Raw genomic sequence first — 57,671 nt, 5'->3', positions numbered from 1 at the left:
GTGTCAAACCTGAGGTCGTGCGAACCCGTATGAAGCCTGTTATCGACCGCAGTGTGCACCTTCCATTCACCCGCAGTTGGCCTTTTAACAAAATATTGCGTCAGTAAATGTTCACGGCCCAAGGAGTCATAAGCTGTCGACGTGGACATATAGTTGTATGAATCTTTATCAGCTATGGTGAATGTTGTGTTGGCGGGTGGGGTATCATTGGCGGGCAAGTTAGCCATAAAGTCCAATTTGCTGGTCGCTTTGGCGGGCAGGCCAGTGGTGCTTATCTTCAAATCACCGATAATACCAGTTTGCACATTACCGGCAGCATCAGCGGGGTAACCTTGTAATTTCATGCCGCTGGCATTGACCAGTAACCCATTATTATCTGTGGTGAACATCCCGGCACGGGTGTATGCATCCTCACCGTTGCTGTTTTTCACCACAAAAAAACCGCTACCTGAAATCGCCAAATCCATCGCGTTACCCGTTCGGTCAATCGAGCCTTCTTTTTTGATACTTTGCGTGGTTCCGCTAACCCCAACCCCTAATGGCTGCGATTGTGCATACATAGAGGCAAACTCAGTTCGGCTCGACTTAAAACCTTTGGTGCCGGAGTTGGCGATATTGTTACTGATGCTGTTTAACTGTTCAGTCACCGCGCTCAGGCCGGTATTGGCAATACTAAAACTCATAAAATAATTCTCTTGTAAAATAATGGGTTATTGGGGAAATGGCGTTAAGCACCAAACTGTTTAATTTTGTGGTAAGGCACATTGCCAATACCGGCGACATTTAATTGCGCTGCCCCGCCATGTTGTGGAATACGCACATTGTTAACGGCACCGGCTAATTCCAACGGAATGAATTCTTCCCCACTGCTGCTGACTGCACTGAGTTTGTAGTTGCCAGGTTTAAGATTGTGCCTGGCCGGATCGAGGGTGAAATTGACACTGCCCGCCGCTTGCTGACCCAGACTAATTTGATGCTCCTGTCCCAGACCATCAACCAAGTGGATCACCAACGGTGATGCGGCATGTTCTAATGTCAGCCGCCCATGTTGGATTTGTGTCCCCAGCTCAACCTCGGCACTTTCCACCATCACCTGCTGCCCCACCAGATTGGCGGTCGCCATTGCCTGCACTCTTTCCATCTGCACGGTGTTGCTCTTCAACATCTTGGCCATGTTTTCGGTGGATTGAACCTGCGAAAGCTGCGCCATTTGGCTGACAAATTCAGTGCCATCCATCGGGTTCAGGGGGTCCTGATTCTGAATCTGCGCCACCAATAACTTCATGAACTGGTTATTAAGCTCTTCACCCTTGGGTAACTCACTCTCTGCTATCTGAGAGCTATGACTGTTTTTTGACAAACTGCTGCTTTCATTAATATTCATGATTAGCGCTCTCCGAGCTTTAATACACTTTGCTGCATGCTTTTGACGCTGTTGAGAACTTCAACATTGGTCTCAAAGCTGCGTGATGCCGACATCATGTCAGCCATCTCGGACACCACATTGACTGCCGGATAAAAGACATAACCTTGCGGGTTAGCCAGCGGATGATTAGGTTCATACCGCTGCACCGTCTCCCCCACTTCAACCACATTTAATACCTGTACTTGCGCACCGGTAACGCCACGAGGATTAGCCGCACTGCGAGGTGAATAAACCGCAGAAAATATCGGGCTGCGCGCTTTGTAAGCTTCAGCCGCCGAGGCCGCCGGTGACTCCGCATTTGCCAGATTACTGGCGATGGTATTGAGCCTGATGGTCTGGGCCGTCATGGCTGAACCTGATATCCGATAAATATTGTTAAAAGACATCCCTATTTCCCTTCAATTGCCTGTTTCAGGCCGACCAACTTCATATTGAGAAATGACAAACTGGTTTGATAATCGAGAGCATTTTTTGAAAATTCTGCCTGCTCAACATTCAATGCCACCGTATTGCCATCCTGTGAGGGTTGATACGGCAACCGGTACTTAACTTGAGGTGACAGCATTTGAGGAGAAGCTATCCCTATGCTCCTCTGTTTTGCCCGTTGCATTTCAGCGCCGAAATCAATATCTTTAGCCTGAAAATTTGGCGTATTCACATTGGCCAGATTGGCCGATAGCAGTTCTGCTCTGGTAAGTCGAAGCTGCATCGCCGCAGGGTGAACCCCTAATGCTTTCTGAAAATCAATGCCCACAAAATACGTCCTAATTTGATGTTAAAACACGAGTTTGCACTCACGAACACTCACATTAATGCAAACAACGTGCCAGGTTTATAACATCATGATTAAATACGATTTTTTATTATTTCTTTTGTTCAATGGGAAGCGCTATTTCCCCTCAATCCGACCCGTATTTATCCGCATGCCACGGCAGTTATTCCTGCTGTCTGTTAGCCTGATTTCACTGTATGCAGCAGCAGCAAACAGCGCTGATATTCATGCTCGAAAACAGATTTATACACAGGCATTACATGCAGCCAGCGCTGACATTAGCCAAACCGCCAAAAATAAAAACTGGCAGGGCTATAGGGTAAAAATGAATATTTTTATTCCGTCAGAAGTGAGCCGATATAAGTGGTGTCAGGGGGAGGTAAGGGTGACGGCACCCATCAGTGGGCAGCGCGATATCTCGCGTTTGCGTTATGACATCAGCTGTCCTGACGCTACTGGCTGGGAAGTATCAGTCACGGTAAAACCCGATATTTATCTGCCGGTTTGGGTGGCAAAAAACACCCTTGAGCGCGGTAAATTAGTGGCACCTGACGATATTGAATTGAAGAAAAAGAATATTTCGACGGCGCAAGGGGGCTATATTACCGATCCCGATGAAATAGTCGGGCTGACGGTTAAACGCCGCATTCGTGGGCTGCAAGTCGTGACGCCCTCTCAATTGGAGCAGCCGGTGTTAGTGACCCGTGGTCAGCAAGTATTAATGATTGCTGAACAAGATGGCATTGAAGCTCGCATGTTAGGCGAAGCGCTGAAAAATGGCCGCAAAGGGGAGCTGATTAAAGTGAAAAATCTCAGCAGCAAGCGCACAGTGACCGCCATAGTTGATGATATCGCCAGAGTCAGAATGTTGGGGATTACCAGCAGTTAGGGCTAACGGCAGTCAGTTAAGTTTTGACCCTACTGTGACGCTTTATCAGGTTGTGGAGGTCTCCTCCACGATAACGCGAGATACTCGATAACTGACTATAGGTGACTTCATATGGAAATTAATGCACAGCGGCGGCAAATGATGATTGCCACGCCAACCGCCAAAACAGAAAATGCCCCAACAATTCAAGCTATTGCCCCTGTGCGGGCGATGGCGAGCACCACACAACATGCTGCATCGGCCGGTGAGTTACATGCCAAATTACAAAAAATGCCCGAAGTTGATAGTGAACGCGTCGCCACAGCTAAAGCCGCTATTCAGGCCGATAAAATCACACTGAATACCGCCGATATCGCCAAGGCGATGCTGAATTTCCACAGGAGTTAACGAAACTATGCAGCCGGTGAAAAATAGTCAGCAGCAGAACACTCAGCAGTTATTGGTCGCTATTCAGGAAGATCGCAAACGCTATATTGCCTTGGAAAAGTTATTGGTAAAGCAGCGCGAGTTGATGATAGCCCATGATACTGAAGCTCTGGAGGCACTCAATCTACAGTTGATGGAACTGTATAATATGATTGATAAATCTGCCACTGAACGCCGGCAGCTAATGCAAGATTTACAATTTCCTGCCCATAAAGAAGGTATGCACCAGCTGCTCTCTAGTTTACCGATACATTACCGCGAACATGCTGGCGCATTATGGGCGGACTTGCGTTTACGCGCCGACGCCTGCCGCCAGCAAAACCAGCATAATGGTCTGCTGCTAACCATGCAGATGGATCTGTTGTCTTCATTAACCGAGGCTCCGTCAGATTTTTTATATGCAGGTTGAGCCACACTTTTCCCACTCTTCTTCAATGGCTGCTTTTAATTTTATCATATTGAATTTATGAAATATTCATACCCAATAAAACATTCACCATAGGCTGCTATGCTAGGGTGAATGTTTCACATCTTTATTCTTGTAACTTGCGTTTCAATAAAAAATAAACATAAAAAAGCACTCAAAAATGAGTGCTCAAATTACAGGAAATCTATCCCGCCCGGTGTCGTTGCCAGCATTGCGCGGCCAGACCATCGGTGTTTTTTTGTTCACTCCGCCCCCGCTCCATCAAAAACTGCTGCTGTTGCTGTGCTAATACCATCGCCACGATTTTTTCCCGACAAGCTTGTTGCTGCAAATGTGTTTGCAACTTGCCCACTTCAATATTTGCCAGCACCTGCTCCTGCTTTTGCCAGTCAATAACGCGCTGAATATTGCGCTTATAGCTGGCGCGGTTGGTCATCAAAGCCGCCCCAGCCACCGGCATTAATGCAAAATGGGTTAAGGATCCCAAGGCATTAATATTGTTTTGATAACGCTGGCACAACTGTTTCTGCTGTGCCAATTGACTGGTAGCCTGATTAAGCGCCCGTTGCCGTAACTGTTGTAGCCGTTGCAGGGTATTCATCAGCTTGTCACTCATGATGGAGCCTCAGGTGTTTGAATATCAGATGGTGGATAGAGCGCGTTCAAATGCGCCAGTGTGGCTGGCAGGAGCGAGGGTTGATCCACTTCTTGGCGCAGGAAGTCGATAATAGCCGGATAATACTGCACTGCCCGATCCGCCATCGGATCGGCTCCAGCGACATAACCGCCCAGCGGGATCAAGGGTTTGATCTCCATATAATCGGCATAGCATTGCTTCAGTAAACGCGCAGATTGGATCTGTTCACGCGGCGAAATCTGGCTCATGCAGCGGCTGATAGACTGGCCGATATCAATGGCGGGGTAGTGACCGGACTCCGCCAACTGGCGCGATAATACGATGTGCCCATCTAATACTGCCCTGGCGCAATCAACGATGGGATCTTGTTGATCATCACCTTCTGCCAGCACAGTATAAATAGCGGTCATGGTGCCGCTGCCGTGACTGTTTCCGGCACTCTCTGCCAACCTTGGAATGATGCTGAAAGCAGAGGGCGGGTAGCCTTTGGTCGCCGGTGGTTCCCCCAGTGACAGTGCAATTTCCCGCTGTGCCATGGCATAACGGGTAAGTGAATCCACCAGCAGCAACACGTCTTGGCCTTTATCGCGATAATAGGTGGCGATGGAGTGGCACAGTTCGGTAGCTTTAATGCGCATCAGGGGCGATTCATCCGCCGGTGCGGCTATCACCACCGATTTTGCCATACCACTGGCTTGTAATGAGTGGTCGATAAACTCCTTCACTTCTCGGCCACGCTCACCAATCAGCCCGACCACCACCACATCCGCCTGGGTGTAGCGGGTCATCATGCCCAGCAGCATACTTTTACCTACGCCACTGCCCGCCATCAACCCGACCCGCTGGCCTTTGCCAATAGTCAGCAAGCCGTTGATGGCTTTGACCCCGACATCCAATGGCGTGCTGACGGGCTGGCGCTGAAGCGGGTGAATTTGCGGCAATTGCTGTTGTAGTGGAGTCTCACCGCCGAGTGGCCCCTTTCCATCAATCGGCTCGCCCAAACCATTAACCACTCTCCCCAGCCAGCTATCACCAATCATCAGTTCGCCGTCCAGCTCACACGGGAATACCCGTGCGCCGCTCATCAGGCCATCGGGTTGCTTGAATGGCATCAAGTAAGTGACTTCCCGGTCAAACCCGACCACCTGCGCCTCAATAAAGACGTCTTCAGCACTTTCGATACGGCAACGCTGGCCAATCGCCAGACGGCAACCGACACTTTCCAGCAAAATGCCATTAACCCGCACTAAGCGGCCAGCGACTCTGGCCAGGTTAATGTTATCTATAGATTTCAATGCATTATCAAGTGCCGCCAGCTCACCCATGGTCTTGATCCGGCAGTAAGCTGCTTTTCAATGCTTCGACACACTGATCCAGACGATGCTGGCAACCCACATCAATTTCCGTGGTATCGGTGACCACACGGCACTCACCGCTGGCCATCTCCGGATCGGCTATTAGCCCCCACTGTTTAACCTTTTCCGGCGCAACATCATTGATGCGGCCCAACTCGGCGGGGTTAAGATAGACTTTCAGTTGTGTGGGAACTGACGGCTGCGCCGCCAGTGCTTCCTCTACTAACGCGAGCAACTGCGCCGGTTGCAGTGCCAATTCACAGCGGATAACCTGGCGCGTCACTTTTTCGACTAACTGCACTAGCTCATCGCGACGGCGATTTTCATAACCACCTAAATAATCATGCATTTTTTCGATATAGCCGGTAAATGGCTCGATAGCTTCATCAAATCGGTGACTTTCTGATTGTCGCGCTTCTACCCGCCCTTTTTTCAACCCGTCGTCATATCCCAGACGGACACCTTCTTGATATCCCTCCTCTTTCCCCTCAGACAGACCTTTATTAAAACCCTGACTGACTCCTTCTTGAAAACCCTCCATCAGCTGTTTTTGATAGGCCGCCGGGTCAAGTGCCATGGTATCGTCTGGTGGTAAATTCTGGCGGATTTGGCGCAATGGCGGGAACTGATGAACCCGCACTTTCGCCCCGCCAAAGCGCAGGCTATTTTTTATCGACATTGCCTTACTCCATGGTCTGTTCAGCAAACAATTGCACCTGGATTTCTCCCGCTTCGGCCAGCGCGCGCACCTGTGCCATTATCTCTTTACGTATATGCTCTACCCGACTGACTGGCACGGCTCCCATCCGATTGGTCGCATTTTGCAACTGCTGTATCTGGCGCTTTGGCAATACATCATAAATGGCCTGGCGCAGTACTGGTTCAGTGCCTTTCAGCGCTATCGCCCAATCACTCATCGGGATATCATCCATCAAGCGCTGCAAGGTGACCTCACTTTGACGGCTGAGGATAAAGAATTCATACATCTCATCCTTCAGATCATTAAGCACCTCTTCATCACGTTCTCCCAGTTGCTCCAACAATTGCTGTTGGTTGCCGGGAATGCGGTTTACGATATTCGCCGCTTGCTTGATCCCCAAAACTTTGGAGCCGTGCTCTGACAATACCGCCACGCCGCGCTCAATCAGGCGATCCAGTTCATCCACTACATCGCGGTTGACGTCATCGAGCTTGGCAATTCGGTACAGCACATCATCCTGCCGCCCTTTATCCAGATAGGCCAAGACCTCGGCGGCAACATCCGGCGGTAGAAAAGCTAAAAATACCGCCTGTAATTGCAGATGCTCCTGCTCAATCAGCGCCGCCAGTTGCGGTGTCCCGACCCATTGCAAACGCGTCATCCGATGGCGGATTTCATCACCATAGATGCCATTAATGACACTCTTGGAGATATCACTGCCCAAGGCTTTACTCAGAATGCCTTGCAGATAACTGCGGGAAGCGCCGTTGATCCCGCTTTGTTCACGGTAATCGATAAAGAAATCATCCAATGCCTGCCGTGCATGGTTCAATTTGACACCATGCAAGCGAGACATAGTTTGGCTGATACACACCACCTCTTCGCGCGTCAGTTTTTGCATCACCATCGCCGCGGCTTCCTCACCCACACTCAGTAGCAAAATCCCTGCCTGCTCTAAACGGCTGCGTACCGGGGCAGGGGCAGTTGCGTCATCACGCACCACCGCATCATCATTCTGATTGAGGTTTGATTCGTTCATTATTATTAATCCATTGTTTAATGACTTCGGCGACACGTTCAGTTTCTAACTGAGCTAGCTGTTGCAAGTGGGCGATTTTTGTATCCAGGCCAGAGCCTTGCGGTGGCAGGTTGTCATCTTCTTTGAAGGAAGAGGCTGGCAATATCGCTTCTGTTGCGGCGCTGTTTTCGCCCGCCGTATTTGCCGCATCCAGGCTATCAATATTTTCGGACATCGCTAAAGTAGCGTGCTTATCATCCTGACGTGATAACCGCGCCACCAATGGCCGCACACCGAATAGCAAGAACAACAGCGACAATAAGCCAATACCCGCGATCTCCGCCCAACGGAAAGTTGTCGCCTCTTGCCACCACGGAATGACAGACTCTTCCATCACTGTCGGCGCAGTAAAGGCCAGCATATTCAGAGTCAGGGAGTCACCCCGTTTCACGTCGATACCGGCGGCATCTTCAATTAAACGCTTCAATTCATTCAGCTGTTCTGGTGTCCATTTCTCCAGCGCTGGAGCAGATTTATTCAAAATGACCGCAACTGTCATCTTCTCTAACTTAAAGCCCGGATGGCGCACATGACGGATATCACGGTCGTAGGCATACTTACGCTGGGCCTGACTGCGGCTTATCATTGCAGGTGCATTGGTGTTGTTCGGCTGAGCAGAAGGCTGATTGCTTAACGAACCCGGAATCCCCATCGCCATGTCTTCGTTACCGTTTTCCTGCTGAATATTCTCATCACTGACACGCGGCTCTGCGCCATAACGTTCCAGCGTTTCTTCAACACGGCTCAGATCAAGTTGGGTTGCGACACTGATGCGGTAGTTATTGATACCGACCACGGAGCTAAGCAGATTGGCGATACTTTTCTCGGTCGTGCTCTGTAAATAATGGGCTAATTCAGCGCCACTTTTCACATTTGTCATTCCCTTGCCGTTAGCCTGATAGGCTTCTGACAACAGCTCACCGTGCTGATCGACCACCCGTACATTCGCCGCTTTCATGCCGGGAATACTGCCCGCCACCAACTGGGCAATGGCCCCCACATGCTCCGCTTTCAGTGTTTGGCCATATTTCAGGCGCAAGATGACGGACGCACTGCTCTCTGAACGATTGCTGATAGCAAAAGAACTGGCTTCACTCATTCCTAAGTGAACCCGGGCATAATCCACGGCGGTTAGCGCCATGATGCTTTGTGCCAATTCCCCCTCCAGACTGCGTTTGTAGCGCACATTCTGAATAAACTGGCTACTGCCGAGCATGGTTTCCTGATCCATCAGCTCATAACCTGTCGGCAATGTGGCAGTAATGCCTTTAGCTGCCAGCAGAATACGAGCTTTGCCGAGTTGATTTTCTGCGACTAATATCTGGCCATTATCTGGATTAATACGATAGGTAATCGCCTCGCTGTCCAGCACTTCAACCACTTGCGTCACCGGAATATGCTCCTGTGAACCAAACAAAGCGGTATAGCCCTGCGAGCTGCGCCAAAGGCTGAAAATAATCGCACTGGTGACCAAAATAGCCACCGCGCCCATGAGAATACTTTTTTGATTTTTACCCAACCTGATGGCGGGCAATTGTTGCTTAATTTTATCTAACACCGATTTACCCTACAGCGCAGTATTCATGACTTCGTCGAGTGCAGTGGTAAGCTTATTACGCACTTGCACCATCGCTGAGAAAGCCACACTGGCTTTCTGACTTGCTAGCATCGTGCCGGTTAAATCATCACTGACGCCCATATCCATTGCGGTCTGCTTATCGCTTGCCACATGTTGTAAGTTATCCACGCTATTAATCGCACCTTTAAGCACCCGGGAAAATGAAGGGGAATTCACCTCGTTAACCTGAGCGAACAAACTACTGCCCGCGGGTTGTGGTAATGCAGTGCCAAACTCAACACGATTGCTGGCTATAGCCGCCATCTGTTGCATTTCCGCTATCATCGGCAATTGCATATTTGGCATAGTGATAGCTCCAACTTTATCCATCGTTCTTCCTCTTATGAGTAACACTCAATATCGATACCGTCTTCGCGCATATTGGCCAACCGATAGCGCAAAGCGCGCGGTGTAATACCTAAAAAAGCGGCCGTTTTAGATTTATTTCCCTGGTGTCTTTGCAATAAATCCGCAATATATTGGTATTGAGCCAAACGTCCGCGTAATTTAATGTTGCTTTCGCCCTGATTGGATTGAATATTTTCAGTAGAGAATACCGGCTTATTTTCTGCCAATTTATCTCCCGCTAATTTCCCCTCTGATACAGATACGTTTCTTGTTGCAGGCAGACCTAAGTGTGAAATGTCGATTAATCCGTCATTGCTCATAATAATTCCGCGCTGGATAACATTTTCCAATTCGCGAACATTACCCGGCCAAGAATACGTCTGTAACTCATACTGCGCTTGTGGGGTAATGTTTATTTTTACATCTAAAAAATTACGATATTTATTAAAAAAAGCGCTCACCAACGGCATAATATCTTCAGGTCTTTCGCGCAGCGGTGAGATATGAATAGGCACCACTGATAAGCGGTAATAGAGATCCTGACGAAAGCGCCCTTCTGCAATCTCAACACTCAAATCTTTATTGGTAGAGGCAATAATACGAATATCTAACGGAATACGTTTATGGCTACCTAAACGTTCAACTTCCTGCTCTTGCAACACGCGTAATAACTTAACTTGCAAGGCTAATGGCATGTCGCCAATTTCATCCAATAATAATGTGCCGCCATTGGCTTGTTCAAATTTACCGGCAACACTGGCAACAGCCCCAGTAAATGCGCCTTTTTCATAACCGAATAATATAGCTTCCAGCATACTCTCGGGGATAGCGGCACAATTTACTGCAACATAGGGCGCGTTCTCACCCATTGCTTTATGATGGATATATTTTGCCACACACTCTTTACCGGTTCCTGTCTCTCCAGTTATTAATACTGGCACATTGAATTCTGCCACCCGACGCGCAAGAGAGAATACGCTCACACTGGAGGGTGCATTAGCAACAAAACCATGTTCATTTTTAGATAACATATCCATAGCCATATTCATCATAATGTATCCACTCTCCAGTAAAGCCAATAAATCACATTCAATAGTTAATAATACGACTCACAACGAGTCATTATTAAATCTCAAAGAAGTAAAATATTAGATCATTTTATTATTATTCAATCATTGGTAAGCCAGACGACACGTTCGCTGGGTAATGACTATATATTCACTATTGAAAATAAAGGAATTAAATAAAAATTAAAAAAATTAACCCTTTAAAATCATGCATTTACTTATATGACTATTAATTCAAAAATAAAAAAGAAATAAATTAATAAAGAAATGCCCATTGTATTGATTTTCAATAGAAGGTTTAATTAACACCCTAACGAAAACACAAGCAACTCACTCATCCCTATAACCACTGGCGAGATCGTGAGAAATTATTCGGACTATGATTTTGGATAAAGCATGAAGCCAAATAAAGCTAAAGCGAGGGTACACAACAGTGACTCGCTACCGGAAGCAATGACTCTGGACATTAATAAACTTGGGCGTCCTTATCATAAAATACCCAAAATCGTGGGTAGCTATTTTGCTGTAATTGAAAAGCAAATTAGCCTCTATTTTTTAAGAAAATATCGAATCAATATTACGTTAAAAGATATTAAGTTCAAAACAGATTGTCATTACAATAATGCTCAAACACTCAGCAGTCAGATAGGGAATATTGCCTTTGATATCGACCGCACTCTTCTGCTTAATATTCTTAATGACTACTATGGCTTAACCAAAGAAAAGAACATGGTTTCCATCGTGGATAACACACCGAAAACCCAGACAGAAGAGAGACTAAAAAACAAACTAAGTATAGAAATAGCTGATTTGATTCTTAATCAGCCAGTATTCGGTGAGCCATTGGTGATCAAAAACACTAATTCCACACCTATTGTTAATTGGTCCTATCATATGGATTTTTTGTTAAAGGATTATGAGAATATCGGTTTTACACTACTTATTGATACCCCTCATGTCGACAGACTGCTTAATACATTACACACCGGAATAAAAGAAGAAAAGAAAACTCAGACATTGTCAGTAACACAATTTAATCAATTGGTAAGCCAATTGCCTATTCAGCTTACCAGCCAGTTAAGTTGTAGTGAACTCACTTTATTTGACCTGATGGCAATAAAAGAGGGCGATATTATCCCTGCTTCTCTACCAGAAAGATTCCCAGTATTTATTGGTAAGAAACCCTTATTTAGTGCTGTGATTACAGAGAGTCGCGGAAAACTATTTTTATCTGAATTTAATGACAAAACTAACGAGATGAACCATGACTGACCAATTAATTGAACTCGGCAATGATCTGGATTTTAATTTCTCAACACCAGAGAATGAGGTTAGCGTACCACTTTCTACCCCTGCGGCGACAGTGCCCGCCGTGGATAACAGCCAGCATGAACAGCAACGCAAAATATCGCTGTTCAGTCGTATTCCCGTCACATTAACACTGGAAGTCGCCTCGGTAGATATTCCACTTTCTGAATTGATGTCAGTGAATAATGATTCAGTTATTGAGTTGGATAAACTGGCCGGCGAACCACTGGATATTAAAATCAATGGCATCATGTTCGGTCAGGCTGAAGTCGTGGTGGTCAATGAGAAATATGGCCTGCGTATTATCAGCTTCAATAGCCAAAGCCTGGGTGAACTCGCTTTATGATCTTGAGCCGCCTGCCAACTATGACAGCTAAAATCATCAGCAGTGGCCTGGTTATTAGCGGATTATTGTATTCCCCTCTTCTCCTTGCACAGGAGGGGGGGATTACCCTGTTTAGCACGGCACAAACTGCTGCCGGTCAGGATTACAACGTCAAGATTGAAATCCTGATCCTGATGACACTGCTTGGCCTGTTGCCCATCATGATGCTAATGATGACCTGCTTTACCCGCTTTATTATCGTGCTGGCAATATTACGCCAGGCGCTGGGATTGCAGCAAAGCCCCCCCAATAAAGTGCTGACCGGTATTGCGCTAGCACTCACCTTACTGGTGATGCGCCCGGTATGGACGAAAGTTCATCAAGACGCCGTCATTCCCTTTCAGAATGATGAAATCACCTTACCGCAAGCGCTGGCACGTGCGGAAATTCCTCTTAAGAATTATATGCTGGCGCAGACCAGCAGTCAGTCGCTGGACCAGATGATGGATATTGCTCAGGTCAGCGGCGAGCCGCAACAGCAAGATCTTACCGTCGTGACTCCCGCTTATCTACTGAGTGAATTGAAAACTGCTTTCCAAATTGGCTTTATGATTTACATCCCTTTTCTGGTCATTGATCTGATTGTCGCCAGTATTTTGATGGCGATGGGGATGATGATGCTATCGCCGCTCATCGTCTCGCTGCCCTTTAAATTAATGCTGTTTGTACTGTGCGATGGCTGGACATTAATTGTCGGAACGCTGACTGCCAGCGTGCAGGGGTTATAGCATGATGACCACTGATATTGCCGGAGACATTATTGCCGCAGGGTTGCATCTGGTATTGATCATTTCGGTGGTTGCCATTATTCCTAGCTTATTAACCGGGCTATTGGTCAGCATCTTTCAAGCCACCACACAAATTAATGAGCAAACCCTTAGCTTCCTACCGCGCCTGGTGATGACCATGCTGGTATTAATCTTTGCCGGTAAATGGATGATGACCAAGCTGAGTGACTTCACCATTGCTATTTTCCAGCAAGCTGCACAGTTGGTTGGGTAACAGGCAATGGGAATCGATATTCAAACACTCACCACGCCGGTATTCGCACTTTGGCTACCCTTTGTACGAATTTTAGCATTTTTTCATTTTTGTCCAGTTCTCCAGCATCGTGCTTTTCCCCGTAAAGCGAAGATTGGCACCTCATTGCTGCTGGCGATGTTAATCACTCCCATGCTCAGCCAGCCGGTGATCCTTGGTGAGTTATTATCAATGAATTCACTGTTGCTGACTGGCGAACAAATCCTGTGGGGTTGGTTATTTGGCTCCATGCTGCAACTGGTTTTTGCAACCTTACAAGCCGCTGGCCAGATTTTATCAATGAATATGGGTTTAGGCATGGCGGTGATGAATGACCCAACCAGTGGTGCTTCAACAACCGTGATTTCACAAATTATTTTTGTCTTTAGCACACTTATCTTTTTTACCATGAATGGGCACTTGTTGCTGGTCACCATCTTGTATAAAAGTTTTATCAGTTGGCCGATGGGCGAAGCTATCAATGATTTCTCCTTACGATCACTGGCATTAAGCTTAGGTTGGATCATGTCATCCGCCACACTGCTGGCTCTGCCAACCACTTTTATCATGCTGATTGTGCAAGGTTCTTTCGGTTTGTTGAACCGTATTTCTCCGACCTTGAACCTTTTCTCTCTTGGATTTCCAATAGGTATGTTGTTCGGCTTGTTGTGCCTACTGCTACTGGCCATCAATGTGCCGAATCATTATCTCAATTTGACTAACGAGATCCTGACGCAGCTTGAACGGATGAAGGTGTACTGATGTCATCCAGCAGCGGAGAAAAAAGTGAAAAACCCACCAGCGGTAAACTAACCAAAGCGAGAAAGAAAGGGGATATTCCGCGATCCAAAGATGTCACTATGGCGGCCGGACTGGTGACATCATTAGTCACCCTGACGCTATTTTTACCCTATTACAAAGAGTTGATTCGTGAGTCATTCTTAGCGGTTGGCCGTACAGCGGGCAGAATAGATGACCCCGCAGCGCTGGAACAATTACTGCTGACCAACCTGTTTATTTTTTTCAAGTTCTTGCTTACGCTAGCCCCGATTCCGCTGGCCAGTATATTGGCGAGCTTAGTTCCCGGCGGTTGGAATTTCACACCGGTAAAATTAATCCCTGACTTTAAAAAACTCAGTCCGTTGGCAGGAATTAAAAAGATATTTTCAGCCAGCAATGGCACCGAAGTCTTGAAGATGCTCGGCAAGTGCAGCATCGTGCTTTATACCTTATACCTGATGGTCAATAGCTCGCTGGCCGATTTGTTGCGTTTACAGGCATTGCCGCTACAGGAAGCGATTACTGAAGGATTTATTCTATATCACAGTATTTTGGTTTATTTCATCGCCATTATTGTGATTTTTGCCGCAATTGATATTCCACTTAGCAATTATCTCTTCACCAAGAAAATGAAAATGACTAAGCAGGAGGTTAAACTAGAACACAAGAGTAATGATGGTAATCCAGAAATTAAAAACAGGGTTCGTCAGTTACAACGGCAGTTTGCCATGGGTCAAATTAATAAAGTTGTCCCTAATGCTGATGTTATTATTACTAACCCAACGCATTTTTCAGTGGCCTTAAAATATGCCCCGGAGAAAGCCAGCGCGCCTTATATTATCGCAAAAGGTAAGGATGACATTGCATTATATATTCGGACTGTGGCTAAAAATAATGATATTGAAATTGTTGAGTTCCCTCCTTTAGCTCGTGCTATTTACCATACCACCAAGGTCAACCAACAGGTTCCAGCCCAGCTGTATCGTGCCATCGCTCAGGTATTGACCTATGTGATGCAGGTCAAGTCCTGGCGCTCAGGTCTGGCTAATAAACCGGTATTAAATACTTACCTTGGTATTCCCAAAGAGATGCAGAAATTCCATGATGAAAAATAAGTTTAGTTATCTTGCTCATATACTGAGAGATATGCATGTTACCGTTCCGATATTAATTCTTTGCATGTTGGCAATGGTTATTTTGCCACTATCACCTATTGTATTGGATATTTTATTTACCTTTAACATTGTGTTATCTGTATTGGTTTTATTGGTCAGCGTAAACAGTAAACGCCCTCTTGATTTTGCAATATTTCCGACTGTACTACTGATTGCCACTTTAATGCGCTTAACATTAAATGTGGCGTCAACACGAGTGGTATTACTCAATGGTCATGAAGGTGTGGGTGCTGCCGGTAAAGTGATTGAAGCTTTTGGCCAGGTGGTCATTGGCGGTAACTTTGTTGTTGGTTTCGTGGTGTTTATCATCCTGATGATCATCAACTTTGTGGTCGTGACGAAAGGTGCCGAGCGAATTTCTGAGGTTTCCGCCCGCTTTACGTTGGATGCACTACCGGGTAAGCAGATGGCGATTGATGCCGACCTTAACGCCGGATTAATCAATCAGGAACAAGCCCGCCTGCGCCGTAAAGAAGTCGCCAGCGAAGCCGACTTCTACGGGGCAATGGATGGCGCATCCAAGTTTGTTCGTGGGGATGCTATCGCCGGTATTATGATTCTGGTGATCAATGTGATCGGCGGCATCTGTATCGGCATTTTCAAATACGACCTCAGTGCCAGCCAGTCATTCCAGCAATATGTATTACTGACTATTGGTGATGGTTTGGTCGCGCAAATTCCTTCACTGTTATTAGCCACCGCCGCCGCAATTATTGTCACCAGGGTAAGTGATGGCGGTGATATGACTGATGAAATTAAAGATCAGTTATTAGCAAAACCGACCATTTTATATGCTGCGGCATTTGTGATGTTCATTCTCGCCATTGTGCCGGGGATGCCCCATCTTGCCTTTCTCAGTTTCACCGGATTACTCCTGTTCGCCGCTTGGCAGCAAAGTAAAAAAATACAGCAAGCGAATATTGAACCCGATCTTACAGCCCTCGACCAAGCAATTTCAGAAGACAACTCACTCAATATTAATTGGGATAATATACCCGTCGTAGAACCTATTGGCCTGAATCTTGGTTATAAATTGGTGACACTGGTTGATGAAGCGAAAAGTCGGCCATTAATCCAGCGGCTGCGTGGTGTGCGCCAAATTATCTCTGAAACCTGCGGAATCATATTGCCCGAAGTTAAAGTGCGGGAGAATTTTCGTTTAAAGCCCTCCCAGTACACAATTAATGTTAATGGCGTCAAAGTCGCGGGCGGTGAAATTTATATTGATAAGCTAATGGCAATTCCAACTACGGAACAATACGGAGAAGTGGATGGTGTTTTGTCGATAGATCCCACTTATGGCCTGGCGGTAGTGTGGATAGAGCCACAAAATAAGGCAAATGCCTTAAACTTTGGCTATCAAATAGTCGATTGTGCCAGTGTGGTAGCAACTCATGTCAATAAAGTGGCACGGGAACATCTGCCGGTGTTATTTAATTACGACGATATAACACAGTTACACCAACGGCTGGAGTCATTATCACCTCGACTAGCGGAAGATTTCGCTGCTGCATTTAATTTTAGTGAGCTATTAAAAGTCTACCGGCAATTATTAATCGAAAATGTCTCCCTTAAAGATATTGTGACCATCGCGACCACATTATTAGAGAGTGCCAATGTGACGAAAGATTCACTTTTATTGACCTCCGATGTACGGTACGCGTTACGAACCGGGATCGTCAATAGCATTAATGGTGATGATAAAAATCTATCGGTTTATACCATTAATAACGCACTGGAGAATATGTTGCTTGGCTCACTCAATCAGGCACAGCAAGCAGGAAAAATCGTCTTGGATAATTTCCCTGTCGATCCAAATATTCTGACCCAGTTGCAACAGAATATGCCTATCATTAAAGAACAAATGAAAGCAGAGAATCACCAACCTGTTTTGTTGGTCACGCCGCAATTACGTCCCTTGATTGCACGCTATGCACGATTATTCTGCAATGGGCTTAACGTATTGTCTTATAACGAAATACCAGATGATATGTCATTGAACGTTATTGGGACGTTAGAATAAAATACTATTAATTATCATCATAAAAATGGCCACGTTGTCGACATTCATCTCTCGACACCCTGGCCATTTTTCATATACTCAAAACTCCTCCCGAAAATCATGTGTACTGACTCAATTCATTGATTCGGAATAAGAGCACGCTGCCTACTCTTCGGCAAGGTTAAGCAGCAAGGTATATCAGTTACCCATAAAGGTTTGTTGCCATTCGACAATAGTTTTAGGTCTTTTATCTTTATCTTCAGGCACATTAGTAAAATAATGCACCCGCAGGTTTCCATCCTTGTCAGGCGCAACATATGCCGCCCACATCAAACCGCTACGATTATACATAATTATCGACGCTCGTTTATTTGCAGCTCCTCGTACCCACGTCGATAATACTTTTGCGCCTCGGTTATCCCTGTCTTGGCTATAGATATAGACATTGGCTGAAGCAATAAATTGGGCATAATGTTCACCGACTAAATCACGAAAAACTTTATCATTCTCGGCATCAGTAAAAATACCTATGGAAAGTAAAGTCGGTATTTCGCGTGGATCTTTTTCAGCTCGGACATACTGCCCATCAATAAAGACATCTTTGGGCATCGAGATGCGACACCCCCAACTGCCATTGCTGTGTACTTGCATAGAACCATCTTTTATTGGAATCAGTAATAGCCGACAATTTGCTGTATTTTCAATAAGATCAACCACGGCTAATCCTTCAACTTTACGGGCTTCAGCTCTAAAACTACCGGCATTTTCACCCGACCAAGCCCGGCTATCAAGACTGAACCCCCACTCCGTAACCCGAGTGATTTTGATAACGCCGCCCCGGTCATTACCTTTAGTGACATTCCACCATTGGCCGCGCCAGTCGAAATTTTTATCAATGTCTGACATAGAGGCAATGCCCTGAAAATAAGCACGCTGGATACAGTTATTACTGGTGCAACTGTTCAGAGATTTTACCCATGCTTGCCGCTGCTGATAAACTGTTTCAGTATCATATTTCACTAACATCGCTTGATAAATATCACTGAATGTCTGATCAAGCCAATGAAGATCTTCATCACCGCAGACAGTGTATTCAACCGGTGTTGCTGCTCGCTGGCAGTTTATAGCGAAAGATGAAGATGAGATAATCATCAGCAAAAAAAAGAAAACACCGCGGAAACAAACCATATTATTTAGCCTAATGAAAATATATTTTTATTATTAATGAGATGATTACGAATAGGATTATTATATCGGCTTTATGGCTAAAAATCTGTATCTGGCAATAAAAATCCACCAGATTATGCTAAGAATCCCGCACAACCCGGCGGATTACCCATGCCATTATTAATGGTAATTATTTCTATTATATAAAGTTAATATCTCTACAGCTCATTATTCAGCCCTCTCTGGGGTAAATAACCGAGAATAAAATCATTAATGATGCTGTCGATATCCCTATCACTGCAAAAGCCTAATGATTTAGCGTAACAAGCGTCGAAATTCCCCGGCCAAGAATTCACAATTTTCTCAATGAGAGGATCTTTCTGAATTTTAATCAGATCAGCGACTTCATTACCCGCAATGCGCCGTAATGTATCAATTATCTGTTGCACACGAACAGATAATCCAGGCAGATTAATCACTCGCCCAGATTTAAGCTGACTGGCATCCAGTTGATGACCATGAATCAGGTTATTAATCGCCATTTTCGGCGATAACAGCCACAAGGGTGTTTGTGGGCTAACAGGGCAAACCACTGCAACACCCTGTAATGGCTCACGAATAATGCCACTGGCAAAGCTAGAAGCGGCGCGATTAGGTTTGCCGGGGCGCACCACAATAGTCGGCATTCTTAAGCTACGACCATCCACAAATCCCCGGCGGCTATAATCTGCCAGCAATAAATCATTCAATGCTTTTTGCGTCCCATAGGAACTTTGCGGCGCCCAAACCTGCTCATCGGGCACTACTGCCGGTAACTCTCCGCCAAATACAGCCACTGAACTGGTAATAATGACTTTAGGGCAGCGCCCCAATTGGCGCGCCCGCTCCAGTACCCCACGGGTAGCATCAAAATTGATGCGCATTCCCAGTTCAAATTCTTCTTCCGCCTGACTGGAGACAATGGCCGCCAAATGGAAAACCGTATCAACTTGCTGGTCAAAAACACCCGCCAGCCATTGCGGGTCGGCGATATCACCACAAAAGACCTGTACCCGCTCATCACTCATCGCGCTCAGCGGCACCACATCACAGGCAATTATTTTGTTGATACTGCATTGCTGACCCTGGCTGTCAGTCAAATGATCCTGAGTCACTAAACGTTCAATTAATCGACGCCCGAGAAAACCCGCAGCGCCCGTTACCATTATGTTCATTGTCATATCCTTTTTATCTGCGCGGTTAGCGGTTAACTGTTTTAGCCGGAACTAAAAAGACCAACCCTGCACCAATAAATAGCATGGTAGAAATAATCAACATCCCGACGGTGGTACTTTGCGTCAGATCTTTCAGATACCCCATCATATAAGGTGCGACGAAGCCCCCCAGGTTGCCCCAGGAGTTGATCAGTGCAATACCTGCGGCAGCGGCGGTGCCGCCAAGGAAGGCCGTTGGCAAGCTCCAAAACAGTGGCAAAGTACTCAATGCCCCCATAGCTCCTATGGTTAACCCCACCATGGCGATGATGATGTTGTCACTGAAACTGGCGGAGATAATCATCCCAATCCCACCCAAGGTCGCGGTTAGTGCCAAGTGCCAGCGCCGTTCCCGCAAGCGGTCGGCACTGCGTGATACCACGATCATGGTTACAGCCGCCGCCGCATAGGGAATGGCGCTCAATAAACCGATGTACAAGATATTAGTCACCCCGCTGTCTTTAATCAGCGTCGGCAACCAGAAGCCAATGGTGTAAAAACCGGCAATCAGACAGAAATAAATAAGGGTGAGCAACCAGACTCGGGGTTGCAGGAAAATCTCTTTCAGGCTGCTATGGACATGATGCTGTGTGTCATTATCGATATTGGTTTGTAGGATTTTTTTCTCTTCGTCGGTTAGCCATTTAGCATGTGCGATCCTGTCCGTCAGTTTAAAAATCACCAAAATACCGATGAGTATCGAGGGAATACCTTCCAGAATAAACATCCATTGCCAACCAGCAAAACCATGAAAACCATTAAAGGCATCCATTATCCAGCCAGATAGCGGCGCACCTATCACCCCGGATAATGGCACTGCGGTGGCGAATAAGGCATACATTCGGCCACGGCGGTTACTCGGGAACCAATAAGAAATATACAGGATCACCCCCGGATAGAAGCCGGCCTCAGCAATCCCCAACAAACAGCGCATCACATAAAATGACATCGGCGTGGTGACGAAAGCCATCCCCGCCGAAATGATGCCCCAAGTTATCATGATGCGCGCAATCCACAGCCGCGCCCCAACACGATGCAACATCAGGTTGCTGGGAATTTCCAGGAAGAAGTAAGCAATAAAGAAGATACCGGCACCAAAACCATATACTGCATCGGAGAATTGTAAGTCATCAGCCATTTGCAACTTGGCGAAGCCCACATTCACCCGATCAAGATAAGCCATGACATAACACAGCATTAATAAAGGTAAAATATGCCATGCCGCTTTACGGTAGGCATGATTCTCCTCCGGTAATACCTTTGGTATCACTAAAGGTTCGGTTGATGATTCAGACATAATAAAGCCTCATATTATAATTATTTGCAGGGAACAAAGGTCAGCCATAATCCTGTCAACCATGGCTGCTGGTGTTACACATAAATGTTAATTTTAGTTATTTAATGTTTATTAAAGTTAAATCTAAGGGATAAGCCGGGAAGTAAATGCGATTTAAATCACAATAACTAACAAGAGAGGATTCATAAAGTCACAATCAATTGATTTTAAATGAATTTTTAATTCAATTTTATTCACTAAAATTAACAATAACAGTGATAATCGGCAGCAAATGCCGTCATGAAGAGCAATACGAAAGGGTAAATGGCCAGGTACGGCTCACCCCACGCACAAGAAATTATTGCGGTGGGGTGTCACGAGGAAGCGCTTAGGAATGAAACGTGACTTATCAAGCAGACCGTATTTATCAAGCAGACCGTATTTATCAAGCAGACAATGTCGCGCCGCCGTCTACCACAATATCTTGCAGAGTAATATGGCTGGCTAAATCCGAGGCGAGAAACACCACGGTGTTGGCAATTTCCTGCGGTGTGGCAATTTTCCCCAGAGGGATACCCAATTTATATTGCTGTGGAAAACCGGCAATCGTCCGCTGCTGCGCATCTTCGCTGTGCCACATGCTGCGTTGCATCGGGGTATCAGTAGAACCGGGGGAGACCACATTGCACCGCACACCGTAAGCCGCTAACTCTAATCCGACACAATGGCTAAAGCTGGTTAATGCGGCTTTAGAAGCACAATAAGCCGACATTTGGATGCGCGGCACATGCGCGGCATTGGAGCCGATAGTCACTACCGCGCCAAAACGCTGCCATTTGAACTGTGGGATTAACTGGCGCAAGAGATAAAACGCACCGGAAACATTCACATTAAAGCACTGTTGCCAATCGTCGAGACTCAGCGCCTCAGTCTCTGCCATGCGAAGAATCCCGGCGCCATTCACCAGAACATCAATACGCGGAACCTGGCTCAATAGATGCTGGCACACCAATGCGACTTGCTGCGGGTTGCTAATATCCAGCAATGCCGTGATAAAAGGGAAGTTTTGCGTCGCCGAAAAGCTTTTATCCAACCCGACGACATCGGCACCCAGCGCGACAAATTGGCTGGCAATTTGATAGCCAATCCCCTGCCCGGCCCCAGTGACCCACACCCGTTTACCGGTAAAATCCATCTGCGCCGCTTTATTTATTGCGCAGGTACTTTTCGCGGACGAAACCTGATTAGCCGCCATTACTCAGCCTCGGCCAATGACACATTCTTAGCCAGATCAATGAGTTGTGGCTCCAGCAGTTTCCACCACCCCTTCAAGCTCGGGTTCTTGGCTAACGCCACAAAACTCAGTTCTATACCTTGCTGACGCCACTGTGTAGCCAGCGCCATGATATGCACCGAGCTCAGACCATAATCGATCAGATTTTCGTCTTCATCGAAATCATCAGCATCTTCATCAATCAAAGCCAGTAATTGCTGTTTTAGCTTTTCTTTACTGAAAATGAGCGCATTTTCGTTCAGGTTAGCGACAATTTCATGGGTAAAAATCACCCGCCCGCTGCGCGTTGCCACATACTTAAGTGCCATCAAATGATCTTCCAGAGAGAAATCCGCGATAGCATCGGCGACCATAAATGGCTGAATATCTTGCATAAAAGCATCCGTGGCGGTCGTCAGGCAGCCGATATGGCCGTAAATGCCACAAATAACCAACTGATCACGGCCCTTATCCGCCATGATTTGGCGTAGTGGCGAGCGGTAAAACGCGCTGTATCGCCATTTGACGAGCACTTCATCATCCGTATCCGGTGTCAGCTGTGAAACGACTCGCTGTTTAGCCGGATGATTATTCAAACCCGCGCCCCACATATCATTAAGCAGCGCGCGATCTTCAGCACTTTGATGATTAGGCTGGGCAGTATAAATAACCGGTATTCCCTGCTGTTTACAGTAAGTTCTCAACGCGGCAATATTGGCGATAACCTGCTGTATTAAATTGTTATTTTCACCATAAAAGCTCACAAAATAGTCCTGCATATCATGGATAAGTAACACGGCGCGGGCGGGGTTGAACTGCCAATTCACTTTATTCGCCGGAAATTGCCCCACTTTAGGGAGGTCGTAAGCAGAAAGTGCCGGAATAGCCATCATAAAATCCTTATTTGCTAAGTGTACTGAGGCGGTCTTGAATATCCTGACGCAACCGCTTTTTATCTATCTTGCCAATGGGAGTAACAGGTAGACTGGCGACGATTTCAAAACGATCGGGCAATTTGAAATCAGCCACCCCCATCTCACGCAGGTATTTACGCAAAGTTACTGGCCGCAGATCGGTATTCGTGACGACAATAAATGCGCAGCTTTTCTCACCCATTATTTCGTCTGGCATAGCAACCAATGCCGCGTGAAGAATATCGTTATGGGCCACCAGCAGGTTTTCAATCTCTTCTGCGGCAATCTTTTCACCACCACGGTTAATCTGATCTTTCTCCCGCCCTACTACCCGTAAATAGCCCTCTTCAGTCATCTGCACCAGATCACCGGAATGGTAAAACCCTTCTTTATCAAAGGTATTGGCATTATGAGTCGGGCTACGGTAATAGCCACGGAAGGTATAAGGGCCGCGCGTCACCAGTGCACCGACCTCTCCGAGAGCCACGGGCATCCCATCACTATCTACCACTTTAATTTCATCATCCTCGCTGATAGGCCGCCCTTGAGTGGTAAACACCAAGTGGTCGCTGTCACCAAAGCGGGTGTAATTCACTAATCCTTCCGCCATCCCCAACACCTGCTGCAACTGGCAGCCCAGTATCTGTGGAATACGCCGCGCCAGAGACTCACTGAGTTTCGCCCCCCCAACCTGTAGCACCTGCAAACTGGCCAGGTCAGCGGCAAAATGCTCTGCTGCTTGTAGCCACAGGGCCACGGCAGGAGGAACCAAAGAGGTGAAGGTAATCTGGTGGCGTTTAATCAGCGGGAAGCAACTCATCGCGCTGGGATCTGGAGCCAACACCACACAGCCGCCGACATAAAACACCCCTAATGCCCCCGGTGAACTGAGCGGGTAATTATGGGCGGCTGGTAAGGCGCAGAGATAGCGGGTGTGCTCGTCGAGCTGACAAATTTCCGCGCTGGCCCGCACACTGTAGTAATAGTCATTGTGGGTGCGAGGGATCAGTTTGGGCGTCCCCGTGCTGCCTCCGGAAAGCTGGAAGAAAGCCACTTCGTCAGCCGCAGAGGGATGAAATTCGGCAGTTTCATTATCCCGATCATTAAATCCCCCCTCGCGATACAACAAGGCCTCCAGCGACTGAGCGTAATCTGTATTTCCCGCCACAATGAGGAATTCCAGCACCGGTATTTTTTTCTGTAGCTCGGCGCAATAATTCCCTGCGGCAAACAAGTTATGGCTGGCATCAGCAATCAGTAAGCGCGGTTGGATCTGTTCAATATAAGCATTTAATTCCAATCGGTTATGACTGAATAATGCATTGACGGGTGCAACACCGATTTTTAATAGCGCAAAATAAACCAGATAAAATTCAGCACAATTAGGGAGCTGGACCAAGGCGCTATCGCCACGGCGCATGCCCAGATGGGTTAAGCGCACAGCCAGCTGATGCGCTGCCTGCTCGAACTGCGCATAACTGATATGGCGCTCACCACAAATGATGGCCGTCGCTTCTGGTCGCCGCTGGCATTGGCGAGACAAAATCTCCGTCATCGGCTGGTCTGTCCAATAGCCTTTCTCGCGATAGCGACAAGCAAACTCTTCCGGCCAACGGGTAAATTCAATACTCATAGCGACACTCCTGATCGGGTGATGGCAATCGCATTGAGCATGGTGCCCAATTTGGCTTCAGTTTCTGCCCATTCCAGCGCGGGTTGTGAAGCAGCAACAATGCCCGCCCCGGCAAATAGCCGCACTTGTGTTGGGTGTACCGTGGCGCAACGGATAATCACCGCCCATTCACCATTGCCCTGTTCATCACACCAACCCACAATCCCGCTGAATAACCCGCGCTCAAAAGGCTCTAATTGTTGAATTAACTGGCGGGCTTTTTGCGTCGGTAATCCACACAATGCAGGGGTTGGGTGTAACAGATTCGCCAGCTCTAACACCCGTATCTGTGGGTTTTCCAACTCACCACTGATGGCGGAAGATAAGTGCCACAGCGCGGCGGTGCTAATCAATGAAGGTTGTGAGGGGACATGCAAACTTGAGCAATGTGGCGTCAATAAGCGGCAAATTTCGTCGATAACCAGCCGATGTTCATATTGGTCTTTCTCTGAATCCAGTAATGCCTGGCTAATATCCCAATCATGCTGTGGGTCGTCCTGCCGTTTCGCCGAACCTGCCAACGGATTGGTATACACCCCAGCCAAATGTTTACGCACCAATAATTCAGGGCTGGCACCGAGTAATACGCCACCATCAGCAAGCGGTACGCGAAAATGATGCGCCGTGCTGTTTTGGATCAGTAAATGATTCATAACCTGATCGCTATCAACCGGGGTGTCTGTATCAATTTCCAGAATACGGGAAAGCACCACTTTATGGATTGCACCGCACTGACAAGCAGCAACAGCCTCCGCCACAATATGTTTGAACTCATTTTCATCCGGCAAACTGCGGCTGGCGAGGGCAGTAACCGCCCTGCGGCTATCAACACACGCAGCATCCACCAAGGCTTGGCGGTCACAAACCTGATAATGTTCTGGAATAAATAAGCACGATGCCTGACTGGCATCAAAAGGTATTGCCCCGACAATGATAGGCTGTTGTTGCCCGGCATCATGTGCACGTTGGAACGCCGTTTGTAGGGCTAATTGCAGTGAATTCTCATGACCAGCACAACTTTGTGCCGCTTGATTAATGCGTTCGAAGATACCCTGAGTTTTGATACTCTGATGTTTTGAAGTAAATAGAAATGTTGAGGACACAGCTGAAAACGGCGAATTAGCGGGCATGTCTTCAGAGCTGTCACGTTCTTCAGCGTTGCTGTGTTCTTCAGAATTGAAGTACCGCACAAAGACCTCCATTACAATATAAATAGTAATGCTAATAATAATTACTATCATTCCCTTTATGGCGTGGTAAATTACGACTAAGCATTCACATTGTCAATCAATGTAAATGCATTATTAATCAATCTTATTTATATATCCCCCCAGAACCGGGGCTTAAAATAGAAAGAGAAAATGCCTTTATGTCCTTTTATATCAATTACATTCAGCATAAAAAATGGCGTTTAATATTGACGAACCTGGGCCTTGTGGGTCTCATTTTCTGCTTGTCTGCTTGTAAACCGGCGGAAGAAACCACGGGGCAATCAGGCAATGAGAGCAAGGCGGCGTGGGCCCGCACAGTAGAAACAGCTAAAGGGCCGGTGACACTCACACATCAACCCACACGGATTGTGTCCACCAGTATCACCATTACCGGGACTTTGCTGGCTATCAATGCCCCGGTGATTGCCAGTGGGGCGACGGTGCCTGACACCACAGTGGCTGATCATCAAGGTTTCTTTACTCAATGGTCAGATATTGCACAGGCCAAAAAACTGGTGCCAATGTACCAGACGGAACCCAATGCCGAAGCTGTCGCGGGAATGAACCCGGACTTAATTATTATTTCTGCCACTGGCGGGGATTCGGCGCTAAAGCTGTATGAGCAACTGTCCGTTATCGCCCCTACATTAGTCATTAATTATGATGACAAGAGTTGGCAAGAGTTAGCCATCGTGCTGGGCACGGCTACAGGGCATGAGGCTGACGCGCAACAAGTTATTGAGAAATTCGCTAATCGACTCAATGAGGTAAAGCAGAATATTACGCTGCCACCGCAACCTATTTCAGCGTTTGTCTATCAGGCGGCGGGCAGCACTGCCAATTTGTGGACTGAGAGTTCAGCCCAGGGAAAACTGTTGCAGGAATTGGGTTTCACACTGGCGGAAGTCCCTGATGCTGTGAAAGGCAACACCAGCATGGGGCACCGCAAAGATATCATCCAACTGGGCGGCGAAAAGCTGGCCGAGGGCCTTAACGGCGAGACTATTTTGCTATTCTCCGGGGATCAACCGGCGGTTGACGCACTGAAAAGTAATAACTTTTTAGCTCATATCCCCGCAATTAAACATGATCGGGTTTATGCCGCGGGCTATGATACGTTCCGGTTAGATTATTACAGTGCGAGTCATTTATTGGCACGGATTGAGGGGATGTTTAAGACCAAACCTTAATTATTTTATGTTTTATCAGATTGGGGCATTGTTGTGGTTGGTAGTGGGTTATTTGATTATTTGATTATTTGATTAGGTTCGGTTGTTAGAACTTCACTGTTTACTTAACCTCCGATGAACCAACCGCCAAAGGGTGCGGGCGCGCACCCTTGTGGAATCCCACGCTTCGCACGTATCGCCTGCCCACTACGTGGGTTCCCTCACTCATCATTTTGCTGGCGGGACGGCTTTACGCGGGTCCCTCCGCGTGACGCCTAAATCCGCCGTCCATGGCGGATTTCCCTAGCTACATTCTTCACTCGGCGGCTCAAATGTGCTTTTAACATCAAGGTCAAAACCGTGGTTTTGATGTTGAGCGCAATCAGGAATATTGCCGACCAGGATAGAGGGTAGAGTGAGCCGCCAGGGATGGCGGCGAAAAGCGCGCTTGAGCAGGGATGCCCATCGCGCTGGCTCGTCAGCCCGAAAGACGCAGGAGGTTTACCCGTAGGGCAATATTTCGCGCAAGCCGCAGGTGCAGGAGGGCCGGCTTGCCCTCCTGCTCGGTTGAGGCTACAGGGATTAAGTGATAACTGAACGACTATCAACCGAAACAATAATTCGATCTGTACTTATAAGTCGGAGATTAAGTGAACAGTGAAGTTCTAACAACCGAACCTGAGCACCGAATCGAATATCAACCGAAACCAGATCCCGTGCTCTAACAACCAGATCACCAAAAACCAATCCGATCTATAGCTTAAAAACTTAAACTAAAATCGCCCTTTTGGTATCACCAACGGCGTATGCGAAACCGGGTCATCAATAATTAAGCAGGGCATACCAAAAACCTGCTCGACTAAATCGGCAGTGACCACGTCGCGCGGTTTACCTTGCGCCACTATCTGCCCATCGCGCATGGCGATAATATGAGTGGCATAGCGGCAAGCATGATTAAGATCATGCAGGACGGCCACTAAGGTATGGTTATGCTCCTGATTCAGATTGCTAAATAACTCAAGTAAATCAATTTGATGGGCGATATCTAAATAGGTAGTTGGCTCATCTAACAGTAACAATGGTGTTTGTTGCGCCAGAACCATGGCTATCCATACTCGTTGGCGCTGCCCGCCGGATAAAGCATCCACTGACCTGTCCGCCAGTTCACTGACCCCTGTGGCTTCCATGGCATGGCTGACCGCCAACCTGTCGGTTTGTGTCCATTGCTGTAACAATTTCTGATGGGGATAGCGGCCTCGCGCCACTAAATCCAGCACACTGATACCATCCGGAGCTTGCGAGCTTTGCGGTAATAAGCCCAAATGGCGCGCCACGTGCCGGGTATCAAGGCTGGCAATATTCTTACCATCCAGAATCACCTGACCCGCCTGCGGTTTCAGTAAACGGCTCAAGGCGCGCAACAGTGTCGACTTGCCACAAGCATTGGGGCCGACAATCACGGTAAATTCACCATCAGGAATGGCGACACTCAGGTTCTTGCTGATAATCTTGCCGTCATAACCCAAGGTCAGAACATCGGCCTGCAAGCGCGACATCGGTAAGGTGGCAGAGCTAGCATTACTCATGATCGTCCGGACTCTCGGATTAAAAGCCAAATAAGATATAAGCCGCCGATGCTGATAGTGACCACACCGACCGGCAATTGATTAGGTGAAAATAGGTGCTGAGCGCACAAATCCGCGGCTATCAATAACAATGCCCCCATCAGCGCAGACGCGGTCAACGTCACTGAAGAGGTGCCCAACAAACGTTTTGCAATCTGTGGCGCGGCTAATGCAATAAAAGAAATCGGCCCCGCCGCTGCGGTGACCGCGGCCATCAAAATGACGCCAATGGCCATCAAGCCCAAACGGGTTTTTTCGACCGGAACGCCCAACGCACCCGCCGCGTCATCGCCCATTTCCAACAGCGGCATGCGGCGGCTCAGCAGCATCGCCACCACCGTGGCGATAATGATAAATATCACCGACGGCAAGCCCTTGGCCCACGTCAGACCATTCAGCGAACCGGCCCCCCACGCGGCGGCGGTCATAGCGGCCTCTAATGACGCCGTGATAGTCAGCCAGGTATTGAATGCCGTTAACATTGCGCCAATGGCGATGCCGACAATAATCAGCCGAAAGCCCTGAATCCCCTGCCGATAAGCCAACAAATACACCGCGAGGGCAGACAGCAAGCCGCCCCCCAGCGCGCTACTGGCAACCTCAAAATAGTTGCCGTTGAACAGCGTAATCGCCACCAACGCACCGGTATAAGCTCCCGCATTAAAGCCGATGATATCTGGGCTACCTAATGGGTTGCGCACCAATGACTGAAATATAGCGCCACTGATACCTAGCGCAGCACCGAAAATCAACGCCATCGTGGCGCGGGGTAACCGCCATTGGTTGACGATAATATCTGCCGTTCCGCTGGCCTGGCCGAATAAGGCCGCAAATACTTGCCCGGAAGAGAGCGGCAAAGTCCCGACCCTTAATGCTAGCAGCCCCGTCAATAAACAGGCCAATAGCAGCAAACTGCCAACAATCAGGCTACGGGGTTGGATACGCAGATTTATTGGGCCATCAGGGCGGCCCAATAGCCAGGGCGGAGTGGCGGGTTTCATAACGCGGTCATCCTTTTATTACGGCGTACCAACCAGATCAATAAGGGTGCGCCAATAAATGCCGTTACGATGGAAACCCGCAATTCACCCGGAACCAGAAAGCGGCCGACGATATCAGAAACTAATAACAAAATTGGAGTCATTACCAAGGTAAATGGGAGAATCCAACATTGATTCGGCCCGACAATCCAGCGAGCAATATGCGGCACCATCAGGCCGACAAAGGCTATCGGGCCAACAGCCGCAGTAGCGGCACCGCAGAGTAAAGTCACGGTGACCACCGCCAAAAATTGGGTTTGACCAATGCGCGCGCCAATCGCGGCGGCTAAATCTTCCCCCATATGCATAGCATTGAGGGGGCGTGCCAGCAGCAAGGCAATCACACAGCCGAGAAGAATGGCGGGCGCGACCGCCATCACCACCGACATATCGCGGATATCCAGCGAACCGGCTTGCCAGAAACGAACGCGGTCATAGACCTGCGGGTGTGTCAGTGATATGCCGGTAGAAATCCCCAGTAATACCGCCCCGATAGCCACGCCGGAGAGGGTCAGCCGCAAGGGGTCAACCCGCCCGCTGCCCTGTGTTCCCACCCAATACACCACCAATGTGGTGAGCATCGCGCCAATAAATGCAGCAATCATATAGCCATGCATGGCATGAACGCCAAAAACAGTGATACCAAGCACCACTGCAAAACTGGCCCCCGCATTGACGCCCAAAATCCCTGGGTCCGCCAAAGGATTGCGGGTCAATGCTTGAATCACCGCGCCGGATAACCCAAGTGCAGCACCGGCCAGCACCCCAATCAAGGTGCGGGGTAGGCGGGATTCCAATATTAAAACACTGTCGGCATTGCTGTGTTCGCCCAGCAAACTTTGCCAGACAACAGAGAAAGGAATGGCTTTGGCACCGAGCATCAGGCTGGCAACCATCACGAGCATCAATATAACTATGCTGAGTAAAAGCAACAGTCCCCGACGGGATTGTGCGTTTTCAGCAACAACGGGGCTGGGTTTTAGCTGTTTTGGTGAAGATTGGTTTGGGGAATCAGTCGCTGACATTGTGACTCTTTTAACAAATGCTGATGGTTTATAAATGATGATTTATAAATAATTGCCTACAAATGATTGTTATTATCGTTTTGATTATCATTAGTATTTATTTCATGTATTTTAACACGACTTACAAGGGGAATGCATTGGCTAAAACCGCTTCCCGGCAAGATTAATGTCCGTTCGTCACCATGGCAGGTCATTGTTACCTACATTAAAGGATTAAATCATCATGGCAAAATCACCGATTCTTTTGGATTTCAGCCTGTTAAGAGAAAATGCTAATTTTCGAGCTGTATTTTTTGCTCGTTTTATTTCCATTTTAGGGCTGGGGATGCTCACGGTTGCGGTGCCGGTGCAGATACAAATGATGACCGGATCAACCTTGCAAGTGGGGTTGGCCGTCACCTTGGATGGTCTGGGGATGTTTATTGGCTTATTGCTGGGGGGCGTATTAGCGGACAGGCTTGATCGCCGTAAACTGATTTTATTCGCCCGCTTTACCTGTGGTTTAGGTTTTATTGGCTTAAGTATCAATGCGTTCTCTGTGACACCCTCATTATGGGTTTTGTATGTTTTAGCAGCCTGGGATGGGTTCTTTGGTGCGCTCGGTATGACTGCATTGATGGCGGCAACGCCTTCATTGGTCGGGCGAGAAAATCTGGCCGCTGCGGGCGGGTTAAGCATGCTGACCGTGCGTTTTGGCTCGGTGATTTCCCCGGCCATGGGTGGCCTGGTGATAGTTTACGGCGGAGTGGGTTGGAACTACGGGATTGCTGCGGTGGGGACGATGTTAACTCTGTTGCCGCTGTTGAGTCTGCCCTCAATGAAACCGACGACCAGCCAGCATGAACACCCATTACGGGCATTGGCGACAGGGATTTCGTTTGTATTGCGGCATAAAGTTGTAGGCTCAGTGGTGTTGCTGGGAACATTGGTCAGCATGATTGGGGCTATCCGTATTTTATTCCCCGCGCTGGCGGAGAATACCTATCATGTCGGGGCTTCGCAGATTGGTTTAATGTACTCAGTGGTGCCACTGGGGGCGACAATTGGGGCTTTTACCAGTGGCTGGGTCAATCAAGTTCACCGCCCTGGAATGGTGCTGATGTCCAGTTCTATTGCCGCTTTTTTAGCTATCGGAACATTAGGGCTGACCAATAATTTCTATCTGGCCCTGCCCGGTTTGTTGTTATATGGCTATCTGGGGTCTATCAGCGGGTTGCTGCAATATACCTTAGTGCAAACTCATACCCCGGATGCCTTATTAGGGCGGGTGAACAGTCTGTGGAATGTGCAGTTTGTTGCGGGTGAATCATTCGGCGCATTGGGGTTAGGAGTGTTGGCGAGAGTCATGGCCCCGGCGCTCAGCGCCTTGACCTTTGGCATGATCGCGGCAACGGCGGGGGGCGTTATTGCCGTCTGTGGCGGGACATTACGCCGCGCGACCATGGGGGACGAGGTTTCCGCTGAGGGGGAGAAGGCCGATGAAGTCGGCGGGTAATCACCATCCCCAACTACAATGACCTAATCCCACTAAACACTTGCTGCAAAATAGGCCCCAGCACTTTTAATGTCTCCGGCGACATCATCGTGATATGCGAACAATCAAGATAATATGTCCGCAGTTGCTTCACATATGGCCGCCAAATATCCTCGGGAGTTTCACCTGCGGGTAGGGTTTGGGTGGCAACAAATAACGTGGTTTCACCCTCGTAAACTGGCGTTTTAGCCCCTGATAACAAGCCGATAGAATCGTCATAATTTGCCTGAATTTGCGCAAACATTTCTCGCTTCTCTTCCTGCTCATCCCCCGCTGCCGCCATAAACAATGCCCGCTCGCGCTCAACTTCCTCCTGCGCCTCAGCCTCAATCGGCGCGTTCCAATCCTGAGTTTCCGGCGGATAGGTATCCAACAACCCCAAGAAAGCCACCTCCTCGCCCTGTGCTTGTAATTTTACTGCCATGGCCTGCGCCACTGTGCCCCCCAATGAGTATCCCATCAGGTGATATGGCCCCTGTGGCTGCACCTGACGTAATGTCGCCAAATGATGGTCACATAAGCTGTCCATATCCTGACGGGTGGCAATGGCCCCATGAGGGCGCGGAGACTGAATTCCCAGCACCGGCCAGCTACCCGGTAAATAACGCGGTAACAAACTGAATTGCCAAGCAAAACCAGACGCCGGATGGATACAAAATAGTGGGTTACCCCTGCCACTGCGCAGCGGCAAGACTTCACTGAAACCGGCTTTACCCGCCTGTTTATCTGATGGCGGCTGACTCAATGCTGCGGCCAATGCCGCCACCGTCGAGGCCACCATCACCTGCCCCACCGCGACCGGCTGTTGCAACTCACGGCGCAGGTCAGCCGCCAAGCGCATTGCCAACAAAGAATGACCGCCCAGCGCGAAGAAATCATCATCCGCACTGACGCTTTCAACCCCCAATAAATGGGCAAATAATCCGGCAATCAGACTTTCCAAACCGGCTTGTGGCGTGCGCCCACCACTGCCCGCCTGATTCACTGGTGCCGGTAATGCTTTGCGATCCAGTTTGCCATTGGCACTCAGCGGGAGAGCACTCAGGCTGATGATAACCACCGGCACCATATGCGCCGGTAAGCGCTCACTAAGCTGGCTACGCAAAATCTCTAAATCGATATTTTCCGCCCCGGCAACCGGCACAATATAACCGACCAACTGGCGGGTATCAGCACCGGCCAAGGCCCCTTCCGCCCCCGCCAGGGTGCGGGCATGCACCACCGCCTGCTGGACTGAAGGCAACACCAATAGCGCGGATTCAATCTCACCTAACTCAATGCGTTGTCCACGAATTTTCAATTGATCGTCACTGCGCCCCAAATATTCTACCGTGCCATCCGGCAGCCAGCGGGCGATATCACCGGTGCGGTACATCCGCTGCCCACGATCATAAGGATCGGCAACAAAACGGCTGGCAGTCAGGTCTGGACGGGCATAGTAACCCTGCGCCAGTTGCACGCCGCATAAGTAGAGATCGCCTGCAATGCCGACCGGGGCTTGCCGCAGCATACTGTCGAGAATACGCAGTTGGGTGTTCCACACCGGCTTGCCGATGGGCACACTGCTGCCGGTCACTCGCGCCAGAGCGTCACCATAGGCCGGTTGATAAGTGACATCCACCGCCGCTTCAGTTGGGCCATATAAATTATGCAATGGAGCAGCAAAAATCTGTTGGTATAGCTCCGATAGCTCGCGTGACAATGCTTCGCCACTGCAAAATACCCGGCGTAAACTCTGGCAAGGTTGCTGCTGCCCATGCATCGCACTGACAAAAGCGGCCAGCATTGAGGGCACAAAGTGAGCGGTAGTGACGCCATAATCCTCAATCAAGCTACGCAGCACCTCTGGGTCACGATGAGCTTCTGGCGGCGCCATGACCAATCTGGCCCCGGTTATCATTGGCCAGAAAAACTCCCACACCGAGACATCAAAACTGCACGGCGTTTTCTGCAATACCACGTCATCACCGCCCAGCGGATACTCATTTTGCATCCATAACAGGCGGTTAACGATAGCCCCATGGGTGACCACCACACCTTTTGGCCGCCCGGTGGAGCCGGAGGTATAAATCAAATAAGCCGGATGGTCTGGCGTTATCTGGACGGCGGGCAGCAGCGCCGTTTTATCCTGCACAGACTGTTGATCCCGTATAGACAGTTGATCCAGCAGCAGCGGGGCCTGGCCGATAAAGCGCTCAGCCAAAGAGCTGACCGTAATAAGGAGGCGTGGATCGGCATCACTTATCATGTAAGCCAGGCGATCATCAGGGTAACCGGTATCCAGCGGCAAATAAGCAGCACCCGCAGCCAAAATAGCCATCAAGGCCAAACTGAGATTCACTGAGCGCGGCAGCGCCACAGCGACCCGGTCACCGGGCAGCACGCCCTGTTGACGTAAATGGGTAGCCAGCGATTGAACCCGCTGATTAACTTGCTGATAAGTCAGTGTTTCATCAGCATCCAATAAGGCGATAGCCTGCGGTGTTAGCTGCGCCTGTTGGTTGAGCAAATCACATAGCGTCAGCGCAGGTAGGGCGATGGCGGTGTCATTGGTGGATGCCAACAGCGCTTTTTCATCGGCAGTCAGCAAATTCAGGGCGGATAACGGTAATTCGGGTTGCCAAACCAAATATTCGAGCAACATCACCAAGCGCTGGGCCAATCGTTGCGGATCGCCGACCGCATCACGGTATTCCAGTTGCAGATGCAGCTTCTCGCCCGGCAGCACCAATAAAGTCAGTGGGTAATGGGTATAACCGCGGTTATTCAGTGCATTACACCGCAAACCGTTAAAAGATTTCTGATGCAATTGATTGTTTTCTGGGTAGTTTTCGACCACCAGCAAGGTATCAAATAACGTATTCGCCCCGGCCAGACGCTGGATCTCCCCCAAGCCCAGGCCATCGTGCTCCAGTAACTGGATCTGCTGCTGCTGCAACGCGGCCAACTGTGCTAACAGTGGTAATTGCGGCTGCAATTTCACCCGCACCGGGAGGGTGTTACTGAACAGCCCGACCTGCTGTTCGATACCGTCGATTTCACTAAAACGGCCAGAAACCGGTGAGCCAAATACCACATCATCACGGCCACTGAGCACGCCCAATAAGGTGGCCCAAACCCCTTGCAATAGGGTATTGAGCGTGATGCCCTCGCGCCGTTGCAGCTCGGTCAGTGCCGTTTCCAGTTTGCTGTCCAGCGCGATAGTCCATTCGTGTACCGGACTGGCGGCATTGGTTTCAGGATAGAGAATCGTGGGCGTGACACCGCGAACAGCCTGTTGCCAGGCCAAACGGTCTGCTTGCAGGTCGCGCGCCGTCATGCGGCGGATCACATCACCATAACTGACACTCAGCAGCGGTAATGTCGGCTTGTTGCCGTAGAGATGCAGCAAGTCATGCAGCAAAATTGCCGATGACCAGCCATCTCCCACCAAATGGTGCGCGATGATGATCAATGAATGACGCTCGGCGCTGTAGCGGAGCAAGGTGGCAATCAATAAAGGTTTTAATGTCCCCGCCGTCTCACTCACCAGATCTCGTGCCAGCCCTTCGCGCTCCCATTGCTGGGTTTTGGCAGTTTGCTGCTCCGGTGTCAATGCGCTCAGGTCATATTGCTGCCACGGCCAGCGGCGGGCGCTATCTTGAATCTGCGGCAGGATTTGCAATGATTCACTGTGCAACTCACTGTCAAAAATAGCCCCCAGTTGCGGGTAGCGTTGCAGTAGGCTTTCCAATGCATCGCGCAAGCGCTCAATGTCCAGCTCACCTTGCAGGCCAAACCGGCTGATAGCATTGTAATTATTGGCTTCTTGCCCTAACTGAGCATGGAATAGCAAACCTTGCTGGAGCGGCAATACCGGCAGAATATCGGCTATTGGGCCATATTTTTCGACAGCCGCCTGCCACAGTGTTTCCGGTAAGGCTGCGGTGGATACAGGGGGTGCCGCTACGGGCGAATCCATTAACGGGTGTAAAGCCAGCGCCATTTTAGCCGGGGTACGCAGAGCAAAAATCTCGCGCGGAGCCAGCCGGAAACCCGCGCGACGCAAAGTGCTCCCCAGCGCCATAGCGGAAATACTGTCGCCCCCGAGTTGGAAGAAATCATCTTCCGCACCAATATTGCCCAAATGCAGCAAGTGAGCGATGGCATCACACAATAGCCTTTCCTGTGGGGTTTGTGGTGCCCGACTGGCGAGCTGTTGTCGGTGTTGTGGGGCGGGCAGCGCCTGTCTGTCAATCTTGCCGTTTACCGTCAGCGGCATTTCATCCAACACCATCAGGATCGCGGGCACCATATAATCTGGCAAGCTCACGGCCAATTGATCCATCAGCCGGGCATTGAGATCTTCACTCTGGCGCAGTTGCGCATCGGGTACCGCGCAGTAGCCAATAAGCCGATGGGTCGCGCCGACCGCTTCGGCAATAACCACCGCACTGCTGACTTCCGGCAAAGCCACTAGCGCGTTCTCGACTTCGCCCAGCTCAACCCGGAAACCGCGCACTTTTATCTGATGGTCAGTGCGCCCGACAAAATCTAACTGCCCCTCTGCCGTCCAGCGCATCAAGTCACCGCTGCGATACATCACTTCGCCGTGACGGAAAGGGTTGGCCACAAAACGCGCCGCAGTTAAATCAGGCCGGTTCAGATAACCACGAGCCAGCCCTTTACCGGCAATATATAACTCCCCCACCGCACCTATTGGGACTTTGGCGAGTTGGCTATCCAACAAATAGACTTCGGTATTCGCCACCGGGCGGCCAATCACCGGTTGCGCCGCCAGCTGGATATTCGCGCCGAGGGTATCGATGGTGTATTCCGACGGGCCGTAGAAGTTAACCACGTTTAGTTCAGGATGCTGTTTCAGCCGCTCCCACAAACGCGGGGTTGCAGCTTCACCGCCCATCATAATAAAGGCGGGCTGGTGATGCCCGGCCTCCAGTAAACCGCTATCAATCATTTGCGTAAAGAATGACGGGGTAATATCCATGGTGTCGATTGGCGTCTGATCCATCATCTGCACCAATGCATAAGCATCACGGCGCATTTCTTCATCAAAAATAACCATCTCGCAGCCCATCATCATCCAGAACAGCGGTTCCCAAGAGGAATCGAAAGAGAATGAGGCGGTATGCCCCGCACGCATCCGGCGGGTATGATGCTGCTTAAATTCCGCCATCGCTGGCCCATACAGGTGCGTGCGGTGCGCCACCAGCAAGTTGACTAAGCCACCGTGGGTGCTCATCACCCCTTTTGGCCGCCCAGTCGATCCGGAGGTATAAATCATATAAGCCAGATGGTCGCCGTACAGAGGGTACCGGCGTTCTGTATCGGTAATGGGCTGAACAGAGAAAGCCGTGCAGTCCTGCTGGAAGCGCGATTCATTCAGGCAAACTATCTCCATCTCGCCAGTGATAGCCAGTGAAGATAACAAACTTTCAGTCGATTGATGGGCCAAGAGTAAGCGCGGTCTGGCGTCCTCGCACATTAAGGCGAGCCGCTCCATCGGGTAATCCAGATCAAGCGGCATATAAGCCGCGCCGCTGGCCAGAGTCCCCAAAATGGCGACCAGCGAATCCACAGTTCGCGGAATACCTATCGCGACCACATCATCAGCCCGAATTCCTCTGGCGATCAATGCTCGCCCTAGCTGGGCCACACGGTCAGACAGCTGGCGATAAGTCAGACTTTGCTTGCCACAGCTCACCGCGATGGCATCCGGTTGCGCACTCACTTGCTGCTGGAAAATATCCAGCACCGACACCACCCCGGCAGGCAGACTTAATTGCGGGCCGTTAGCCCAACTATCAATGCGTTGCAGCTCTTGCGTTGGTGTCAAGATGAGGTCGCCCACCGTGATTTCAGCTTGGGCCGCCAATTGCTGCAACAAGAATTGTATTCGCTCGCCATGCTGATGCAGGCAAGCGTGGTCATAGCGCCGCGCATTTGCCAGTATTTCCAAGGTCAATTGGCCGTTATCAAGGTAGAGGTCAAACTCGACATCATCGACCGGGCCGGAGGCCAGGGTGTGGGTAACGCCAGTTATCTCCGCCAAATTCAGGGCAAAATCGAACATTTTAAAATTCAGTATCGGGCCATATAGCGCCCGCTGGGAACCGACCATTCCCAAATCACGCCGTAATTGCTCCGCTTCATAGCGCTGATGTTTACGCATCGTTTTCAGCTCGCTCGCCACTGCGCGCGCCACATCAATAATCTGCATTTCGCGCCGTAAAGTTATCTGCAACGGCAACACATTCACCACCGGCCCGGTGGCGGTCAAGGCGGCGGATCCCATGCGGCGCATAAACGGGCACCCAACCGACAAGCGCATTTCGCCGCTTATACGGGCGAAATAAATCAGCAACAGCGCCATCGCCATATCGGCAGCACTCAGGCGCTGTTCTGCGCCCCCTGCCGTCAGACGGCCAAACGAGTCAGAATCAATATTAACGCGCTGCCGCAATACGCGATTATCCGTTGGCTCTGCCCGGGCGGGCGAATTCAGGGGGGAAAGGGAGAGTGCGGCGGGTAAATCCGCAGTATGTTGTTGCCAAAATTGCTTATCGCGCAGCTCGGTTTCTGACCCCGCATACGCCAAATATTCACTGACCACCTCGCTAAATGGGGTAAAAGGGGATTCCCCAATAGATTTCCCTTGCAATAATGCAGTGTAAATATCGGCGATACGGCGGGTAATTGCGGTGAAACTGAAGCCATCAAGCAATAAATGATGATAACGCTGATACCAAAGCCATAGCGGCTTGCCATTTTCATCAGGAACACCAATAACCCAGTGTCGATACAGTGGCTGCTCGCCATCTAACTGTATCGGAGCCTCAGTATCCTCCCACATCAATGTCAGTGCAGCCTGTCGCCCATCGGCGCGAGTGCTGAAATCCAACCACTCCAGCTTGGGCATGTCAGCCGCATGGCGCTGTATGGGAATGCGCTGCATCGGGCCGTCGTCGTCATCAAAAAAATGCGCATGGAGAGTATCGGACTCCGCCAGCCCTTGGCTAACGGCACGGCTAAAGAGTTCCCTCTCCAGCGGCCCCGCCAGTTCAATATAATGGGCCACGGTAAACATGTTCTTTTGCTGACTTAACTGATCAGCAAACCAGATTCCGGGCTGTGCCGCCACCAAGGGCAGCTCGACAGTAGCAACAAGGGAGATTGAATCCTCTGACACGATGGGTATTCCTTTTTTTGGCAACACAGGATTTATTGCAGCCGGTGGAGCCGCAATAATCCGATAATTCCTTTAGCCCACGGCCCGCGTTATTGCAGGCCAGCTTCTGCCCGAATCAAACTGGCTGGGCGCATGTCGACCCAATTAACCTCAAGATATTTCACACAATCTGCCCGGCTCTGCGGGCCATGAACAATCTCCCATCCTGCCGGGATCGCCGTAATTTGGGGCCACAAACTGTATTGCTGTTGCTCATTGATCAGCACAAAAAAAGGCAAGTCTTGGTTATCAAACGGGTTGGTGGGTGTTTCTGTTTCATTGCTCATGGCGTAAATGTTCATGGCGTAAATATCCTTATTTTGAATCTGAGGAACCGAATAAACAGTGCAATCCATCAATCAAGCCGCCACGCCAGCACAAGGAATCGTGGCCCCCTGAATACACTCGGTAATGCAGCCGATGCCCAGCCTGCCGCAGTGCTTCACTCATGGCCTCATTGACTTGATAAATCACATCTTCACGGCGGCCCGCCTCCATAAAAATATCCAATGGATGGCCAGCGCCCACACCTTGATAAACCTGCTCGGTCAGCCAGCCCTGCCGCTCGGCAGTTCCGGCAGTCAGTGCGGTGAAATTGTCGACATCTGGCCACCAAAAGGAACCTGACTGACTCAGCACACAACCAAAACGCTGCGGCCAATGTAATCCGGCATAGAGCGAAGCTAGCCCGCCAAAACTCTGTCCGGCGACCAGGGTGCGAGAGGCTTGGTCAGTGAAAGGTTGCAGCAAGGCCACTTGTGGCAGTAACTCCGTTTGCAGCGCTTGCCAGAAATCCTGATTGCAGGGTAATTCCACAGCGCGATGAGGTTGGTCGATAATGTCGATCAAAACATACACACTGGCAGGTAGGTGCCCGGCGTCAGTTTCTCTGTCCAGCACACCAAAAATCGATTGTCCATGCGCCCAATATTGACCATCGAGTAAGATAGCCAGCGGCCGCTCAGCTTTATCTTCGGCACCGAGTGTGTGGTAAATCCACACATTGCGGCTATTACCGAGCCACTGGCTATTCCAGCTAATCAGTTGCAGCCGTTTTGGGTCCATTGGGAGTTTTTGGCCCGCATCAATGGGTTGCCAGGCCGTCTGGGGCAAAGCATCGGCTAAATGCACCGCCGAAAGTGGTTTCCCGCGATAGCTGTAATGGGGAGCGGTAGGATTGAACGGATCGTTTTCAGCTAAATCCATCAGTGAGATCCACCAATTGCGCTGCGCCTGACGGCGCTCTTGTGGTGTCCCCTCAGGTAAATTCAAACCCTGTTCTTCAACCACAGGAATAAAACTGTAGCTGCCGCGGAAATCAGATTCCACTTCAGCCTGCCAATACCAAACATTGCTCTGGCCCAAGCGCTGTAGAGTTTCAGGAGTGGGACTGTGGTGATCAGTCACGCCGTTAACATCAATATAGACACGGCTATAAACAGCGCTCCCCGCCTTGGCGGGCGGCTCCCGCCAGAGGAATGTCAGCTTCACTTTGCCCGCGGTGACTGGCTCCACCAGCGGTGTTCCCCGCAGTGCAATCTGCTGCCACCATGACTCACTGCCAGCCAGAGGGTCGGCTAACAAACTCTGGCTATCAAGATGTTCATTTGTCGTGCTCACACTCAATCCTTTTGATTTCATTGCCCAAGTCTCTTCATTCACCACACATCAAACCAATGTATGTCCGGCCAAGTTAAATATATTTGCAATTATTATACGAATACAAATAATATTGAGAATAATTAGTATTTGCAATACCATGGCGCACGTTCATTCTTGAGTGCCACCTTATTCCCGCAATGTGAGTAAGGGCGTTCTGCGGTGCCGAGAAGGAATTGAATGGGCAGAAAGTTTTATTATCACCATACCGGCTAATAAATAAACCCAATAGATTTCAAGATGAAGGGTATAAGGCCGGATGGACTCCAGCACGTTTCATTATTGTTTTTCCAGGTAGGGATAAATCATGTTTGATATTTCAGGCAAGAAGATGCCAGGGAAATTGCTATTCCGGGCAAGCTACGCATCAAAAACCTTATTAACCTCTGCACTTATATTAATACCGGCTCTACAAGCTTTCGCGGCGACCACGGCGAAAGAGGCCACAGCGACAAAAGAAGATAAATTAGTGGTGGTTGCCAAAGCAGGTAGCGGGCAACAAGATGATGGTTTTGTTGCTAAAAATAGTTCAACCGGCACCAAAACTGATACCCCACTGATCCGCACTCCACAATCCATTTCCGTGATTACCCGCCAGCAAATGCAGGAGCAAGGTGCAACTTCCGTGGCACAAGCATTGCGTTATACCGCCGGTGTGGTGCCGGAATATCGCGGTGGTTCCAACATGAATGATGAAGTTATCATTCGTGGTTTCGGCTACGCGCCGCGTTTTCTCGATGGATTAAGCTACAACTCACTGGGTGGCGCACGGCGCGGCGGACAAATTGATCCGTGGATGCTGGAGCGCGTTGAAGTGGTCCGTGGCCCAGCCTCGGTGCTGTATGGCCAGGTCAACCCAGGCGGCCTGATCAATATGGTCAGCAAACGCCCGACAGCCGAAAGTATTCATAAAGTGCAGGTCGGGGCAGGTAATAATAGCCTGGCAGAAGCTGCCTTTGATTTTGGCGGAGTGTTGGATGATGAGGGTAAAGTTCTCTATCGCCTTAATGGGATTGGCAGAACACAGGATGATGCGGTTAATACCTATAAGCAGGAGCGTTTTGCTATTGCCCCGGCATTGACCTTTATCCCGAACGAAGACACCACTTTTACCTTGCTGACCAGCTATCAGAAAGAACCCAAAGCTGGCTCGCGTAACTTCCTACCGGCAATTGGCACGGTGTTTGGTACCCCCTACGGCAAAATACCTTACGATTTTAACGTCAGTGACCCGTCATTTGATCAATCTGAACGCGAGCAAACCTCGGTCGGATATGCCCTTGAGCATTACATCAATGACACTTTTAAATTCCGCCAAAATCTGCGTTACAGCTACAACAAGCAAGATTACAAATATTTGGTCTTTATGGATTTACTGGCAGATAACCGCACAATGACCCGCCGCCCGCAAATCGAACGCCAGGTAACAGCCGAGTTTGCAGTCGACAACCAGTTGCAAGCCGATTTCTGGACGGGACAGTTAAATCACACGGTGCTGACCGGGTTAGATTATAAACGCACCCGTATTGATAGCCGGTTCTATATGGGTAAAGTGCTGCCAGCCTACAATTTAGATTGGGTATCACCGGCTTATGGCCTGAATATTAAAGACAGTGACCTGTCGCTCAATAGCAGTGATTTGACCAAACTTGATCAGGTCGGGATTTATTTACAAGATCAAATTGAATTAGATAAGTGGAATTTCCTGCTGTCAGGGCGCTATGACTGGTCGCAGTTAAAAACCATGAACCGTAAAAGCGTCACGCAAGACCAGCAAGACGATAAAGCATTTACCGGTCGTGGCGGTGTGTTGTATGCCTTTGATTCTGGTATCTCGCCCTATGTCAGCTACAGCACCTCATTTGAACCTAGCACTGCCAAAGGCGCTCCTGGTTCGGGCGCACTAGACCCCGTAACAGCACGTCAGGTCGAATTAGGCGTTAAATATCAGCCTCCGGGCAGTAGCACCCTACTGACCACCGCACTGTATGATTTACGTCAGAAAAATATCAGCCAATACGACTCAGTGCTGGCCTACAGTGTTCCCATTGGTGAAGTCCAATCTCAGGGAATCGAAACACAATTAAACAGCGAGATTAACGATAATATCAACTTGATCGCCGCTTATACCTACACAAAAGGCAAAGTGCGTGAAACCAAGAACGCCGCTGAATTAGGCAAAATGCCGTCACGGACCCCCAATCATTCGGCCTCATTATGGGGAATGTATAGCTTTGATAAAGGTGTGGTGGACGGCTTGTCCACCGGCGTCGGCGTGCGCTATATCGGCACCAGTTGGGGTGATGGGAAAAACAGCTTTAAAGTTCCGGCGGTGACGCTATATGACTGGATGATGCGCTATGAACTGGGGCAAGCACTGCCCGCCATGAAAGGCACCAGTTTGCAGGTTAACGTCAACAACCTATTCAACAAAGAATATGTTGCCAGTTGCGCACAAATGGCGGCCTGTTTCTATGGCAGTGGCCGTGTCGCTACCGCAACCGTCAGTTATTCCTGGTAAGTTTTCATTTTCAGTCGCGCCGGTGGCCCATACTGGCGCGTTTTTTATTCTAACCCGTTTTTTTTATCTTAACGGAATAAGAATTGCTTAAAGAAAAGTAAATTTTCGCCCTCTTACTGCTGTGATTTTAACAACAAATTGAACAAATTCAGCCGAATAACATTTCAGAAACCTTTTGCTTTATTCCGTGTAACCGGCCAAAACCATTCTAAAAACAGTGAGATAATCCTATACTCGCGGACAGCATCATTTCATCACACCACTGACTCAAGGTAAAAATGCCAGCATTTAAGGGAATATCACAGCTTATGCACCGAACGCGCGCCTGTAAAAAGCGCCTGTGCGGTATGCTGCTGGTGACCTGCTGGTTTTTCCTGAATACCCAACTGGCGATAGCCGGTCATCAGTGCGATATCGCCCCTGCCAACTCGCCGGTCTTTAGCCAGCATCAAGGGCATTTGCAATCAGACCCGATGCAACAAATGTTGTCGGCGATGGAAATGTCCCATGGCCCGGCGCAAAATTCCCTGTGTGAAAAACACTGTCTCCCCGATTCAGTTCAGTCTGACAGCGGGATGCTGGTGTTGGCAGCATTGCCAACTCACACTGAGTTAGTGCTGGCGGATGTCCAACAAGCTCCCGGTGTTCATCGCCTCGACTGGCATATGCCGCCCATTGTCGGGCCACCCACCGAAATTGTTTTCTGCCGATTTAGAGAATAGATCCAGACCGAGTTAACCACATTTTTCAGGCCGCTTTTCCGCGGTGTGTTGTGCTAATTCTATTTTGGAGTTATTCCATGAGTTCCTTATTTAATGCTGTATCCGCCACTATTAGTGCATTATTTTTTGCGGTTATTCTTTTCTCTGCGCCGCTGTTTGCCACCACTCCGTCGATGGCCGACAACCTGCCGATGTCCCATAATCATGGGGCTATGATGGCTGAAACCACTGCCACAGACGCCAATAGCTACCATTCTCGCGGGCAAATAAAAACCTGGAATACCCACAGCGTTTCCATCGCCCACAGCGCCATTCCGGCGCTAAACTGGCCGCCGATGACCATGACATTCGACCTGCCGAATAATCGGGTTGCCGCCCCGCTCCCGGTCGGCACGCAAGTCGCATTCAGCTTCCGCCAGACTGAACAGGGCTATCTGCTCACCGCCATTTCAGCGCAACAGCCGTAAGGCGGGAGCCATCATGAATCACTCGAATCACCCTCGGCAGGGGCGGCCCACCGCTGCCTTGCGGATAGGATTGGCCCACCTGCTGCTAGCCGCCGCATTCAGTTTACCCGCCACGAGCTATGCGACAAGTACCACGAGCTATGCGGCAGACATCACTCTGGAACAAGCGCTGGTTTCTGCTGAGCGCTATTCCGCCGAGCTATCGGCCAATCAGCACCAGGTTAATGCACTAGAAAACATGGCCATTTCCGCCACCCAACTGCCTGATCCTAAATTGAAATTCGGCATTGAAAACCTGCCGGTCGGCGGCAACAATGGCCGCCGCTTTACCCGCGAGGGCATGACCATGCAGCGGATTGGCATCATGCAGGATTATGTCAGTAGCGATAAGCGGCAAAGAAAGGCCGATACTCTCAGCGCCGAAGCCCGTAAAACCGCGGCGGGCAGCGAAACCATTCGCACCCGGCTACAAAAGGAAACCGCACAAGCCTGGCTGGATTTGGCACTCACTGAGCAAGCCGTGACGGATGCCAGGATTTTAGTGCTGGAAAGCGAAAAACAGGTGGCGCTGCAACGGGCGGGCGTTGCCAGTGGTGGCGCGTTACCCAGCAGTGTTTTGGATGCGCGCCTGACCCTCTCCGCCATGCAGGACAGATTAACCACCGCACAGCGCGATGTGGCTTTGGCACAAACCCAGCTCACCCAATTGACCGGTATTGAAGTTCAGCACGTCAGTGGCATATTGCCCAAGTTCTCCCGCCTGCCAGCAGATATCACCGTATTGCGCGATGCTATCAACCAGCATCCGGAAATATTGCTTGCCAGCCGCGAAGCGGAAGTCGCCAAAGCGCGTTCGGCACAATCCGCCATTGCGGCCACGCCCGATGTCGGTATTGAAGTGTATTACGCCAAACGCGCCGAAGAATATGAGGATATGGCGGGTGTCATGGTCACTGTCGATTTGCCGCTGTTCCGCTCACAACGTCAGGATAAAGACTATGCCGCCGACGTCTCGCGATCCATGGAAGCTAACGACCAACTCACATTGCTGACCCGTGACCATCGGGCGCAGCTCGACACCTTATTGGCGCAATATCAAGCTACCCAACAGTTATGGCAACGGCAAACTGACGAGGTTTTACCGCTGCAAAAACAGCGAGTTAACTTGATTATGGCGCAGTATCAGGCCAATAAAAGCGATTTGAGCAGCGTGTTGGAAGCAAGGCGCGCCCTGCTCGACAGCCAGCTCAATGCCAGCAATGCCGCCAGAGAATTAGCCCGCACCTGGGCAGCCATCCGTTATCTGACCCCGCAGGAGAGCGCGCGATGAAAAAGCTATTTAGTCTGACTTTAGTGGCCATCGCCGTTATCAGTGGCCTTGGCGGTTATCTACTCGGAAAACCGGCAGCAGATTCTACGCCAGCCGCCACCGCCAACTCTGACGTCACTGCCGAAAGCAGCCGCAAAGTGCTTTATTGGTATGACCCAATGTCCCCCGGACAGCGCTTCGACAAACCGGGAAAATCCCCCTTTATGGATATGGAACTGGTGCCGCGCTATGCCGGTGAAACCGTAGAAGATGGCGGCGTGACAATCAGCGCCCGCCAACAGCAAAATCTGGGGGTGCGCACCGCGACGGCAGAAATGCGCGCACTCAACTATCGCCTTACCGGCTACGGCACCGTGGCGACAGACGAGCGCAGTGTGCAAGTGATTGCGGCGCGAGCAAATGGCATCATCGAGCAATTATATGTGCGCGCCAATCAGCAGCCGGTCACGAAAAATCAACCATTGGCACAATTATGGGTGCCCGATTGGAGTGCCGCCCAGCAAGAGTATCTGGCTATTCGCCAATTAGGTGACAGCGCATTGACCGCCGCCGCCCGCCAGCGGCTACAACTGCAATTCATGCCAGAAGAGGTGATTCGCAGTGTAGAAAAAAGTGGTCAGCCACAAACGCGAGTGACTCTGCGATCCCCGGCCAATGGCTATGTTAATAAACTGGATATCCGCGCCGGTTCGCAAGTGACGGCGACCCAATCACTGTTCGAATTAGCCAGCCTCGATCAGGTGTGGATCCTGGTGGATTATCCGCAATCACAAGCCAGTTTAGTCACGATCGGCAGTGAAATTGCCGCGACCACCGCCAGTTGGCCGGGTGAAAGCTTCCACGGCAAAGTCAGTGAGTTATTGCCCAATATGGATCTCACGACCCGCACCTTAAAAGCGCGCATCACCGTGGAAAACCCGCAACAAAAGCTCAAACCGGGGATGTACCTGAATGTGCAGTCGGCACAAACCGCCGCACTTGAGCCGGTGTTGGCTATTCCACAGGAAGCTTTATTGATGACGGGCAACCGCAACACCCTGTTGCTGGCGGAAGGAAATGGTCACTTTAAGCCAATTGAAGTCAGTGCCGGGCAAACTCAGGACGGTTGGGTAGAAATTAAATCCGGGCTGAGCAATGGCCAGCAAGTGGTGACGTCGGGCCAATTCCTGATTGATTCCGAGGCCAGTTTGCAAAGTGCCCTGCCGCAGATGGCAGAGACCCCAGAAACCGGAGCGCCTGCCGTGGAAAACACTGTGCAAGTGCCAGCCGATATTTACTCGGTACAAGGGGAAGTCAACGCCATTAATGGCGCAACAATTACCTTATCTCACGGCCCGATAGCCGCCTTGAAATGGGGCGCGATGACCATGGATTTCCTGCTACCACCGGGCAAATTATCACCGGATATCCGCGTCGGCAGTGAAGTCAATTTTACCTTTACGCTGAATGAACAAGGCGCGCAGATCCGCCAGATCCAGCCGGTAAAAGCCAATAACAGCACGGATATCCATGGGAGCCACTTATGATTGCTGCCATTATCCGTTGGTCGTTGCGTAACCGGCTGTTGGTGCTGCTCGGTGCGGTGATGATGGCTGCCTGGGGAGTTTGGTCACTGCAACAAACCCCGCTGGACGCGCTACCGGATCTGTCGGACACACAAGTGATCATCCGCGTCAGTTACCCCGGCAAAGCCCCGCAAGTGGTGGAGGATCAAGTCACTTACCCGCTCACCACCACCATGCTGTCGGTGCCCGGCGCTAAAACTGTGCGTGGCTTTTCTATGTTTGGCGATGCTTACGTTTATGTATTATTTGATGACGGCACAGATCCTTACTGGGCGCGCTCAAGGGTGCTGGAGTACCTCAGCCAGGTGCAATCCACCCTGCCAGCCGAGGCCAAAGCCTCATTGGGGCCGGATGCCACCGGTGTCGGCTGGATTTATGAATATGCATTAATTGATAGAACCGGCAAACATAGCCTGGCCGATTTGCGCGCATTACAGGATTGGACACTGAAGTTTGAGCTGAAAACCGTGCCCAATGTCTCGGAAGTCGCCAGTGTCGGCGGCATGGTGCGCCAATATCAGGTGGTGCTTGACCCGGAAAGAATGCGGGCGCTGAATCTTTCTCATCAGCCAATCGCCAGCGCCATTGCCGACAGTAATCAGGAGGGTGGCGGTTCCGTGCTGGAAATGGGGGCCGCCGAATATATGGTGCGCGCTAGCGGCTACCTGAAAACGCTGGATGATTTCCGAAATATCGTGATAACCACCCGTGAGGGGATTCCGATTTTACTGTCCGATGTTGCCACGGTGCGCATGGGGCCAGAAATGCGGCGCGGCGTAGCTGAACTGAACGGCGAAGGCGAAGTGGCTGGCGGCATCATCGTGATGCGCTACGGCAAAAATGCGCTGGAAACCATCAATGGCGTGAAAGAAAAACTGCAACGGATTCAGCTCAGTTTGCCCGCTGGCGTCGAAATTGTGCCGGTTTATGACCGCTCGCATCTGATTACTCAGGCCATCGACAGCTTGTCATTTAAGTTGTTGGAAGAGTTTTTAGTGGTCGCGGTTATCTGCTCACTGTTTCTGTTCCACTTCCGCTCAGCGCTGGTGGCGATTATCACCCTGCCGCTGGGTATCCTCGGTGCATTTATTGTTATGCATTATCAGGGGGTTAATGCCAATATCATGTCATTGGGCGGCATCGCCATCGCCATTGGTGCCATGGTGGATGCGGCGATCGTCATGATCGAAAACATGCACAAAGTATTGGAACAATGGCGGCGGGAAAATCCCGGACAAACGCCAGTTAACCAGGATTACTGGCGCATTTCAGAACAGGCGGCGATTGAAGTCGGCCCGGCGCTGTTTTGCAGCTTATTGATCATTACTTTGTCATTCATCCCAGTATTTACCTTACAGGCGCAGGAGGGGCGGATGTTTTCCCCACTGGCCTTTACCAAAACCTATGCCATGGCGGTTTCTGCTGGCTTAGCCATCACCTTAGTGCCGGTATTAATGGGCTATTTTATTCGCGGAAAAATTCCTGACGAAAATGCCAACCCCATTAACCGCTGGCTCATTGCCCTTTATCAACCAGTGTTAACCGCCGTGCTGGCGCGGCCAAAAACCACATTGACCATTGCGGGCATGCTATTGCTGGCAACGCTATACCCGCTAAGCCGCTTAGGTAGCGAGTTTATGCCCGCTTTGGATGAGGGCGATTTACTGTATATGCCCTCGACCCTGCCGGGTATTTCGGTGCGGGAAGCCAGCCATTTACTGCAACAAACAGACCGATTAATCAAAACAGTGCCGGAAGTGGATACCGTCTTTGGCAAAGCTGGGCGGGCAGAAACCGCCACAGATCCCGCCCCGCTCACCATGATCGAAACCACCATTCGCTTTAAGCCGAAGGATCAATGGCGGCCCGGCATGACCATGGACAAATTGATCGAGGAACTGGATGCCACTGTTAATGTCCCCGGCATTGCTAATCTGTGGGTACCGCCGATCCGCAATCGGCTAGACATGCTGTCGACCGGGATCAAAAGCCCAGTGGGGATCAAAGTAAATGGCAAGAATGTGCAGCAAATTGAGCAAGTTGCACAGCAAATTGAGCAGGTGGTGCGCAAAGTGCCGGGCGTCACTTCGGCGCTGTCCGAACGGCTGGCGGGTGGCCGCTATATCGATATTGATATCGACCGCAAGCGGGCCGCTCGCTACGGTGTTTCAGTCAAAGAGTTGCAATCGCTGGTGGAAACCGTGATTGGCGGGCAAAACATTGGCGAAACCATTGAAGGCCGTGAGCGCTATCCAATCAATCTGCGTTATCCGCGGGAAATCCGCGATTCGCTGCAAAAATTGCGTGATTTACCGGTCGTCACGGCCAGTGGCGGGCAGGTGGCGTTATCCGAACTGGCGGATATTAAAGTGACAGAAGGCCCGCCAATGCTGAAAAGTGAAAATGCGCGTTTATCTGATTGGGTTTATGTCGATTTACGTGGGCGGGATTTGAAATCAGCGGTCACGGATATGCAACAGGCCGTTGCTGAACAAGTCAAACTGCCGGAGGGCGTCTCACTCAGTTGGTCTGGGCAATTTGAATATCTGGAGCGGGCAACCGCGAAATTGAAAATTGTTCTGCCGGTCACTCTCACTATCATTTTCGTGTTGTTGTATGTCACTTTCAGCAGCGTCCGGGATGCCGCTTTGATCATGGCGACGCTGCCTTTCGCGCTGATTGGCGGAGTCTGGTTGCTCTATGGATTGGGCTATAACTTTTCCGTTGCCGCCGCCGTGGGCTTTATCGCGCTGGCGGGGGTGGCTGCCGAGTTCGGCGTGATCATGGTGCTGTATCTGAATCAGGCGGTGAAAAAACATCAACGGCCCGGTTTCCCCATGACGGCCAATGAAATGAGTGCGGCCATTCACGAAGGTGCAGTACTGCGAGTGCGACCAAAAGCGATGACGGTGGCAACTATCATGGCTGGCTTGCTACCTATTATGTGGGGCGGCGGTACGGGTTCGGAAGTTATGCAGCGAATTGCCGCCCCGATGATCGGCGGGATGGTGAGTGCACCATTGCTTTCAATGCTGGTTATTCCGGCAGTGTATATGTTGCTGCATAAAAAAGATAACAAACAGCAATAAACCTTCATAAGCATCTCATAGCCCTGAGTTTTGTCTTATTGGACTCAGGGCTGTCTTATTGATACCTCATAACTTCTCAGCGCGCCCAGTATATCGAAAGGTCAAATTAATCCGATATGCTCCTGCACGGGGAGAAAAACCTGCTTTTACTGGCAATATACCGTGATAATTCAAACGAGACGGCCCGCCCCACACCACCACATCCCCTTCACTCAATAAAACTTTCTGGCATTTAGCTTCACGGGATGCCCCACCAAATTGGAATACAGCGGGCAACCCCAGTGATATTGAGACAATCGGCTGGCGTAAATCCAGCTCATCTTTATCTTGATGCAAAGATAATTTAGCCCCCACATCATAGCGGTTTATCAAACAGGCATTGGGTTGAAAATGCAGAAAACCGGCTTGCCGTGCAGCAGAAACCGCCAGCGCCATAAAACTTTCGGGCATCGCAGGCCAGCGCATATCTGTTAACGGATCAATTGGGCTGTAGCGATAACCTCGAGCATCACTAACCCACCCCACTGAACCGCAATTACTCATAGCCACTGACATCCGATAACCGCCCGGGGTAATCAAATGCCGAAAGGGAGCAACAGCGGTAATGGCGGCAACTTCTGCTAATAATGACGGGGCCTGTTCTGATACAAAATGATGCAAAACCAGGGCGCCTGGGGCTAATTCTTCAACCCAAGGCTCATTGGGTAATTGAGAAAATAGATCCATGGTCATAAGGGCCTCACTTTACCTCAGGCGATTACATCACTAAGAGCAATACAGTTTACTCCAGCTCCGGCTCAACTTATCACTGTTTCATTTTTTATCGAAATTATCTTCCCATATGCCGGAAAAATATTATATTTAATATATTAAAATTAAAAAGCATGAAAATAATCAAAAAAACGGAAGAATAGTATAATCCTATGACAAAGATAAAATAATAAACAAATAAGAAATGATGATAAGTAATAATAGCAAATGACATACTCAGGCTAAATACCTGCTTGTTAAGCTCAATTGCATCATGCAAGAATACGCCGCGTAGTTATTTAAGAAGTTTGAGGATTAAAATAAGCACAGAAAAACAGCGGATTTATAACCCTGACAATCACTATTACATGCGTAATGACACTTTCAATGCACACAACATCAAAGAGAAACATTCACTTAGCGTAAGTCTGAGTTACCCAAGATCTTAAAATACTCAAAAAATAAATATACACCTTACACAGGATAGGTAGCCGCCAATATGGAGACAAATGAGATTGTGTTTAAATTAGAAGGAACAGTGCTATTTTCTCCCGCACAACGCTGTTTAAATGGCCCTGGTGGTTCAGTGGTAATGTTAACTGAAAATAATCTGAGATTTTTGCAACTGTTACTTAACGGAGTCACTGAAAAAGAACAGATTATCAACCAAGTATGGAAAGAACAGCGCGGGGCTGTCAGTGAAAGCAGTTATTATGGACAACTCTATATGCTGCGTAAGGCATTTCTTCAGGTAGGGCTGAAAGAATCTCTTATTCATACAATTCCCCGAAAAGGCGTCCGTTATACTGGCTCGGTAAGCCAAGTGACAGTTGGCGAATATTCTGACGAACAGCAAAATAATGACGATATTCAGCATATAACAGCACTTCCTGATACTTCCCAGATAACCACACTCTCTTTCCCGGCAGAGAGTATCGCACCACAGATTCCTCCAGCACACGACAAACAAAGTTTCTTGCAAAGCAATGGCTGGAAAAAATTGATATCTTTACTCGCTTTTTTCTCTTTATGCTGGCTTTCATTTCTCTCAGTCTTAATCATTATTATCTTATTCAGTGGGGATAAACCAAACCTTTAATACTCTTACTAAAATGAATGTAATTTAAAGAGGCCAAATAAGGGTAACAAAAAGGATTTATCACCCAGAAAGGCATTTAATAGCTGCCACTACGAACGAGGCGAATATAACAATATCAATTCGGGTAGTAGCGAGATAGAAAGTAGTAGCAAGATACCTGCTCTGTACTTAATTTAAATATCGGGAAGAATCCCAATACATTTAACAAGGAAAATAAATTATGATGAACTTAATCACTAAAGGCTACGTAACAGCACAAGTTAATGCACAAGAGTTTATGAAGGATAATCGCGGTTCTATTATTGAATACGTTATGATTATTGCATTGGCAGGTATCCTTATTACCGCAGCTAAAGGCCCATTAACCACTCTGGTCACTGATTTAGTGGCATCAGCCAAAGATACCGTGACTGCAGCGGCACCTGGCAACGATGGCTAAGTGATTTAAATTCTGTTGACATTAAGATGGCAACTTTAAATTGCCATCTTAATCATATTATTCTCAGAAGGAGTGTTGAATATATTACAAATATCACTAATCACATTGTTAGTTTTTCAATTACTGTTAATCTGCTATAGCGATATTCGCCATCGTATCATTAGCAATAAGCTTGTAATTACTGTGGCCATCAACTCATTAGTTTTGAGTTTTATCATATACCATCGGGTAGGTTTGACCATACCTCTATTGGCATTATTTATCGGTTATATTACTTTTCATTTCAAACTTATCGGTGGTGGCGATGTAAAATTAATAACCGCATTACTGTTTTCGCTGAACGCAGAACAATCACTCAATTTTATTCTCTATACTGCAATTATGGGCGGAGTCGTCATGATAATAGGTATGCTAATCAACCGTACTGATATTCAACAGAGAGGTGTACCTTACGCTGTTGCAATTTCCAGTGGTTTTTTAGTATCCCTTTTGTCTTAAATAGGGACCGAAGTATTCCCATAACAATATAAGGTTATTATAGTGAATCGTAAACTTCTTTTATTATCTTCGCTTCTTATTATTGCCATAGGTCTTACTGGCTTACTGATGGGCTCTGAAGATGATAAAAAAATAATGGGTAACCTTACTACACCAAGCAAAGAAAAAGAGGTCACTATTATATTGGCGCAAGCCACTCGTGATTTACCCTCAGGGACTCTATTGACTCATACCAAATATGTTATAAAAAAAATAATTGTCCCAGAATCAAGCGAATTAATAAAAAATGACATATCTGAAAACCCTAATATTGATAGCTATTTATTAAAAATGAATACTCTTAGTGGCTCCTACATCACTAAAGACATGTTAGCCTCACCCGAGAGTGAGGAATTTAATCATCTGAGCTTACAGAAAGGCCATGTTATTTATAAGTTTTTTATTAAACAACAAGATGATTACTTATTTGATGCATTGAGTGCAGGTGATGAGATCTCTTTCCAATTGAGAATTCTTGAAACCAATAAAAGCAAAGGGATGGAATATGGCACCATTGTTGATACAAAAAGTATGAGTGATAGGAAAACACAGAGCTACTCACTCAATAAAATCATCCCTAATATGAAAATAGTAAGAATAAAAAAGTACTCCGTCGACGAATTATCAGAAAAAAACAGCAATAATCAAAAGACTGAAGACATGTTAACAGGCTATATTGCCGTAATAATAAAAACAGAAGAACTTGATCTGATACACATAGTAGAAAAAACAGGTGATATTTTTCTGACTCCTAACTATAAAAATGATGATAGTAAGAAAATATCAACAAATTTATATGACATTATCCCCAAACTGCGGACAACAAGAGAGCTAAGAGGATGAGAAGACTTCGGCTAAGCTATATTTCTGGGAATATACTACTTTTCTTATTCCTCATAATCGCTCTCCAAACAGCAGTCAATAGAGCGAATGCTAAATCAGTTTATCTATCTACTGGCGAGTCATACATTATTAATACACAAGATGAAATAGATACTGTTTTTGTTTCTGCTTCAGCCATAGCTGACTATGAACTCGTAGGTAAAAAAAGTATCATTGTCTATGCAAAGAAAGAAGGAATGGCAGAGTTTATCTTGTTCAATAGCACCAATAAACCGATGATTAAATCTGCTATTTTTGTCAATAATGTCATTAACTCTGCATATAAAAGAATGCAGCTTGAATATCCAGAAAGTAATGTAGAAATTAACAAAATAGGTGATAGCTATATTCTGACAGGGACAGTAGGGTCAGAGGATGCCAAAGATACTATTGCTACAATTGTTGGTGAAGCGGTGGGTAGCAAAAGAAGAGAGAGTGATAACTCGGCTCTTAATGGCGCTGATTATTTAGGTATTATCAATAAAATAAAATTACCACAATCTAATCAGGTGAATGTCAAACTCACCATTGCTGAAGTCACAAAGGATTTTACTGAAAATGTTGGGATAAATTGGAATACTATCGGTGATTCTGTGGGTTCTTTCCAATTCTTTAGATTTAATGCAAAAGGGATCAGTACATTAGTTCATGCTATTAACGATGACACAATTGCTCGAGTTTTAGCCGAACCTAATCTCTCCGTATTGTCAGGTGAAAGTGCATCTTTTCTGGTTGGTGGCGAAATACCGATTGTCAGTACGACACAAAATAGTAGAGACGTTAGTTATAAAGAATTTGGTATTAAATTAAACATTGGTGCCAAAGTTAATGATAAAAAACGTATCCGCATTACCTTAAATGAAGAAGTTAGCAGTATAGGTAAAACATTTAATATTAAGGGGGGAGACTCCTATCCTTCATTAAGAACACGTAGGGCTGCAACAACACTAGAACTGGGAGATGGAGAGAGTTTCATTTTAGGGGGATTGATCAGTAATACGGAGAGAGAATCATTAAGTAAAATTCCACTGATTGGTGATATCCCTCTATTAGGAGCATTTTTCCGTAATGCGCAGACAGAACAAAGCCAAACTGAATTGGTGGTGATAGCAACTGTAAATTTGGTGAATCCAGTCTCCGAAAAAGAAGTAGAGTTACCTGATTTCATGCATACCTCTACGCTAGAACGATTTTTTAACTTTACTTCTATCAAGGAAATAAAAAGAGAAAAGATTGCCAGAGAGTTTCTGCGTAAAGGGGGATTTATTAAATGAGATTAATCATAATAGGCACCATTATATTATTTACTAACTTGGGCCATGCAGCTCTGACGATCGAACCTAGTGATAGTGACCGCTCATTATGTCTTATGAGAGATAACCATCTCCCAAAAAACATCATTAATAGATCCAAAAATGACATAATTAACATTAAAAACAAAATTTGTAACTACAGTATTAATGATTATCGCCGTGTTAGAAATCATGAAGTTGGATGTGCAATTAATATTAATAGGAAAAAATCCAGTATAAAAGGTGAAATATGCAATTGATCCTAAATAAGGATTTAATCAATAGAAAAAACACAAAAGAAAAAGATACTATTGCAATTATATCCTCAAGAAAATGGCTAGTAGAGAAAGTATCTGAAAAAATACGACTGGCTGATATGAATAATATCAAAGAAATAGATAAAAGTATTTTCAACTCATCATCAATTAATTTATCAGATCAAACTATTGGTGTGATTATTGATATTGGTAATGATAAAGAAATAGATAAAATATTAGATTTAATAAAAAATAACACACCACGAGATTGTTGGTGTGTACTCGTTGGAGATATTGATTCAATCAGTATTGCACAGCAGTTTACTGACAGAGGAATATTATATTTAAACATACAGTCACAATCGGCTGAACTGACACAGCTATTACTTAAAGGTATTCAGATCGAGTCCGAAAGGAAAGCTTTTTTTATCAGCGTACTGGGTTGTAAAGGTGGGATAGGCACGACGCTCCTCAGTTATCATTTAGCATATGAAATTACTCAAATAAAGAAATCTCCAACATTATTGTTGCAGGGTAATCAAGGATCGCAAGACCTTGATCTTGTAACAGAGAAAAAAATGAATACTAGCATCACTGAGTATTATAAATATTTAGATCTTATGCTATGTAACGAGATAAAATTAAGTGATATAGATAACCAAACAAATAAAAAACATAATTTTATTATTTTCGACCAGCCGATCCATAATACATCGAAAGAAAGAACAACAGATTACATTGAACAATCTAACTGCATTATTATATTGCTCGATAATAGTATGATGTCAGTTAGAATTGCCAAAGAATTCATTAATCTCTATGAGCGATTTAAAAGAGATAATAGACAAGCCATTCGACTAATAATCTGCTTAAACGAAAGCAGACCTGTAACTAAAGATATGTTAGATACTAATGATATACAATCATTATTAGGCCGAGTTATTGACATACACATACCTTATATAAATAGCACAAAATCGTCATTGAATGACCCTAATTATTTTGGTAGAAAAAAAACAAAAATAAATATTTTGGCAAAAAACACATTGGGTATAAAAGTAAATACATCGATGGATAATTATATATGGGCAAAAAAAATAATAGCAACACTAAAAAGCATAGGGTAAATAATGAAAGTATCATTAACTATACAAGAATTAATTCGAGAAAAAATGTTGGCTAATATTGACATAGATAAAGTCGAACATCTTGTTGATGATTATCATAAGCTCAGTGCATTACTGTCCCAAACATTTTATGAC

The 57,671-nt window shown here is 48.2% G+C and carries 49 protein-coding genes and 1 pseudogene (1 of these 50 running past the window's edge); 25 read left to right on the top strand and 25 right to left on the bottom strand.

Annotation, left to right across the window (positions count from 1 at the left end; translation table 11 throughout):
* The 4 genes in view from flgE to flgB are tightly spaced (at most 44 nt apart) and all read right to left on the bottom strand, a layout consistent with a single transcriptional unit that may run on beyond the window.
* Nucleotides 1–683, bottom strand: partial view of a flagellar hook protein FlgE gene (gene flgE, locus FTA91_RS12765; RefSeq protein ID WP_145583447.1) — the 5' portion only. Its footprint begins 511 nt before the window's first position; only the first 683 of its 1,194 coding nucleotides appear in the window; the start codon lies at nt 681–683; the stop codon falls past the left edge of the window.
* Nucleotides 684–727: 44 nt separating this feature from the next.
* The gene (flgD, locus tag FTA91_RS12760) at nt 728–1,384 is read right to left on the bottom strand and encodes a flagellar hook assembly protein FlgD (RefSeq protein WP_050112340.1); all 657 of its coding nucleotides are present in this window, start codon (nt 1,382–1,384) and stop codon (nt 728–730) included.
* A gap of 2 nt (nt 1,385–1,386) precedes the next feature.
* Entirely contained in the window at nt 1,387–1,812 is a 426-nt protein-coding gene (gene flgC, locus FTA91_RS12755; protein ID WP_050112339.1) for a flagellar basal body rod protein FlgC, read from the bottom strand.
* Between the two features lie 2 nt (nt 1,813–1,814).
* Nucleotides 1,815–2,180, bottom strand: a complete 366-nt coding sequence (gene flgB, locus FTA91_RS12750) for a flagellar basal body rod protein FlgB (protein WP_050112338.1) — start codon at nt 2,178–2,180, stop codon at nt 1,815–1,817.
* An 88-nt stretch (nt 2,181–2,268) separates the two neighbouring features.
* On the opposite strand from flgB, the gene flgA reads away from it, so the two are divergent.
* The 3 genes from flgA (at nt 2,269) to flgN (ending at nt 3,922) form a co-directional block, all read left to right on the top strand.
* On the top strand, nt 2,269–3,087 hold the full coding sequence (flgA, locus tag FTA91_RS12745; RefSeq protein ID WP_145583445.1) for a flagellar basal body P-ring formation chaperone FlgA: 819 nt from the start codon (nt 2,269–2,271) through the stop codon (nt 3,085–3,087).
* Between the two features lie 111 nt (nt 3,088–3,198).
* The gene (gene flgM, locus FTA91_RS12740; protein WP_050112336.1) at nt 3,199–3,474 is read left to right on the top strand and encodes a flagellar biosynthesis anti-sigma factor FlgM; all 276 of its coding nucleotides are present in this window, start codon (nt 3,199–3,201) and stop codon (nt 3,472–3,474) included.
* Between the two features lie 7 nt (nt 3,475–3,481).
* Complete coding sequence (gene flgN / locus FTA91_RS12735; RefSeq protein ID WP_145534859.1) at nt 3,482–3,922, top strand: flagellar protein FlgN; 441 nt, start codon at nt 3,482–3,484, stop codon at nt 3,920–3,922.
* Between the two features lie 202 nt (nt 3,923–4,124).
* On the opposite strand, the gene fliJ is transcribed toward flgN, so the two are convergent.
* Genes fliJ through FTA91_RS12700 form a run of 7 tightly spaced genes read right to left on the bottom strand, consistent with a single transcriptional unit; the run spans nt 4,125 to nt 10,728 of the window.
* Nucleotides 4,125–4,556, bottom strand: coding sequence for a flagellar export protein FliJ (gene fliJ / locus FTA91_RS12730; protein ID WP_145534857.1), 432 nt, complete (start codon nt 4,554–4,556; stop codon nt 4,125–4,127).
* Nucleotides 4,553–5,902, bottom strand: a complete 1,350-nt coding sequence (gene fliI / locus FTA91_RS12725; protein ID WP_145583443.1) for a flagellar protein export ATPase FliI — start codon at nt 5,900–5,902, stop codon at nt 4,553–4,555. The genes fliJ and fliI overlap by 4 nt, the downstream gene beginning before the upstream one ends.
* Nucleotides 5,895–6,611: a flagellar assembly protein FliH gene (gene fliH, locus FTA91_RS12720; RefSeq protein WP_145583441.1), complete on the bottom strand. Its 717-nt coding sequence runs from the start codon at nt 6,609–6,611 to the stop codon at nt 5,895–5,897. The genes fliI and fliH overlap by 8 nt, the downstream gene beginning before the upstream one ends.
* Nucleotides 6,612–6,615: 4 nt before the next feature.
* Nucleotides 6,616–7,671 carry a flagellar motor switch protein FliG gene (locus FTA91_RS12715; protein WP_145534851.1) on the bottom strand — a complete coding sequence of 352 codons (1,056 nt, stop codon included), beginning with the start codon at nt 7,669–7,671 and terminating at the stop codon, nt 6,616–6,618.
* The gene (gene fliF / locus FTA91_RS12710) at nt 7,643–9,268 is read right to left on the bottom strand and encodes a flagellar basal-body MS-ring/collar protein FliF (protein ID WP_145534849.1); all 1,626 of its coding nucleotides are present in this window, start codon (nt 9,266–9,268) and stop codon (nt 7,643–7,645) included. The genes FTA91_RS12715 and fliF overlap by 29 nt, the downstream gene beginning before the upstream one ends.
* Before the next feature lie 9 nt (nt 9,269–9,277).
* Nucleotides 9,278–9,658, bottom strand: a complete 381-nt coding sequence (fliE, locus tag FTA91_RS12705; protein WP_050112329.1) for a flagellar hook-basal body complex protein FliE — start codon at nt 9,656–9,658, stop codon at nt 9,278–9,280.
* Nucleotides 9,659–9,669: 11 nt separating this feature from the next.
* Nucleotides 9,670–10,728: a sigma-54 interaction domain-containing protein gene (locus FTA91_RS12700; protein WP_145583439.1), complete on the bottom strand. Its 1,059-nt coding sequence runs from the start codon at nt 10,726–10,728 to the stop codon at nt 9,670–9,672.
* Between the two features lie 411 nt (nt 10,729–11,139).
* On the opposite strand from FTA91_RS12700, the gene FTA91_RS12695 reads away from it, so the two are divergent.
* Genes FTA91_RS12695 through FTA91_RS12665 form a run of 7 tightly spaced genes read left to right on the top strand, consistent with a single transcriptional unit; the run spans nt 11,140 to nt 17,434 of the window.
* Nucleotides 11,140–12,015, top strand: coding sequence for a FliM/FliN family flagellar motor switch protein (locus FTA91_RS12695; RefSeq protein WP_145534844.1), 876 nt, complete (start codon nt 11,140–11,142; stop codon nt 12,013–12,015).
* The gene (fliN, locus tag FTA91_RS12690) at nt 12,008–12,397 is read left to right on the top strand and encodes a flagellar motor switch protein FliN (RefSeq protein WP_050112326.1); all 390 of its coding nucleotides are present in this window, start codon (nt 12,008–12,010) and stop codon (nt 12,395–12,397) included. Before FTA91_RS12695 ends, fliN begins: the two co-directional genes overlap by 8 nt.
* A 20-nt stretch (nt 12,398–12,417) precedes the next feature.
* Nucleotides 12,418–13,164, top strand: coding sequence for a flagellar type III secretion system pore protein FliP (fliP, locus tag FTA91_RS12685; protein ID WP_174634877.1), 747 nt, complete (start codon nt 12,418–12,420; stop codon nt 13,162–13,164).
* A gap of 1 nt (nt 13,165) precedes the next feature.
* Nucleotides 13,166–13,438 (top strand): flagellar biosynthesis protein FliQ, encoded by a 273-nt coding sequence (gene fliQ, locus FTA91_RS12680; RefSeq protein WP_013650415.1) that lies wholly within the window; start codon nt 13,166–13,168, stop codon nt 13,436–13,438.
* Between the two features lie 6 nt (nt 13,439–13,444).
* On the top strand, nt 13,445–14,218 hold the full coding sequence (gene fliR, locus FTA91_RS12675) for a flagellar biosynthetic protein FliR (protein WP_145534841.1): 774 nt from the start codon (nt 13,445–13,447) through the stop codon (nt 14,216–14,218).
* Complete coding sequence (gene flhB, locus FTA91_RS12670) at nt 14,218–15,351, top strand: flagellar type III secretion system protein FlhB (protein WP_145534838.1); 1,134 nt, start codon at nt 14,218–14,220, stop codon at nt 15,349–15,351. Before fliR ends, flhB begins: the two co-directional genes overlap by 1 nt.
* Nucleotides 15,338–17,434 (top strand): flagellar biosynthesis protein FlhA, encoded by a 2,097-nt coding sequence (locus tag FTA91_RS12665; RefSeq protein WP_145534835.1) that lies wholly within the window; start codon nt 15,338–15,340, stop codon nt 17,432–17,434. Before flhB ends, FTA91_RS12665 begins: the two co-directional genes overlap by 14 nt.
* 177 nt (nt 17,435–17,611) lie before the next feature.
* Here FTA91_RS12665 and FTA91_RS12660 read toward each other — a convergent pair whose 3' ends face one another.
* The 7 genes from FTA91_RS12660 to FTA91_RS12630 all read right to left on the bottom strand — a co-directional run bounded on the left by FTA91_RS12660 (nt 17,612) and on the right by FTA91_RS12630 (nt 26,098).
* Nucleotides 17,612–18,601: a lysozyme inhibitor LprI family protein gene (locus FTA91_RS12660; protein WP_050112323.1), complete on the bottom strand. Its 990-nt coding sequence runs from the start codon at nt 18,599–18,601 to the stop codon at nt 17,612–17,614.
* A 197-nt stretch (nt 18,602–18,798) separates the two neighbouring features.
* Entirely contained in the window at nt 18,799–19,794 is a 996-nt protein-coding gene (gene denD / locus FTA91_RS12655) for a D-erythronate dehydrogenase (protein WP_145534832.1), read from the bottom strand.
* 25 nt (nt 19,795–19,819) lie between these two features.
* Nucleotides 19,820–21,130, bottom strand: coding sequence for an MFS transporter (locus FTA91_RS12650; RefSeq protein WP_050112321.1), 1,311 nt, complete (start codon nt 21,128–21,130; stop codon nt 19,820–19,822).
* A 424-nt stretch (nt 21,131–21,554) separates the two neighbouring features.
* Entirely contained in the window at nt 21,555–22,364 is an 810-nt protein-coding gene (gene dhbA, locus FTA91_RS12645) for a 2,3-dihydro-2,3-dihydroxybenzoate dehydrogenase (RefSeq protein WP_227507639.1), read from the bottom strand.
* Nucleotides 22,364–23,272 (bottom strand): isochorismatase family protein, encoded by a 909-nt coding sequence (locus FTA91_RS12640; protein ID WP_050112320.1) that lies wholly within the window; start codon nt 23,270–23,272, stop codon nt 22,364–22,366. Before FTA91_RS12640 ends, dhbA begins: the two co-directional genes overlap by 1 nt.
* Before the next feature lie 10 nt (nt 23,273–23,282).
* Complete coding sequence (locus FTA91_RS12635; RefSeq protein ID WP_050112319.1) at nt 23,283–24,929, bottom strand: (2,3-dihydroxybenzoyl)adenylate synthase; 1,647 nt, start codon at nt 24,927–24,929, stop codon at nt 23,283–23,285.
* On the bottom strand, nt 24,926–26,098 hold the full coding sequence (locus tag FTA91_RS12630) for an isochorismate synthase (protein ID WP_050112483.1): 1,173 nt from the start codon (nt 26,096–26,098) through the stop codon (nt 24,926–24,928). The genes FTA91_RS12635 and FTA91_RS12630 overlap by 4 nt, the downstream gene beginning before the upstream one ends.
* Nucleotides 26,099–26,337: 239 nt before the next feature.
* On the opposite strand from FTA91_RS12630, the gene fepB reads away from it, so the two are divergent.
* Entirely contained in the window at nt 26,338–27,369 is a 1,032-nt protein-coding gene (gene fepB, locus FTA91_RS12625) for a Fe2+-enterobactin ABC transporter substrate-binding protein (protein WP_050112318.1), read from the top strand.
* A 752-nt stretch (nt 27,370–28,121) separates the two neighbouring features.
* Here fepB and FTA91_RS12620 read toward each other — a convergent pair.
* Genes FTA91_RS12620 through fepD form a run of 3 tightly spaced genes read right to left on the bottom strand, consistent with a single transcriptional unit; the run spans nt 28,122 to nt 31,038 of the window.
* Entirely contained in the window at nt 28,122–28,934 is an 813-nt protein-coding gene (locus tag FTA91_RS12620; protein ID WP_050112317.1) for an ABC transporter ATP-binding protein, read from the bottom strand.
* The gene (gene fepG, locus FTA91_RS12615; RefSeq protein WP_050112316.1) at nt 28,931–29,974 is read right to left on the bottom strand and encodes an iron-enterobactin ABC transporter permease; all 1,044 of its coding nucleotides are present in this window, start codon (nt 29,972–29,974) and stop codon (nt 28,931–28,933) included. The genes FTA91_RS12620 and fepG overlap by 4 nt, the downstream gene beginning before the upstream one ends.
* Nucleotides 29,971–31,038 (bottom strand): Fe(3+)-siderophore ABC transporter permease, encoded by a 1,068-nt coding sequence (gene fepD, locus FTA91_RS12610; RefSeq protein ID WP_145583437.1) that lies wholly within the window; start codon nt 31,036–31,038, stop codon nt 29,971–29,973. The genes fepG and fepD overlap by 4 nt, the downstream gene beginning before the upstream one ends.
* Nucleotides 31,039–31,261: 223 nt before the next feature.
* Here fepD and entS point away from each other — a divergent pair, with 223 nt between their 5' ends.
* A complete protein-coding gene (entS, locus tag FTA91_RS12605) occupies nt 31,262–32,533 on the top strand; it encodes an enterobactin transporter EntS (RefSeq protein WP_050112314.1) in 1,272 nt (423 codons plus the stop codon).
* Between the two features lie 13 nt (nt 32,534–32,546).
* Here the strand turns inward: entS and FTA91_RS12600 are convergent, their stop codons facing one another.
* The 3 genes from FTA91_RS12600 to fes form a co-directional block, all read right to left on the bottom strand.
* Nucleotides 32,547–39,761 (bottom strand): non-ribosomal peptide synthetase, encoded by a 7,215-nt coding sequence (locus FTA91_RS12600; protein WP_145583435.1) that lies wholly within the window; start codon nt 39,759–39,761, stop codon nt 32,547–32,549.
* Nucleotides 39,762–39,850: 89 nt separating this feature from the next.
* Nucleotides 39,851–40,102 (bottom strand): MbtH family protein, encoded by a 252-nt coding sequence (locus FTA91_RS12595; RefSeq protein ID WP_227507638.1) that lies wholly within the window; start codon nt 40,100–40,102, stop codon nt 39,851–39,853.
* Nucleotides 40,103–40,115: 13 nt separating this feature from the next.
* Nucleotides 40,116–41,420, bottom strand: coding sequence for an enterochelin esterase (gene fes / locus FTA91_RS12590; protein ID WP_145534818.1), 1,305 nt, complete (start codon nt 41,418–41,420; stop codon nt 40,116–40,118).
* A 346-nt stretch (nt 41,421–41,766) separates the two neighbouring features.
* Between fes and FTA91_RS12585 the strand changes: the two genes are divergently transcribed.
* From FTA91_RS12585 to FTA91_RS12560, 6 genes are all read left to right on the top strand, one after another.
* A complete protein-coding gene (locus FTA91_RS12585) occupies nt 41,767–43,980 on the top strand; it encodes a TonB-dependent siderophore receptor (protein WP_050112312.1) in 2,214 nt (737 codons plus the stop codon).
* A 308-nt stretch (nt 43,981–44,288) separates the two neighbouring features.
* The gene (locus FTA91_RS12580) at nt 44,289–44,702 is read left to right on the top strand and encodes a hypothetical protein (protein WP_050112311.1); all 414 of its coding nucleotides are present in this window, start codon (nt 44,289–44,291) and stop codon (nt 44,700–44,702) included.
* A 77-nt stretch (nt 44,703–44,779) separates the two neighbouring features.
* The gene (locus tag FTA91_RS12575) at nt 44,780–45,169 is read left to right on the top strand and encodes a copper-binding protein (RefSeq protein ID WP_145583433.1); all 390 of its coding nucleotides are present in this window, start codon (nt 44,780–44,782) and stop codon (nt 45,167–45,169) included.
* Between the two features lie 13 nt (nt 45,170–45,182).
* The gene (locus FTA91_RS12570; protein WP_050112309.1) at nt 45,183–46,499 is read left to right on the top strand and encodes a TolC family protein; all 1,317 of its coding nucleotides are present in this window, start codon (nt 45,183–45,185) and stop codon (nt 46,497–46,499) included.
* Nucleotides 46,496–48,025: an efflux RND transporter periplasmic adaptor subunit gene (locus FTA91_RS12565; RefSeq protein WP_145583430.1), complete on the top strand. Its 1,530-nt coding sequence runs from the start codon at nt 46,496–46,498 to the stop codon at nt 48,023–48,025. The genes FTA91_RS12570 and FTA91_RS12565 overlap by 4 nt, the downstream gene beginning before the upstream one ends.
* Nucleotides 48,022–51,153, top strand: coding sequence for an efflux RND transporter permease subunit (locus FTA91_RS12560; protein ID WP_050112307.1), 3,132 nt, complete (start codon nt 48,022–48,024; stop codon nt 51,151–51,153). The genes FTA91_RS12565 and FTA91_RS12560 overlap by 4 nt, the downstream gene beginning before the upstream one ends.
* Before the next feature lie 66 nt (nt 51,154–51,219).
* On the opposite strand, the gene alkB is transcribed toward FTA91_RS12560, so the two are convergent.
* Nucleotides 51,220–51,885, bottom strand: a complete 666-nt coding sequence (gene alkB / locus FTA91_RS12555; protein ID WP_050112306.1) for a DNA oxidative demethylase AlkB — start codon at nt 51,883–51,885, stop codon at nt 51,220–51,222.
* Nucleotides 51,886–52,402: 517 nt separating this feature from the next.
* Between alkB and FTA91_RS12550 the strand changes: the two genes are divergently transcribed.
* The 7 genes and pseudogenes from FTA91_RS12550 to FTA91_RS12520 form a co-directional block, all read left to right on the top strand.
* Entirely contained in the window at nt 52,403–53,002 is a 600-nt protein-coding gene (locus tag FTA91_RS12550; protein WP_050112305.1) for a winged helix-turn-helix domain-containing protein, read from the top strand.
* 220 nt (nt 53,003–53,222) lie between these two features.
* Nucleotides 53,223–53,441, top strand: a complete 219-nt coding sequence (locus tag FTA91_RS12545; RefSeq protein ID WP_050112304.1) for a hypothetical protein — start codon at nt 53,223–53,225, stop codon at nt 53,439–53,441.
* 75 nt (nt 53,442–53,516) lie between these two features.
* Nucleotides 53,517–53,939 (top strand): A24 family peptidase, encoded by a 423-nt coding sequence (locus FTA91_RS12540; RefSeq protein ID WP_050112303.1) that lies wholly within the window; start codon nt 53,517–53,519, stop codon nt 53,937–53,939.
* Between the two features lie 42 nt (nt 53,940–53,981).
* On the top strand, nt 53,982–54,821 hold the full coding sequence (locus FTA91_RS12535; RefSeq protein ID WP_145534801.1) for a tight adherance operon protein: 840 nt from the start codon (nt 53,982–53,984) through the stop codon (nt 54,819–54,821).
* Entirely contained in the window at nt 54,818–56,134 is a 1,317-nt protein-coding gene (locus tag FTA91_RS12530; protein WP_050112301.1) for a type II and III secretion system protein family protein, read from the top strand. Before FTA91_RS12535 ends, FTA91_RS12530 begins: the two co-directional genes overlap by 4 nt.
* Nucleotides 56,135–56,402: 268 nt before the next feature.
* Nucleotides 56,403–57,536, top strand: coding sequence for a pilus assembly protein CpaE (locus tag FTA91_RS12525; RefSeq protein ID WP_050112299.1), 1,134 nt, complete (start codon nt 56,403–56,405; stop codon nt 57,534–57,536).
* Between the two features lie 3 nt (nt 57,537–57,539).
* Nucleotides 57,540–57,671 (top strand): annotated as a pseudogene (locus FTA91_RS12520) (CpaF family protein); the annotation flags it as partial.

This window comes from Yersinia thracica (assembly GCF_902170565.1).
Lineage (GTDB): Bacteria > Pseudomonadota > Gammaproteobacteria > Enterobacterales > Enterobacteriaceae > Yersinia > Yersinia thracica.
Note: the sequence above shows the minus strand (reverse complement) of the source record. Positions and strands in the feature narration are given on the sequence as shown.

Excerpts from the sequence above, each read along its gene's own strand:
- dhbA (WP_227507639.1), bottom strand. The coding sequence starts at position 22,364 with ATGGCGGCTAATCAGGTTTCGTCCGCGAAAAGTACCTGCGCAATAAAT.
- FTA91_RS12650 (WP_050112321.1), bottom strand. The coding sequence starts at position 21,130 with ATGTCTGAATCATCAACCGAACCTTTAGTGATACCAAAGGTATTACCG.
- FTA91_RS12640 (WP_050112320.1), bottom strand. The coding sequence starts at position 23,272 with ATGGCTATTCCGGCACTTTCTGCTTACGACCTCCCTAAAGTGGGGCAA.
- FTA91_RS12630 (WP_050112483.1), bottom strand. The coding sequence starts at position 26,098 with ATGCCCGCTAATTCGCCGTTTTCAGCTGTGTCCTCAACATTTCTATTT.
- fliP (WP_174634877.1), top strand. The coding sequence starts at position 12,418 with ATGACAGCTAAAATCATCAGCAGTGGCCTGGTTATTAGCGGATTATTG.
- FTA91_RS12620 (WP_050112317.1), bottom strand. The coding sequence starts at position 28,934 with ATGAGTAATGCTAGCTCTGCCACCTTACCGATGTCGCGCTTGCAGGCC.
- fliQ (WP_013650415.1), top strand. The coding sequence starts at position 13,166 with ATGATGACCACTGATATTGCCGGAGACATTATTGCCGCAGGGTTGCAT.
- FTA91_RS12530 (WP_050112301.1), top strand. The coding sequence starts at position 54,818 with ATGAGAAGACTTCGGCTAAGCTATATTTCTGGGAATATACTACTTTTC.
- FTA91_RS12715 (WP_145534851.1), bottom strand. The coding sequence starts at position 7,671 with ATGAACGAATCAAACCTCAATCAGAATGATGATGCGGTGGTGCGTGAT.
- FTA91_RS12695 (WP_145534844.1), top strand. The coding sequence starts at position 11,140 with ATGAAGCCAAATAAAGCTAAAGCGAGGGTACACAACAGTGACTCGCTA.
- flgM (WP_050112336.1), top strand. The coding sequence starts at position 3,199 with ATGGAAATTAATGCACAGCGGCGGCAAATGATGATTGCCACGCCAACC.
- FTA91_RS12545 (WP_050112304.1), top strand. The coding sequence starts at position 53,223 with ATGATGAACTTAATCACTAAAGGCTACGTAACAGCACAAGTTAATGCA.
- fepB (WP_050112318.1), top strand. The coding sequence starts at position 26,338 with ATGTCCTTTTATATCAATTACATTCAGCATAAAAAATGGCGTTTAATA.
- fliE (WP_050112329.1), bottom strand. The coding sequence starts at position 9,658 with ATGGATAAAGTTGGAGCTATCACTATGCCAAATATGCAATTGCCGATG.
- FTA91_RS12595 (WP_227507638.1), bottom strand. The coding sequence starts at position 40,102 with ATGAACATTTACGCCATGAGCAATGAAACAGAAACACCCACCAACCCG.
- fliH (WP_145583441.1), bottom strand. The coding sequence starts at position 6,611 with ATGTCGATAAAAAATAGCCTGCGCTTTGGCGGGGCGAAAGTGCGGGTT.
- fepD (WP_145583437.1), bottom strand. The coding sequence starts at position 31,038 with ATGTCAGCGACTGATTCCCCAAACCAATCTTCACCAAAACAGCTAAAA.
- fliN (WP_050112326.1), top strand. The coding sequence starts at position 12,008 with ATGACTGACCAATTAATTGAACTCGGCAATGATCTGGATTTTAATTTC.
- alkB (WP_050112306.1), bottom strand. The coding sequence starts at position 51,885 with ATGACCATGGATCTATTTTCTCAATTACCCAATGAGCCTTGGGTTGAA.
- fepG (WP_050112316.1), bottom strand. The coding sequence starts at position 29,974 with ATGAAACCCGCCACTCCGCCCTGGCTATTGGGCCGCCCTGATGGCCCA.
- fliR (WP_145534841.1), top strand. The coding sequence starts at position 13,445 with ATGGGAATCGATATTCAAACACTCACCACGCCGGTATTCGCACTTTGG.
- denD (WP_145534832.1), bottom strand. The coding sequence starts at position 19,794 with ATGAACATAATGGTAACGGGCGCTGCGGGTTTTCTCGGGCGTCGATTA.
- fliI (WP_145583443.1), bottom strand. The coding sequence starts at position 5,902 with ATGGGTGAGCTGGCGGCACTTGATAATGCATTGAAATCTATAGATAAC.
- FTA91_RS12665 (WP_145534835.1), top strand. The coding sequence starts at position 15,338 with ATGATGAAAAATAAGTTTAGTTATCTTGCTCATATACTGAGAGATATG.
- flgN (WP_145534859.1), top strand. The coding sequence starts at position 3,482 with ATGCAGCCGGTGAAAAATAGTCAGCAGCAGAACACTCAGCAGTTATTG.
- FTA91_RS12565 (WP_145583430.1), top strand. The coding sequence starts at position 46,496 with ATGAAAAAGCTATTTAGTCTGACTTTAGTGGCCATCGCCGTTATCAGT.
- flgC (WP_050112339.1), bottom strand. The coding sequence starts at position 1,812 with ATGTCTTTTAACAATATTTATCGGATATCAGGTTCAGCCATGACGGCC.
- flgA (WP_145583445.1), top strand. The coding sequence starts at position 2,269 with ATGATTAAATACGATTTTTTATTATTTCTTTTGTTCAATGGGAAGCGC.
- FTA91_RS12585 (WP_050112312.1), top strand. The coding sequence starts at position 41,767 with ATGTTTGATATTTCAGGCAAGAAGATGCCAGGGAAATTGCTATTCCGG.
- entS (WP_050112314.1), top strand. The coding sequence starts at position 31,262 with ATGGCAAAATCACCGATTCTTTTGGATTTCAGCCTGTTAAGAGAAAAT.
- FTA91_RS12525 (WP_050112299.1), top strand. The coding sequence starts at position 56,403 with ATGCAATTGATCCTAAATAAGGATTTAATCAATAGAAAAAACACAAAA.
- flhB (WP_145534838.1), top strand. The coding sequence starts at position 14,218 with ATGTCATCCAGCAGCGGAGAAAAAAGTGAAAAACCCACCAGCGGTAAA.
- FTA91_RS12700 (WP_145583439.1), bottom strand. The coding sequence starts at position 10,728 with ATGATGAATATGGCTATGGATATGTTATCTAAAAATGAACATGGTTTT.
- FTA91_RS12570 (WP_050112309.1), top strand. The coding sequence starts at position 45,183 with ATGAATCACTCGAATCACCCTCGGCAGGGGCGGCCCACCGCTGCCTTG.
- FTA91_RS12660 (WP_050112323.1), bottom strand. The coding sequence starts at position 18,601 with ATGGTTTGTTTCCGCGGTGTTTTCTTTTTTTTGCTGATGATTATCTCA.
- FTA91_RS12580 (WP_050112311.1), top strand. The coding sequence starts at position 44,289 with ATGCACCGAACGCGCGCCTGTAAAAAGCGCCTGTGCGGTATGCTGCTG.
- FTA91_RS12560 (WP_050112307.1), top strand. The coding sequence starts at position 48,022 with ATGATTGCTGCCATTATCCGTTGGTCGTTGCGTAACCGGCTGTTGGTG.
- FTA91_RS12635 (WP_050112319.1), bottom strand. The coding sequence starts at position 24,929 with ATGAGTATTGAATTTACCCGTTGGCCGGAAGAGTTTGCTTGTCGCTAT.
- fliJ (WP_145534857.1), bottom strand. The coding sequence starts at position 4,556 with ATGAGTGACAAGCTGATGAATACCCTGCAACGGCTACAACAGTTACGG.
- FTA91_RS12550 (WP_050112305.1), top strand. The coding sequence starts at position 52,403 with ATGGAGACAAATGAGATTGTGTTTAAATTAGAAGGAACAGTGCTATTT.
- flgD (WP_050112340.1), bottom strand. The coding sequence starts at position 1,384 with ATGAATATTAATGAAAGCAGCAGTTTGTCAAAAAACAGTCATAGCTCT.
- FTA91_RS12575 (WP_145583433.1), top strand. The coding sequence starts at position 44,780 with ATGAGTTCCTTATTTAATGCTGTATCCGCCACTATTAGTGCATTATTT.